35 protein-coding genes, 1 pseudogene and 1 riboswitch are annotated in these 42855 nt (G+C 70.4%); of the genes and pseudogenes, 11 read left to right on the top strand and 25 right to left on the bottom strand.

The features are described 5' to 3' along the window. Together F3J18_RS15950 and F3J18_RS15945 are read right to left on the bottom strand one after the other, a co-directional pair. Positions 1 to 2084 (bottom strand): FUSC family protein (locus tag F3J18_RS15950; RefSeq protein WP_166913299.1); only part of this gene is annotated, 2084 nt, incomplete at its 3' end. Beyond that, on the bottom strand, positions 2081 to 2536 hold the full coding sequence (locus tag F3J18_RS15945; protein WP_025098968.1) for a MarR family transcriptional regulator: 456 nt from the start codon (positions 2534 to 2536) through the stop codon (positions 2081 to 2083). The genes F3J18_RS15945 and F3J18_RS15950, both read right to left, overlap by 4 nt. Positions 2537 to 2959: 423 nt before the next feature. Here F3J18_RS15945 and F3J18_RS15940 point away from each other — a divergent pair, with 423 nt between their 5' ends. After that, the gene (locus tag F3J18_RS15940; protein WP_025098967.1) at positions 2960 to 4186 is read left to right on the top strand and encodes a DUF2252 family protein; all 1227 of its coding nucleotides are present in this window, start codon (positions 2960 to 2962) and stop codon (positions 4184 to 4186) included. An 82-nt stretch (positions 4187 to 4268) separates the two neighbouring features. Then, positions 4269 to 5417: a putative zinc-binding metallopeptidase gene (locus tag F3J18_RS15935; RefSeq protein WP_166913298.1), complete on the top strand. Its 1149-nt coding sequence runs from the start codon at positions 4269 to 4271 to the stop codon at positions 5415 to 5417. Between the two features lie 25 nt (positions 5418 to 5442). Here F3J18_RS15935 and F3J18_RS15930 read toward each other — a convergent pair whose 3' ends face one another. The 3 genes from F3J18_RS15930 to F3J18_RS15920 form a co-directional block, all read right to left on the bottom strand. Continuing rightward, positions 5443 to 6129, bottom strand: coding sequence for a hypothetical protein (locus tag F3J18_RS15930; RefSeq protein WP_166913297.1), 687 nt, complete (start codon positions 6127 to 6129; stop codon positions 5443 to 5445). 21 nt (positions 6130 to 6150) lie between these two features. After that, entirely contained in the window at positions 6151 to 7734 is a 1584-nt protein-coding gene (locus F3J18_RS15925) for an NYN domain-containing protein (protein WP_166913296.1), read from the bottom strand. Positions 7735 to 7893: 159 nt separating this feature from the next. Then, positions 7894 to 8223, bottom strand: coding sequence for a hypothetical protein (locus F3J18_RS15920; RefSeq protein ID WP_013690221.1), 330 nt, complete (start codon positions 8221 to 8223; stop codon positions 7894 to 7896). A 281-nt stretch (positions 8224 to 8504) separates the two neighbouring features. Here F3J18_RS15920 and F3J18_RS15915 point away from each other — a divergent pair, with 281 nt between their 5' ends. Beyond that, complete coding sequence (locus F3J18_RS15915; protein ID WP_166913295.1) at positions 8505 to 9683, top strand: serine hydrolase domain-containing protein; 1179 nt, start codon at positions 8505 to 8507, stop codon at positions 9681 to 9683. Positions 9684 to 9802: 119 nt separating this feature from the next. Here F3J18_RS15915 and pcaG read toward each other — a convergent pair whose 3' ends face one another. Together pcaG and pcaH are read right to left on the bottom strand one after the other, a co-directional pair. Continuing rightward, on the bottom strand, positions 9803 to 10393 hold the full coding sequence (gene pcaG / locus F3J18_RS15910; RefSeq protein ID WP_025098962.1) for a protocatechuate 3,4-dioxygenase subunit alpha: 591 nt from the start codon (positions 10391 to 10393) through the stop codon (positions 9803 to 9805). A 2-nt stretch (positions 10394 to 10395) separates the two neighbouring features. Further along, complete coding sequence (gene pcaH / locus F3J18_RS15905) at positions 10396 to 11100, bottom strand: protocatechuate 3,4-dioxygenase subunit beta (protein ID WP_060005772.1); 705 nt, start codon at positions 11098 to 11100, stop codon at positions 10396 to 10398. A 102-nt stretch (positions 11101 to 11202) separates the two neighbouring features. Here pcaH and pcaQ point away from each other — a divergent pair, with 102 nt between their 5' ends. Together pcaQ and F3J18_RS15895 are read left to right on the top strand one after the other, a co-directional pair. Next, positions 11203 to 12192, top strand: a complete 990-nt coding sequence (pcaQ, locus tag F3J18_RS15900) for a pca operon transcription factor PcaQ (RefSeq protein ID WP_025098960.1) — start codon at positions 11203 to 11205, stop codon at positions 12190 to 12192. Positions 12193 to 12302: 110 nt separating this feature from the next. Further along, positions 12303 to 13769: a sensor domain-containing diguanylate cyclase gene (locus F3J18_RS15895; RefSeq protein WP_025098959.1), complete on the top strand. Its 1467-nt coding sequence runs from the start codon at positions 12303 to 12305 to the stop codon at positions 13767 to 13769. 55 nt (positions 13770 to 13824) lie between these two features. Here F3J18_RS15895 and F3J18_RS15890 read toward each other — a convergent pair whose 3' ends face one another. The 14 genes from F3J18_RS15890 to F3J18_RS15825 form a co-directional block, all read right to left on the bottom strand. Further along, a complete protein-coding gene (locus F3J18_RS15890; protein ID WP_166913294.1) occupies positions 13825 to 15291 on the bottom strand; it encodes a sigma-54 dependent transcriptional regulator in 1467 nt (488 codons plus the stop codon). Between the two features lie 20 nt (positions 15292 to 15311). Next, positions 15312 to 16736: a hypothetical protein gene (locus F3J18_RS15885; RefSeq protein WP_166913293.1), complete on the bottom strand. Its 1425-nt coding sequence runs from the start codon at positions 16734 to 16736 to the stop codon at positions 15312 to 15314. Between the two features lie 176 nt (positions 16737 to 16912). Continuing rightward, positions 16913 to 17740, bottom strand: coding sequence for a hypothetical protein (locus tag F3J18_RS15880; protein WP_025098956.1), 828 nt, complete (start codon positions 17738 to 17740; stop codon positions 16913 to 16915). Between the two features lie 6 nt (positions 17741 to 17746). Further along, positions 17747 to 18457 (bottom strand): C39 family peptidase, encoded by a 711-nt coding sequence (locus F3J18_RS15875; protein WP_025098955.1) that lies wholly within the window; start codon positions 18455 to 18457, stop codon positions 17747 to 17749. Between the two features lie 119 nt (positions 18458 to 18576). After that, positions 18577 to 20016, bottom strand: coding sequence for a cell wall anchor protein (locus F3J18_RS15870; RefSeq protein WP_166913292.1), 1440 nt, complete (start codon positions 20014 to 20016; stop codon positions 18577 to 18579). A 23-nt stretch (positions 20017 to 20039) separates the two neighbouring features. After that, positions 20040 to 20705 carry a hypothetical protein gene (locus tag F3J18_RS15865; RefSeq protein ID WP_080959450.1) on the bottom strand — a complete coding sequence of 222 codons (666 nt, stop codon included), beginning with the start codon at positions 20703 to 20705 and terminating at the stop codon, positions 20040 to 20042. After that, positions 20702 to 21172 (bottom strand): hypothetical protein, encoded by a 471-nt coding sequence (locus tag F3J18_RS15860; RefSeq protein ID WP_025098952.1) that lies wholly within the window; start codon positions 21170 to 21172, stop codon positions 20702 to 20704. The genes F3J18_RS15865 and F3J18_RS15860 overlap by 4 nt, the downstream gene beginning before the upstream one ends. Positions 21173 to 21196: 24 nt before the next feature. Then, positions 21197 to 21562 carry a hypothetical protein gene (locus F3J18_RS15855; RefSeq protein ID WP_166913291.1) on the bottom strand — a complete coding sequence of 122 codons (366 nt, stop codon included), beginning with the start codon at positions 21560 to 21562 and terminating at the stop codon, positions 21197 to 21199. Between the two features lie 549 nt (positions 21563 to 22111). Then, positions 22112 to 23548: a heavy metal sensor histidine kinase gene (locus F3J18_RS15850; RefSeq protein ID WP_025098950.1), complete on the bottom strand. Its 1437-nt coding sequence runs from the start codon at positions 23546 to 23548 to the stop codon at positions 22112 to 22114. 7 nt (positions 23549 to 23555) lie between these two features. Next, a complete protein-coding gene (locus tag F3J18_RS15845; RefSeq protein ID WP_013690236.1) occupies positions 23556 to 24251 on the bottom strand; it encodes a heavy metal response regulator transcription factor in 696 nt (231 codons plus the stop codon). After that, positions 24248 to 25819, bottom strand: coding sequence for an efflux transporter outer membrane subunit (locus tag F3J18_RS15840; protein WP_345892521.1), 1572 nt, complete (start codon positions 25817 to 25819; stop codon positions 24248 to 24250). Before F3J18_RS15840 ends, F3J18_RS15845 begins: the two co-directional genes overlap by 4 nt. After that, complete coding sequence (locus F3J18_RS15835; protein WP_166913290.1) at positions 25816 to 27171, bottom strand: efflux RND transporter periplasmic adaptor subunit; 1356 nt, start codon at positions 27169 to 27171, stop codon at positions 25816 to 25818. The genes F3J18_RS15840 and F3J18_RS15835 overlap by 4 nt, the downstream gene beginning before the upstream one ends. 30 nt (positions 27172 to 27201) lie before the next feature. Next, a complete protein-coding gene (locus F3J18_RS15830; protein WP_025098947.1) occupies positions 27202 to 30387 on the bottom strand; it encodes an efflux RND transporter permease subunit in 3186 nt (1061 codons plus the stop codon). Positions 30388 to 30543: 156 nt separating this feature from the next. Further along, a complete protein-coding gene (locus tag F3J18_RS15825) occupies positions 30544 to 31353 on the bottom strand; it encodes a Crp/Fnr family transcriptional regulator (RefSeq protein WP_025098946.1) in 810 nt (269 codons plus the stop codon). 156 nt (positions 31354 to 31509) lie between these two features. On the opposite strand from F3J18_RS15825, the gene F3J18_RS15820 reads away from it, so the two are divergent. Further along, positions 31510 to 33165, top strand: coding sequence for an acyl-CoA synthetase (locus F3J18_RS15820; protein ID WP_025098945.1), 1656 nt, complete (start codon positions 31510 to 31512; stop codon positions 33163 to 33165). A 58-nt stretch (positions 33166 to 33223) separates the two neighbouring features. Here F3J18_RS15820 and F3J18_RS15815 read toward each other — a convergent pair whose 3' ends face one another. Further along, positions 33224 to 33715 (bottom strand): 2,4'-dihydroxyacetophenone dioxygenase family protein, encoded by a 492-nt coding sequence (locus F3J18_RS15815; RefSeq protein ID WP_025098944.1) that lies wholly within the window; start codon positions 33713 to 33715, stop codon positions 33224 to 33226. Positions 33716 to 33943: 228 nt separating this feature from the next. Here F3J18_RS15815 and F3J18_RS15810 point away from each other — a divergent pair, with 228 nt between their 5' ends. Both F3J18_RS15810 and F3J18_RS15805 read left to right on the top strand, forming a co-directional pair. Then, a complete protein-coding gene (locus F3J18_RS15810; RefSeq protein ID WP_240154708.1) occupies positions 33944 to 35833 on the top strand; it encodes a DUF3857 domain-containing protein in 1890 nt (629 codons plus the stop codon). A 138-nt stretch (positions 35834 to 35971) separates the two neighbouring features. Beyond that, complete coding sequence (locus tag F3J18_RS15805; RefSeq protein ID WP_166913289.1) at positions 35972 to 36535, top strand: hypothetical protein; 564 nt, start codon at positions 35972 to 35974, stop codon at positions 36533 to 36535. An 85-nt stretch (positions 36536 to 36620) separates the two neighbouring features. Here the strand turns inward: F3J18_RS15805 and F3J18_RS15800 are convergent, their stop codons facing one another. After that, the gene (locus F3J18_RS15800) at positions 36621 to 37541 is read right to left on the bottom strand and encodes a D-alanyl-D-alanine carboxypeptidase family protein (RefSeq protein ID WP_166913288.1); all 921 of its coding nucleotides are present in this window, start codon (positions 37539 to 37541) and stop codon (positions 36621 to 36623) included. Positions 37542 to 37745: 204 nt separating this feature from the next. Between F3J18_RS15800 and F3J18_RS15795 the strand changes: the two genes are divergently transcribed. Beyond that, positions 37746 to 38261: a GNAT family protein gene (locus F3J18_RS15795; protein WP_166913287.1), complete on the top strand. Its 516-nt coding sequence runs from the start codon at positions 37746 to 37748 to the stop codon at positions 38259 to 38261. Between the two features lie 93 nt (positions 38262 to 38354). Continuing rightward, the gene (gene cobF / locus F3J18_RS15790; protein ID WP_166913286.1) at positions 38355 to 39122 is read left to right on the top strand and encodes a precorrin-6A synthase (deacetylating); all 768 of its coding nucleotides are present in this window, start codon (positions 38355 to 38357) and stop codon (positions 39120 to 39122) included. 51 nt (positions 39123 to 39173) lie between these two features. On the opposite strand, the gene F3J18_RS15785 is transcribed toward cobF, so the two are convergent. Then, on the bottom strand, positions 39174 to 40358 hold the full coding sequence (locus F3J18_RS15785; protein ID WP_205195438.1) for a porin: 1185 nt from the start codon (positions 40356 to 40358) through the stop codon (positions 39174 to 39176). A 29-nt stretch (positions 40359 to 40387) separates the two neighbouring features. After that, positions 40388 to 40539: riboswitch (cobalamin riboswitch) on the bottom strand. Positions 40540 to 40711: 172 nt separating this feature from the next. Continuing rightward, positions 40712 to 41692, bottom strand: coding sequence for an alpha/beta hydrolase (locus tag F3J18_RS15780; RefSeq protein WP_025098937.1), 981 nt, complete (start codon positions 41690 to 41692; stop codon positions 40712 to 40714). 286 nt (positions 41693 to 41978) lie between these two features. Between F3J18_RS15780 and F3J18_RS15775 the strand changes: the two are divergent. After that, positions 41979 to 42855, top strand: a pseudogene (locus tag F3J18_RS15775) (VRR-NUC domain-containing protein); the annotation flags it as partial.

The following is a 42855-nucleotide window of genomic DNA, read 5'->3' as shown; positions in this document are numbered from 1 at the left end:
GGCGAGGCCGCTGCCTCGGGCGCAACCGGAGCGGCAGGCGTTGCCGGCGCGACGGGGCCGTCGGCTTGCGCATCGCCCGGGGCCGGCTCGCCGCGCGGCGGCGTGCCCTGCTGCGTGGTGCCGATCAGGTGGCGGATCGCGACCGCGTCGAGCGCGTCGTCGATCGATTCGAGCAGCGCCGGCGAGGCCGGCTGGCGCGCATTGGATTCGGCGCAGGCGGTGTAGTGCGCGGTCACGCCGGCCAGCACGCGGTCGATCGCCTCGGGCACGTCGCCGTCGAGGCGGCGCAGCGAGCGGTGCAGGTCGAGCGCGTTGAGCGCGACGCGCAGGTCGCGGAAGGTCTCGATCGAGGGATGGCGGTGATCGTCGGACGCGGACAGGCGCGGCAGCAGTTGCGTGACGCGGTCGAGCATGCGCGAGGCATGGTTGCGCTGGTCGGCGATCGGCTGGCGCGAGGCGGACTTGGCGACGTCCTCCCAGCTCGAGCGCAGCAGCCGGCGCGCCGCCAGCTCGGCGCCGAACGGGCGCGTGGCGCGGGTCCAGACGAAGGCATAGAGCAGCCCGGCGACACCGGCGATATTGCTGTTGAGGAACACCAGGAAGTCGGCCGAGTAGGCGTCCTGGATGCTGATGAAGGTGGCGGTGTTGACGGCCACCAGCATCGTCACCAGATTGAACTGCGGGCGCGGGATCAGCGTGCCGATCAGGATGAAGGGCCCGGCGAAGATCAGCACCAGCATCACGAAATCATGCACGTGCGGCAGCACCACGAACAGGTAGAGCCCCGCGAACACCACACTCGCGCAGGTCGCCAGGAAGAAGCGGAACACCTGGGGCGCGGGCTCGTCGAGCGCGGCGAAGAAGCAGCAGGCCACCGCCGCCAGCGTGACCGCCCCGGCGCCGTCGTTCCAGCCCGAGGAGATCCACAGCCAGCAGGCGAACACGATCGCGCCGCCCGCGGTCAGCGTGGAGAACAGCATCATGCCGCGATCGTAGAAGCGCTCGGTGCCGCCCAGCCGCCAATGGCGGTAGCGCGGCTGCCAGACGCCGGCCTCGTTGCCGATCAGGGCGCGCAGCGAGCGGCAGTCCTGCCACACGTCGACCACCTGGCGCAGCCGCCACAGCGCGTTCGACAGCAGCGCGCCGTCCCAGCTCACCATCGCGTCGCCGGTCGGCTGCAGCGCGGCGATGCGCTCGCGCAGCCGGTCCGCCACCGGGTCGGCAATCGCGCCCGTGGCATCGGCCGGCGCCGGCAGCGGCGCGTCGAACCAGCGCGCCGCGTCGGCCAGCAGCGATTCCAGCTCGGCCGGTAGTTTCTCGAGCTCGCGCATCAGCGCGACCAGCGGATCGGCGAGCGCCGACATCAGCGGCATGAACAGTTGCATGCGGCCGTGCAGGGCCTCGGCGCGGGCCAGCACGCGCGGATGGGCGTGATCGTAGCCGAGCTGGCTGAGCAGGAATTCCAGCGCGTTGAGGGTGGCAGCCAGCCGCTGCCGGCAGGCCGACAGCGCCTTGCCGGCCAGGTGGCCCGAGAGCGTCTCGCGGCCGTAGAAGGCGGCGTCGCGGAACCAGCCGTCGGCGCGCTCGATCAGGGTCGGCGCGAGCCGGTTCGGCAGGATCGCGCTGCCCACCACGCTGGCGCAGACGATCCCCAGGATGATCTCCTCGGTGCGCGCGATCGCCACGTCGAACACCGTGGTCGGATCGGTGACGGTGGGCAGCGCGATCAGCGGCATGGTGTAGCCGGCCAGCAGGAACACGTAGCTGCGCGCGGTGCGGTCCGACATCGCCAGGTAGAGCAGGGTGCCGGTCCACAGCGCCACGATCACGCTGAACAGGAAGGGCGTCTCGACGAAGGGCGGCACCAGCAGGATCGCGGCCGAGGCGCCGAGCGCGGTGCCCAGCGCGCGGTAGAGCGCCTTCGAGCGGGTCGCGCCGACGAAGGGATTCGAGACGATGTAGACGCTGGCCATCGCCCAGTAGGGGCGCGGCAACTGGAAATAGAGGCCGAGGTAGAGCGCCAGCATCGAGGCGGCGAAGGTCTTGCCCGAGAACAGCCAGTCGCGCAGGCTCGGGTAGGTCATGGCGCGCCCCGATCGCCGGCATCGCCCGAGTCGTTGAAGGCGTTCAGGACTCGCAGCGTGGCCTCGAGATCGGCGCGACTGACCGACTTCAGCACGCGCGCACGCAGCACGCGCAGGTCTTCCTCCATCTTCGCCGTGACGGCGCGGCCCTCGTCGGTGAGCGTGACGGTCTTGGCGCGGCGATCGGCCGGGTCCTCGTCGCGGCGCGCCAGGCCCGCCGCGCAGAGCTGGTCGAGCAGCCGCACCAGCGAGGGCCCCTCGATGCCGACGTGCTCGGCGAGCGTGACCTGGCGGACCGCCTCGCCCAGCCGGCCGGCGATCAGGAGCGGCGTGGCGCAGGCCTCGGACACGTTGTAGGCGGTGAGCAGCGAGTCGCTGGTCCGGCGCCACTTGCGGGCGGCGGTGACCAGGGTGCTGCTGACGGCCAGGCGCAGGGCATGGAGATTCGACATCCGGCGGATGATATCGGAATTCCATTCGATAGCAAACTATCGGTTTGAGGTAAACGCTTTACGAGTCGGTCAGGGGGAGGGCACGCGCGGCGCCTGCCGAGGCGATCGACGCAGCCGGCAGCGTAGCGCGCGCTCGATGTCATGCCGATGTCGTCCGCCGCCGCGAGCATGAGGCGATTCGATTGCTTCCCGGGCGCGACGCGGCACGTTTCATGCTGCGGCGCATGATCCGCGCGGTGGCGGCGCGCCCGCCATCCAGGCCGGCGGCCGGGCCGGCGAGGGCGGTGCTTCATGCTGCGGCGCATTCGAGCCGCGCCTCGACTTTCGAATCGGGTCGGATGTGCTTAAATTTCGAGATTGCAGCCGGCCCGCGTTCCGAGCGGGCCGGATTTCCTTCAGCCCCGAGAGCCGCGAGGAGTGCGCGTGAAGAAGCCACCGGTCGTCACCTATGTTCGTCCGCGCCAGCGTGCCCAGACGCTGGCGATCCGCCGCAACCGCAAGATGGCGCGCTCGGTGCACGCCTATGTGCGCGGCAACACGGCCCGCTATTACGAGTGGCTGGCCGACGCGAAGGTCGGCACGCTGCCCGAGGGGCCGGCGATCTGGATCTGCGGCGATTGCCATACCGGCAACCTCGGCCCGGTGGCCAACGATGCCGGCGAGATCGAGATCCAGATCCGCGATCTGGACCAGACCGTGATCGGCAATCCGGTGCACGACCTGATCCGGCTCAGCCTGTCGCTGGCCACCGCCGCGCGCAGCTCCGACCTGCCGGGCATCGTCACGGCGCGCATCATCGAGCAGGTCCACGAGGGCTACATGCACGCGCTGGCCGCCGGCAAGCGCAAGCGCGCGGCGATCCCCAAGCCCGACGTGGTGCGCATCGTGATGCGCACCGCGCTGGAGCGCACCTGGAAACATCTGGCGCGCGAGCGGCTGATGGGCGTGAAGCCGGTGCTGCCGCTCGGCAAGCGCTTCTGGCCGCTGTCGCGTGCCGAGTCGAGCGGCATCGCCTCGCTGGTCGACACGCCCGCCATCGCCGAGCTGGCCGTCGGCCTGCGCGGCAACCGGCCGGCCGAGCATGTCGAGTTGCTCGACGCTGCCTACTGGGTCAAGGGTTGCAGCTCGCTGGGGCGGCTGCGCTACGCGGTGCTGCTCGACGTCGACGGCGCCGCCAGCGAGGGCGACGATCTGTGCCTGGTCGATATCAAGGAAGGCACCACGGCGCTGGCGCCGCGCTATCGCGACAGCGAGATGCCGCGCGACAACGGCAAGCGCGTGGTGGAAGGCGCGCGCCATCTTTCGCCCTATCTCGGCAACCGCATGTGCGCGGCGACGCTGTCCGAGCGTTCGGTGATCGTGCGCGAGCTGCTGCCGGCCGACCTCAAGCTCGAGATCGGCAGCGTCGACGAGGCCGAGGCGCTGCGCATCGCGCGCTACCTGGCGCACGTGGTGGGCCTCGCCCATGCGCGGCAGATGGATAGCACCACCCGCACGCGCTGGCTGGCGGAGCTGAAGCGGGGGCGCTCGAAGACCATCGACGCGCCGTTCTGGCTGTGGCGCAGCGTGATCGAATTGATGGGCAACCACGAGGTGGGCTACCTCGAACACTGCCGCCGCGTGGCGGCGCAGCGTGCCGGCAAGCGCTGAGCGCGGCCGGCGGTGAAGCGGCCGAGCGACCCGCCGGCGGCGGGACCGGACGAGAACGAGGACGAGGCGAGGACGAAAATCGATGAAGACCTTTCATTGCGGCAACTGCGGGCAGTTGGTGTTCTTCGAGAACGTGCGCTGCGAGCGCTGCGAGGCGCCGCTCGGCTACCTGCCCGAGGTGGGCGAGGTGGGGGCGTTCGAGATCGACGCGTCCTCGGGCCAGTGGCGCAGCCTGCACCCCTCGGTGGCCGGGCAGCTTTACCGGCCCTGCCATAACTATTCGGTCGAGAACGTCTGCAACTGGATGGTCCCGGCCGATTCGCCGGCCAGCTATTGCGAGTCCTGCGCGCTGACGGAAACCATTCCCGACCTCTCCAACCCGGACAATCGCCCGCTCTGGTATCGCACCGAGGCGGCCAAGCGGCGCCTGGTCTACACGCTGACGATGCTGGGGCTGCCGGTGGAATCGCGCCTGCTGGCGCCGGAGCGCGGCATGAGCTTCGCCTTCAAGGCGGCCACCGAGAGCGAGCCGGTGATGACGGGCCACGCCAGTGGCCTGATCACGCTCAACCTGGCCGAGGCCGACGATGCCGAGCGCGAGCGCGTTCGAGCGGCCATGCACGAGCCCTATCGCACCCTGGTCGGGCATTTCCGTCACGAGATCGGCCATTACTACTTCGATCGCCTGATCGTCGGCAGCGCCTGGCAGGAAGCCTTTCGCGAACGTTTCGGCGACGAGCGCGCCGACTACCAGGCCGCGCTCGACGCGCATTACCAGAACGGCGCGCCGGTGGGCTGGGAGGACAGCTACATCAGCGAATACGCGAGCATGCATCCCTGGGAGGACTGGGCCGAAACCTGGGCGCATTACCTGCACATGGTCGACACGCTCGATACCGCGAATGCCTGCGGGCTGGTGCTCGATCCCGACGACGACAGCCTGCCGCATCTCGACGACCAGACCTCGGTCGACGAGGCCAGCTTCGGCAACCTGATGCGGCGCTGGTTTCCGCTGACCTATGCGCTGAACAGCCTGAATCGCAGCATGGGCGTGGCCGATGCCTATCCGTTCGCGCTGTCGCCGGCGGTGGTGGCCAAGCTGCGCTTCGTGCACCACGTGATCAGCGCGACGCGCGAGGCGGCGCCGGACGAGGCGAGCGGCGCGCGGGCGGCCGGCAGCGAGGAAGTCCGCGACGAGGCGGCGGGAAAGCAGGGCGGATCGACCTCCTGAACGGAGTCGCCGGGCGCCGGGCGAGTCAGTCGCCGGGGCGGGGAGAGTAAAGGCGAATCAGCCGATCGAGGTTGTCATGCGCCAGCGTCGTGAGCGGCGCGAATTCATCGGACAGGAACAGCGGCGTTTGCGAGCGTAGCTGCATCAGCGCCCGAAGCCGGCCGTCACGGAACGGCGCCGAAGGCGCCGCGGGCGCTTGCCCCCATTCGAGCGCGATCTCGCGGTCATAGGCCAGCAGGCGCTCGGGCGTCGCGGCCAGGATCGCCAGGTCGGCATCGAGGAACAGCGCGGCCGCCTGCCGGCGCGACGGATCGGCAAGCGCCGAAGCCGGCAGCCGATGCGACTTGGTGGCGAGCACCAGTTCGCAGGCGAAGCGCAGCGCGTCGGCATGCTCGCGCTGCCAGGCGGGCGGGCACAGCGCCGCCGCCGTCGCGGCCAGCCACGAGGCGCTGCGCGCTTCGTTGTCGGCGTAATCGGCAAGCGTGGTGGCGTAGACGATGTCGTGCGCCCAGGCCGCCAGCTCGATCGCCAGCCGATGTGGCGCGTCGCGGTAGGGCGCGAGTTGCTCGAACAGCTCGGCCAGGTGCGCGAGCGTGTGGTAATGGCGCTGCGGCTCGCGATAGGCCTGCTCGACCAGCGGCCAGACGGCGGCCGTGCCGAAGCAGGCCGCGCATTCCTCGCGCAGGACGCCGAGCGTGGCGTCGTCGATCATGCCCGAGCCGCCGCGCCGATCTCAGGACTCGTTGCCGGTCCCGGCCGTGCCGCGCGGGCGGCGTGCCCGCGTGGTGCCGCTGCGTATGGCGCGGGCGCGCTTGGCAGGGGCGGCCGGTGCCGCCTCGTCGTCGGCCGCCGCTTCGCCCGTGCCGGACAACAGGTCCTCCGGCGCCGCGGTTTCGGCCGCGGCATTCGTTTCCACCGCCGCGGCCGCGGTTTTCTTCGCGGCTACCTTGCGTGTGCGAGCCGGCGTCTTCTTCGCGCGGGTCGACTTGGCGGCCGTGGCCGTGGCCGGGGCTTCGTCGGCCTGCGTCGCCGCCGGCAGGTCGTCGCCGTGATCGGCGAAGGCCGGCACCACTTCGTCCGGCATGGCCGGCGTGCTCTCGACCACCACCGGCTCGGCCGGCGCGGACGCTTCGTGGGCCGGCGCGTCCTCGATCAGCGGCATCTGCTCCGGCTTGCGCGAGCCGCGTCCCTTGCCGTGCCTGCCTTCGTCGCGCTTGTTGGCGTGGCGGCGCTCGCCGTCGTGCCGCGCTTCGCGCTTCGCCTCGGCCTGCGCCGGCTGGGCGAGCGCTTCGGCTTCCGCCTCGCTTTCCTGGCGACGGCCGCCGTCCTGGTGCGCGCGGCGCTCCTTCTGCTGCTTGTGCTCCTTCTGGTCGCGATGACGCGAGCCGCCGCCATGCCGCGCCGGCTGCTGCGGCGCTGCTGCCGGGGCTTCGCCGCCGCCGAGCGCCTCGTCGGCCTTCGCTGCTTCCGCGCCGAAACCCGGCTCGGCCGCCGCGCCCTGGGCCGGACGCGACACATAGGTGCCCGACTTCTCGTCGCGGCCGATCTCCAGCAGCCCGTGCGCCTGCGCCTCGTCGAGCAGGTTGCCGAAGGCGCGGAAGCCGTAGTAGGTCTCGTTGAAACCCGGCTTGCGCCGCTTGATCGCGCTCTTGAGCACCGAGGCCCAGATCTTGCCGCTGTCGCTGCGCTCGGAGGCGAGCGCGTCGAAGGTCTCGACCGCGATGGTGATCGCCTCGAGCTTGCGCGCGTCGCCGTCCTGCTTGCGCTGCTTGTCGTCTGCCGCGCGCTTGCCGCTGTCGGCGCCGGCGCGCGACTCGCGCTTGGCCTGGGCGCGCTGCAGTTCGCGGGCGAGGTCGTCGTAGAAGATGAATTCGTCGCAGTTGGCGACCAGCAGGTCCGAGGTCGAGTTCTTCACGCCCACGCCGATCACGCGCTTGGCGTTCTCGCGCAGCTTCGAGACCAGCGGCGAGAAATCCGAGTCGCCGCTGATGATCACGAAGGTATCGACGTGCGATTTGGTGTAGCAAAGATCGAGCGCGTCGACCACCAGCCGGATGTCGGCCGAGTTCTTGCCCGACTGGCGCACGTGCGGGATCTCGATCAGCTCGAAGCTCGCCTCGTGCATGGCGCCCTTGAAGGTCTTGTAGCGATCCCAGTCGCAATAGGCCTTCTTGACCACGATGCTGCCCTTGAGCAGCAGTTTCTCGAGCACCGGCTTGATGTCGAATTTCTCGAACTTCGTGTCGCGCACGCCGAGCGCGATGTTTTCGAAGTCGCAAAAGAGCGCCATGTTGACGCTGTCCTGAGGCAAGGCCATGAGTTCTCCAACCGTAGGCTCGCCGAACCGGCGAGCGCTGAAATTGCGCACATGATAGCGGGCTTGGGTGGGCGATGACCGCGCGCGGGTGAAAAAGGCCGGCCGAAAGCGGCCGTCGAGCGGGGCGCGCGTCGCGCGTCGGTTGCTGCCTGCGGGTGCTCAGGCGCGCGGCTCGCGCAGCCGGCGGATCGCCTGCCAGGCGCAGCCGGCCGCGGTCGCGGCCAGGCCCGCGAAGCTCACCATCACGCCCAGCGCGAAGCCGGCCGGCATCTCGCCGCTGTCGGGCGTGTCGGGGCGCGCGAATACCGCCGCCAGCGTGCCGGCCGCGATCAGCGCGAGGCAGGCCACCCAGTAGAGCCGGCCGCGCGTGGCGCGCAGCGCGTGCCAGCCGGCCCAGCCCAGGCCGAGCAGGTAGAGCAGCGCGAGCGTGCCGAGCGCGATCAGGTCGGTGGCGGTGGCGGCTTGGGCGAAGCTGGAGGAGGCGGGCATGAGGGCAATGTCAGGCGGGACGGGAAGCGGATAAACAGCCGGCGACAAGCGGGTAAACGCCGGTGGCTGGTGGACCAGCGCGGCGGACATGCGCGGCGGGCAGGCACGACAGGCAAGCACGACAGGCAAGCGGCGCCCGGGGGAAATCGACCGCGAGCCGGCAGCCAGGCGGCGTCGAGCCCGAAGCGTGACTGTATCGGCGGCGCGGGGGCGAACGCAAGCCCGATGCAAGCCGGGGCCGCTCTGTCTAGAATCGGGATTTTCCGCCATCGGACCTCGCCATGACCGCTGCCTCGCTCGACCCGACCGCTTTCTCCCTCGATGCCGCCCCGCTGGCCGCGCGTCTCGATGCCGTGTGCAACCAGGCGCTGCGCGAACGGCGCCTGGTCGGCGCGGTGGCGATCGTCGCGCGGCACGGCGAGATCCTGTATCGCCGCGCCCAGGGGCTGGCCGATCGCGAGGCAGGTCGGCCGATGCGCGAGGACACGCTGTTCCGGCTCGCCTCGGTGACCAAGCCGATCGTCGCGCTGGCGGTGCTGCGGCTGGTGGCGCGCGGCGAACTCGCGCTCGACGCGCCGGTCACGCGCTGGCTGCCCGAATTCCGGCCGCGGCTGGCCGACGGCAGCGAGCCGATCGTCACGATCCACCACCTGCTCACGCACACGTCGGGGCTCGGCTACTGGCTGCTCGAGGGCGCCGGCTCCGTGTACGACCGGCTCGGCATCTCGGACGGCATCGACCTGCGCGACTTCGATCTCGACGAAAACCTGCGCCGCCTCGCCTCGGCGCCGCTGGCCTTCGCGCCGGGCAGCGGCTGGCAGTATTCGCTGGCGCTCGACGTGCTCGGCGCGGTGGTCGAGCGCGCCACCGGGCAGCCGCTGGCCGCGGCGGTGGCGTCGCTGGTCGCCCAGCCGCTCGGCATGCGCGATTGCGGTTTCGTCTCGGCGGAGCCCGAGCGCTTCGCCGTGCCTTACCACGACGGCCAGCCGGAGCCGGTGCGCATGCGCGACGGCATCGAGGTGCCGCTGCCGGAAGGCCATGGCGCGGCCGTGCGTTTCGCGCCCTCGCGCGTGTTCGAGCCGGGCGCCTATCCCTCGGGCGGCGCCGGCATGTACGGCTCGGCCGACGACGTCCTGCGCGCGCTCGAGGCGATCCGCGCCAATCCCGGTTTCCTGCCCGAGGCGCTGGCCGACGCGGCGCGCCGCGACCAGGCCGGCGCCGGCGCCGAGACGCGCGGCCCCGGCTGGGGCTTCGGCTACCTGAGCGCGGTGCTCGACGATCCGGCCGCGGCCGGCACCCCGCAGCACGCAGGCACGCTGCAATGGGGCGGCGTCTATGGCCATTCCTGGTTCATCGACCGCGCGCTGGGGCTCAGCGTGCTGCTGCTCACCAATACCGCCTACGAGGGCATGTCGGGCCCGCTGACGATCGCCTTGCGCGACGCCATCTACGCGCGCTGAGCGGCACGGCATGGCTGGGGCCGCCCCCAGCCTGCGCCGGCGCACGAAAAAAGGCCGGGGCATCAGCCCCGGCCTTCATTGCCTTGCCGAGCCGGCCACGCCGGCCGGTCATGCCGGCTTCACAGATCGAAGAACACCGTTTCCTGCTCGCCCTGCATGCGGATGTCGAAGCGATAGACGCTCACGCCGTTCGCCGTGCTCTCGCGACGCGCGATCAAGGTCTGGCGGCGCGCCGCCGGCACCGTCTCGAGCACCGGGTCCGCCGCGTTGGCGGCCGATTCGTCGTCGAAGTAGAGGCGCGTGAAGGCATGCGTGAGCACGCCGCGCATCATCACCGTGACGTCCACATGCGGCGCGCCGGCGGCGGTGGCGGCCGGCTTCACGGTGCGCACCACGAAGCGATGCTGCGCATCGGTGCCCGTGCCGACCCGCGCGAAACCCGTGAAGCCGCTCGCCGCCGCCTCGGCGCGCGAGGCCGGGAAGCGGCCGCTCGCGTCCACCTGGGTGAATTCCAGCATGGCGTCGAGGATGGTCTTGCCGTCGCCGTCGAACACCTGGCCGATCAGCAGGATCTGCTCGCCCGCCGCGTGCGGCTCGGCGATATCGGGCGAGAACAGGCTCTTCATGTCGAAGTTGTACTGCTCGGGGCAGAGGCCGTAGGCGAAGTAGGGGCCGACGGTCTGGGAAGGGGTCTGTTTCAGCGTCGTCATGATCAGCGCTCCATCGGGGTGGCGTCGCGGCCGCGCAGCACGATGTCGAATTCGTAGCCGAGCGCGTAGCCTTCCTCGGTGACGTCGAGCGTGAAGCGCGACACCAGGCGATCGCGCGCCTGTTCCGGCGTGCCCTGGAAGATCGGGTCGTATTGCAGCAGCGGGTCGCCCGGGAAGTACATCTGGGTGACCAGGCGCGAGCCGAAATAATCGCCGAACAGCGAGAAATGGATGTGGTTGGGGCGCCAGGCGTTCGGGTGGTTGCCCCAGGGATAGGCGCCGGGCTTGATGCTCAGGAAGCGGTAGCGGCCCTGGTCGTCGGTCAGGCAGCGGCCCGCGCCGAGGAAGTTCGGGTCGAGCGGCGCGTCGTGCTGGTCGGCCTTGTGGACGTAGCGGCCGGCGGCATTGGCCTGCCAGATCTCCACCAGGGTATTGCGCACCGGCTTGCCGCCCTCGTCGAGCACGCGGCCCGTGACGATGATCCGCTCGCCCAGCGGCTCGCCGTTCTTCACGGCATTGCGTGTCAGGTCGTGGTCGAGCGCGCCGAGGTCGTCGGTGCCGTAGACCGGCACGAACTGGTTGCGCAGCTTCTCCTTGAGCGGCACCAGCGGCTGCGTCGGGCCGCGCTTGACCGAGGAACGGTATTCGGGGTGCACATAGGCGGGATGCGAGGGCCAGTCGCGCGGGCTGAGGATGGAATCGTCCATCGCGGTGTCTCCTGTCTGGTATTGGCGGGGATGACGAGACTTTAGCCAAGAGCGAAAGTTATGCAAAATGACGTTTCGTCTTATCTCGTATAACCAGACGTTATGGAAAACCGTATCGCCGACGGCCGGGTCAAGTTCCGGCACCTGCAGTGTTTCCTGGCCGTGGCCCAGCTGGGCGGCGTGCAGAAGGCTGCCGAAAGCCTGTCGATCACGCAGCCGGCGGTCTCGAAGACGATTGCCGAGCTGGAGTCGCTGCTCGGCGTGAAGCTGTTCGAGCGCGGCCGGCAGGGCGCCCGGCCGACCCGCGAGGGCCAGTTGTTCCTGCCCCACGCGAGCGCCTGCGTGCTGGCGTTGCGCCAGGGCGTGGGCCTGCTGGCCGGCGAGAGCGGCGAGGCGGCCGCCACGCTCGAGATCGGCATGCTGCCGACCGTGGCCGCCTCGCTCGCGCCGGCCGTGATGAAGGCGCTGACCACCCGGCTGCCGCGCGTGATCGTGCGGATCGCGACCGATCCCAACGCGCGGCTGCTGGAGCGCCTCAAGTCGGGCGAGATCGAATGCGCGATCGGCCGGCTCTCCGAGCCCGAGCGCATGATCGGCCTGTCCTTCGAGCAGCTCTACAACGAGCCGCTGGTGGCGCTGGTGCGCGCCGGCCATCCGCTGGCCGGCCATCCCGCGCCGGCCGGCGAACTGGGCCGCTATCCGGTGGTGGTGCCGCCTTACGGCACCCTGATCCGGCAGTCGGCCGAGCAGATGCTGGCCGCCTGCGGGGCGCCGCCGCTGGAAGCCTTCGTCGAGGTGCTGTCGGTCTCGGTGGGCCGCGCGCTGGCGCTTGAAAACGATGCCGTCTGGTTCGTACCGCGATATGCGGCCGAATACGACCTGGCCGCCCGCACCCTGGTGCGCCTGGCGTTGCCGGCCGAGGGCGCCGACGAGCTGGTGGGGCTGATCCTGCGCACCGACGCGCGCCCGTCGCCCGCCGCGCAGGCATTGATTGACGCGGTGCGCAATGTTGCGCGCGATCGTTTCGCGCGTTTCGCGACACGACGTACGGGAACCCGCAATCGACGTGGTTCCGCGGCGCCGCATCGGTGATAATGGCCGCTCGGCACACTTCACGGATACCGCTCCGCTCGGCGGTCCGCACGACAACGATGGATGACAGTACTGCCGGACGGCGCGGATGGAGAGATCCGTCGCCCCGGATGCCGCTGGGATATCTGGTGATCGCGGGCGGCGTCGCGATCGCCCTGGTGATGATGACGATCTGCGCGGCGATCCTTCGGGACAGCCGCGTGGACGCATTCGAACGCGCGCAGGACGGGGCGCGCAACACCCTGCTGATGATCGAGCGCGACGTGGCGCGCAGCCTCCATATCGACGACCTGGTCCTGCAGGGCGTCGCGGCCGGCCTGCGCGACCCGGCGCTGGCGGGCTTGCCGGTCGGCATGCGGCGGCGCCTGCTGTTCGATCGAGCGGCAGCGGCCAACGACATCGGCGGCATCTACGTGCTCGACGCGAACGGGCGCATGACGCTGTCCTCGAACGATATCGACACCGGCGACGAGCGCTTCGACGACCGCGATTTCTTCTCCGTGCAGCGCGACGATCCCGATGCCGGCCTGTTCGTCAGCAGCCCCTACGCGACGGTGCTGCACGGCGAGGATCCCAGCATCGCGCTGTCGCGGCGCCTGAACGGCCCGGACGGCAAGTTCGCCGGGGTGGTGGTGCTGTCGGTGCGGCTCGAGTATTTCCGGCGCCTGTTCGCCGGGCTCACGCTGGGCCCGCACGGCGCGATCGCGCTGATCCACACCAATGGCCGCCTGATCATGCGCGCGCCCAGCGACGCCACCCTGATCGGCCGCGACCTGCGCGGCACCGGCCCCTACACGCGGATGCTCAGCGGCGGCAGCTCCTTCGTCGACACCGCCTCGATCGACGGCGTGCGCCGCAGCTACCTGTTCCAGCGCCTGCCGCGGCTGCCGGTGATCGTGCAGGTGGCGGTGGCCGAGCAGGACGTCTATGCCGAATGGCGCCGCCGCGCCTGGCGCTTCGGGATCCTGACCGGCGCCTTCGGCATCGCCTTCGTGGTGTTGAGCGCGTTCCTGGCCCATTCGCTGTGGCGCAAGTCCGAGGCCGAGGCCGCGCTGGCGCGCCTGGCCGGCACCGACAGCCTGACCGGGCTGCCGAACCGGCGCTCGCTGGATGCCTCGCTGGAGCGCGAATGGCGCCGCGCGGTGCGTGCGAGGCGGCCGCTGGCGATCCTGTTCGTCGATATCGACCACTTCAAGCGCTACAACGACGAATACGGGCACACGCTCGGCGACGAGGTGCTGGCCTCGGTATCGGCCCGCATCGCCCAGCAGGCGCTGCGCTCTCACGACGTGGTGGCGCGCTACGGCGGCGAGGAGTTCGTGGTGGTGCTGCCCGATACCGACAGCGCCGGCGCGCGCACCGTGGCCGAGCGGATCCGCGATTCGGTGCGCCAGCTCGGGATCGAGCATGCCGGCGCCGAGTCGGGTTACGTGACGGTCAGCGTGGGCGTGGCGACCTGGCGCCCCGATGCCGGTTACCCGACCAACGTGGCGGTGGTGATCGACGCGGCCGACCAGGCGCTGTATCGCGCCAAGGCCAGCGGGCGCAACCGCGTGTTCGAGGCCGAGATGGCCTGAGCGGCGCGAGCGCGTCGTCTTTCTCTTCGAGGCCGGTTCCGGCCTCGTTTTCCCTTCAATGCCCCAGCGCGGTGCCGAGGCTCGTGTCGAGCCGGTGCCGCTGCTGCAGTTCCGCCAGCCGCGGCAGCGCGATGCCGAGTTCGGCCGCCGTCGCGGCCGGGTCCTCGCCGTGGCGCCGCATGGCCGCGTCGAGCGCCTGCCGCTCGGCCGCCTCGAGCGTCTCGGCCAGCGTGCGGGGCGCCTGCGCGGCGTAGTCGCCGAGATCGAGATCCTCGGCCGACAGCACCGGATGCTCGGCCATCACCATCGCGCGGCGGATCCGGTTGATCAGTTCGCGCACGTTGCCGGGCCAGGCATAGCGGTACATCGCGTCGATCGCGCAGGGCGAGAAGCCGCGGATCCGGCCGCCGCCGTCGGCATCGAAGCGCTGCAGGACATGGCGTGCCAGCACCTCGATGTCGCCGCTGCGCGCGCGCAGCGGCGGCTCGTCGATGCGCAGCACGCAGAGCCGGTGGAACAGGTCGGTGCGGAAGCGTCCCTCGCGCATCGCGGCGTCCAGGTCGACATGGGTGGCCGACAGCACGCGCACGTCGACCGCGATCGACTCGCGCCCGCCGAGCCGCTCGATGCGGCCTTCCTGCAGGAAACGCAGCAGGCTCGCCTGGCTCTCGTGCGGCATGTCGCCAATCTCGTCGAGGAACAGGGTGCCGCCCTGCGCGGCCTCGATCCGGCCGATCTTGCGCTGGGTGGCGCCGGTGAAGGCGCCGCGCTCGTAGCCGAACAGCTCCGATTGCAGCAGCGCCGGCGGGATCGCGCCGCAGTTGATCGGCACGAAGGGCGCCTGGCGGCGCGCCGAGCGTTCGTGGATCGCCAGCGCGGTCAGCTCCTTGCCGGTGCCCGATTCGCCGGCGATGAACACGCTCGCGTCGGTATTGGCTACCTTGCGGATGGTGCGGAACAGCGCCTGCATCGCCTCGCAGGTGCCGACCATCTCGCCGCCGCCAGCTTGGCCGGCATCGGCCTTGCCGCCGGGGCTCGCGCCGGCCGGCTCCGCGTCCTGCGCCGCGGGTTCGTCGAGCCGGGCCATGCCGTAGGCGTGGCGCGCGAGCAGGTCGAGCGTGGCGGGCGGGGCGCCCGACTTCAGGTAGTCGAAGCAGTAATGGCGCACCAGCCGCCGCACCTCGGGCCGGTCGAAACGGGCCGCCTCGGCCAGCGCGATCCAGGCGGTGGCCGGGCAGCGCAGGGCGCCGTCGAGCGCGGCCAGTTCGTCGTCCGCCAGGTCGTCGAGCGCCACGATGCCCGCCTGCGCGCGCCGAGGCGCGGGCCGGCGCGCGAACTCGGCCGGCGAGGCCGCCAGGCTGACGCTCCAGCCGTGCTGGGACAGGAAGGCGACCAGCACCGGATCGGGCCGGCGTGCCAGGTAGACCAGGGCGCGCGCGCCCTCGGCCGTCTCGGTGGCGGCGCGGCGGCGCCGGGAGAAATCGGCGGCGATGACGCCGGGAGGAACGCGGGATTCGTGCACGATGGGCTCCGGCGCGACGATCAGAACGTGTACGGGAAACGCACGCCGACCACGAAGTTCGGCGCGTCCGGCGTGAGGCCGACCGCCACCGAGGCATTCATCGTCAGGTGCTTGTTGAAGACGTGGTTGAGGCCGAAGTTCAGCGTCGACGCGGTGGTCTGGCTGCCCGGCACCTTCTGCCACGATTCGCCCGGCGCCTGGGTCTTGGTTTCCGGCTCGAAGGCGAGCGTGTAGGCGATGCTGGCCGAATCGCGCTCGGAGAAGGCCAGCGCCACGCCGCCGCCGATCTGCACGATGTCGCCGAGCTTGACCTTGGCCGGCTGCGTCTGGCCGACCACCGAGGAGATGTCGGAGAACGAGCGCGCCACGTTGTAGGTGTAGGACAGGCTGCCGAACAGCACGATCGGATCGTAGGTCTTCAGCACCGACATGCCGGCCGTGATGCTCCAGAAGCCGGTGCCGGTGGGCAGCGTGTCGGGGGCGACCAGGTTGGTGTTGTTCGGATCGATCTGGCGCAGCTTGATGCCGAACGGCGAGGTGCCGGTGGGTGCCTTCACGCGCAGGCTGCCGACCACGTCGGGCAGGTTCTGCGTCTCCTTCAGGAACTGGTAGTAGATCCCGAAGTTGACGTCGCCCAGCGCGTGCGAGGTGCCGCTCGCGTCGGACAAGGTGCTGGCCGCGCCGCCCGCGCCGCCGACGATGAAGCTGCTGGTGCGGTAGACATAGGGCACGTCGACGTCGACGTTGATGCGGCTGGTCAGCCCGTAGCGCACGTCGACGTCGCTGGAGAGCTGGTGCGACTTGGTCTGGCCGAGGTTCAGGTTGCCCAGGAAGATCGCGTCGAGCGCGAGGAAGCCGGACAACTGCAGTTGCCGGCGATCGTAGTAGGTGTCGTTGATGCCCCAGTCGATCGTCAGCTTGTGGTCGAACAGCGGCGCGTGCTCGCGCTGCACCACGGCGTTCTCGGCCTCGGTGCGCACCGGCTCGGCGGCGCGGTTGTCGGTGCCGATGGTGCCCGGCGCGGGCGCGCCGGCATTGGCGCCGGCACGCGAGCCGCCGCCGCCCGAGCCTGCTCCATTCGAGCCGCTCGACGCGCCGGAGCCGCCGGCGCCGGAGGCGGGCGGTATCACCGGCACGCCGGTGGCCGTGCCGGTGCCGTCGCCCGGCGCGGGCGACAGCGGCATCACCTGGGCGAGCGTGACGGTGCCCGCCGGCGCGTCGGACAAGCCGCGCCCGCGCTGCGCCATCTCCAGGTCGATCACCTGGGCTTCCAGCGACTGGATCTTGCGCTGCTGCGCATCGACCAGCTTCATCAGCGTGTTGAGCCGATCCTCGATCGACTGGTTCGCGAGCGATTGCGCCTCGACGCTGCTCGCGATGGTGAACAGCAGCACCGCGGCCGGAATGGCCGCGAGTGCGTGACGCGGTAACGATGTGGCCTTCATGGTCTACCCCCCCGGGTATGGTTTATGTCAGGAAGCGAGTTCGGCGTGCCGCTCGCCGGGGCAATCGCCCGGCGGCAAAAGGCGCGGCACATCCCTTGTGCTGTCATCGGCGTCCGTCGCGCGGGTCTGCACGCGGGCGCCATCGTTATCGATCGTTCAGCGGCTTGCGCGCCGCCTCATTTCCTCACCGGGAAGGCGGCCTGCAGCGCCTGCAGCACGCCGGCCTGGCGCAGCGCGCCGGCCGACATCTGTTGCGTGCGCAACTGCAGTTGCAGCTGGTTGGAGACGACCTGCTGGTTGCCGGTGATCTGCAGCAGCTGGGCGATCGAGCCGGCCTGGGCGGCCGCGGCCGGCGCGATGGTCTGGGTGGCGAGGCCGGCCGGCGTGTTGAGCGCGAGCGTCACGCCGTTGGCGCCGAACGAGATGGCGGCGCGGATCGAGCCGTCGGCATTGGACGCGCTGGCCGAGGGCGCGTTGCTCGCGCCGGCCAGCATGGTGAGCAGTTGGCCGTTCGAGCCGAAGTCGATCGACATGCCGTTGTTGCCGGCATTGCCGTTGCCGGCCACCTGGGTGACCTGCGAGACGCCGTTGACGCGGATCGACTGGCCGCCGCTCGCGCCGTTGCCGGCTTGGGCGCCGGAGGGGCCGGCGTTGTCGCCGCCGACCACGCTGGCCAGCGTCTGCACCTGCGCGGAGAGCTGGTTGGCGGCATTGGCGACGATGTTGAGGGTGCCCTGGGCGACCGCCAGCGCGCCGTTGGGCAACTGCCATTGCGAGAGCAGGTTGACGACCACGCCGGAGATCATCGTCGCGTCGGCGAACTTGCCGGTCTGACGAGCCAGCACGTCGTCGTCGACCGCGACGACCGGCAGCGCCGCGGCGCCCGGCTCGCCGGCGAACGGCAGCGACATGCCGGCGGGCGAGACAGCCAGGGCGGCGCTGCCGGTGAGTGCGCAGGCGGCCGCACAGGCCGCATCGCGCAGGAACGAGAGTGAGCGATTCATGATGGGTCAGAACAGGTCTGCCTTGATCAAGCCGTACTCGACGAACGGAATCGCGGCGGAGCCGGTGGACAGCGCCTGTTCGCGCAGTTTCAGCGCCAGCGATTCGTTGTTTTGCAGCAGTGGGGAATCCTCCCTGAAGGGTTTGCCGACCACCGCGAACACCAGCCCGTTCCAGGACTTCGCGAAGTCCTGCTCGAACACGATGCGGTTGCCGAGCGCGGGATCGGCGAGGAAGATGCGGCCTTCGGCGGCGCGCTTGACGATCACGAAGTGCTCGTAGCCGTCGATGTTCATCAGCACGATGACGGGGATCTGCAACTGGTAGAGCGCTTCGGTGCCGACCCGGAAGCCGCGGCCGCGCAGGCCGAGCGTCTCGACGAACTTCTTCATGTCGAGCATCGAGAAACCGTGCTTGACGACCACCTCGGGGGTGGAGAACTCCATCATCCGGGCGATCATCTCGGCCTCGGGGATATCGATCCCGTAGCCGTACTTGAGCAGGGTGGCGAGCGCGGCCGAGCCGCAACTGAAATCGAATTGCTGGTTGACGATGTCGCGATGACGCAGCTCGTACATCGAGTGCACCGGCTTGTGCAGCGGCACGCCGGCAAACGGCAGCGTTTCCACGCTGGCTTGCGCGGCGGCTGACGGCACCAGGGCCCAGCACGCGCACAAGGCGACGAGCCGGGCCGGCCAATGATCGGATACCGCTGACATGGGTGTCTCCCCCGAGACTGCCGCGCGGTGCAACGAGCGCGGCGATGCGACTGGCGCGAACAGCACAAGGCGACGTCCCGCGCCGCCGTGATGGGCGATGCGGGACGTCGTGGCAGCGATCAGTGACCGCTGTTCAGTGCTGCGATGGCCAGGCCGTTGTGCTGCAGGTTGCCCGCGCCGCCGGCGATGTTCACGCCGATGTTGCCCGTGGCGCCGGTGAGGGTGTTGGCGCCGAGCATCGCGGTGCCGATGAAGCTGCCCCTGACCTGGGCGTTCGCGATCTGCGTGTTGTCGTCGGTGGCGACCATCGCGACGGTCCGGGCGTGATCCGCGTCAACCGTCGTCATCGAGCCGGCGAGGCTGTTGTTCTGCACGTTGCCGACGCCGGAGGTGACGTTCACGCCGACATTGCCCGAGACCTGCGCGAGCGAGCCGTCGCCGATCGTTGCGTTCAGCACGAAGTTGTCGATGCGCGCGTGGCCCGTCGACGACTGGTTGCTGAAGATCTGCGCATTGCCGAACACGTTGCCGACATCGACCGAAGCCAGCGCCACGTCGTTGCTCTGTGCGTTGTCGACGCCTTGCGCGATGTTGATGCCGAGGTTGCCCTTGACACCGGTGGCGGCGTTGTTGCCGGTGGCGGCGACCAGCGCGCCGGGCTGCTGGGTGTTGGTGACCTGCGTGACGCTGCCGGAGGTTTCGACACGGCTGGAGTTGTAGTCGTTGCTGAAGCCCCAGAGGTTGGCACGTGCGGAGCCGGAGCTTTCCTGTGCCGAAATCGAACCGCTGCTCGATTGCGAGGACTGGCTGTTGCTCGCGCCGGCGACCCACTGAACGCCGCTGCTCGACATCGTGCTGCTGGTGCTCATGTCGGCATGCTGATGAGCGTCGCTCGAGGCATTCGCGGAGGAGGTGGCGCCCCAGATCGCGCCTGCGGCACCGACGATATATCCGCTGGTGTTTTGCGAGGCGCTGCCGCCAGCCACGAAACTGAACAGGCCGGGCAGGAAGTAGCCGCTGACCTGGCCGGACTGGCTGCTGCCCGCCGCACCGGCAGCACCGCCGGCGATGAAGGCCGATCCGCCGGTATTCGCCGACTGATGCAGGCTCGATGACTGGTTGGCGGTGGCGCTTTGCTGCGTCGAGGCGGTACGGTAGGAACCGCCGGCAACCCAGGAGCCGCCGCTTTGCGACGACGACCGGGACGAATTCGTCTCGGCCGAGGCGTTGAAGAACGAGCTCTGCAGCGACGCGCGATACGAGCTGCCGACATCGCTGACGCTGGCATGGACGTTGTCGACCGTGGTCGTCACGGCGCCCTTGGTGTAGCTCTGGGCGAGCGGGTGCAGCGACACGTGATTCAGCGTCACGGTCTGGTTGTTGTTGATCACGGCGCCGGCCGTGCTCGATACGCCGACCGCGCCATACAGGCCGACGAAGCCGAAGATGCCGACCGCCTCGGTGACCCCGGTGACGTTGTAGAGGAAAGCGTCTGCTGCGTGGACCGAGCCGGTGGCCGCCGATGCGAGAACCGCGGCTGCAATGACAGTGCGTTTCATGATGCGCTCCGATACAGAAGTGGCTAGTTGATAAAAAGCGTGCCCGCCGGGGGACGGAGCACAAAACTATTTGCCGTGGAGTTACCGGCGCCGGCTGTCTGGTTGACTTGTACGATTCCGCTGATATGCTTGAATGCGTCGCCGCTAATCGACACATCCCGCCTATCCCGGCCCCCCGCCGGTATTCCCAGGCCTCCAGCCTTCGGAGCCGTTTCGGACAGTTCGCTGTCCGAAACGGCCTCGATCCCAACGCCCAGCGTGCCGATGGCCATGCTGTTGCGCTGAAGATTCGCGCTGCCCGCGCTTTGATTCACCATCGCCGCACCGGACAGGTTTGAGAGGGCTCCGCCCTCGATTCGCACGCTCGTGTCGCCGGTATGCGCGGCGGCGCCGGCCGCCTGCAGCGAGGACACGCCGGCACCGGCCGCCGAGCCGATCCCGATCGCGAGCTGGTTGGCCTGGGCGTTGTCGAGCCCGGCCGTTTCGTTGATGCTCAGCACGCCGCTGATGCCGCGCGCCGCGTTGGCGCCGATCACGGCGGTGCCGGACACGTCGGGCACCGCCTGCGCCCGGGCCTGCGGCATCGCGGCCGCGACCAGCGCGCAGACCAGCATGGCGCGAGCATCGAAAACGATTCGGATGACGAAACGATCGTTCGATGCGAAGGCGCGTGAAGGGCGGCGGCTCATTTGATCGCTCCCAGTGCCGTGACCAGCGGCGAGATCGCGCCGGTGATGGTGGTCGAGATGGTGTTGCCCAGGCCGCCCAGGCCGGCGGTCGGCACCATCACGCCGGCGTTGCCGCGCCCGATCGGGCCGGCCAGGTCGGAGGTCAGCACCTGCGTGACGGCAGCCACCGTCGCGTTGGTATTGCCGACCGTGCCGGTGACGACGCCCACCGAGCCGCGTGCATTGGTCAGGTCGAGATCGGAGACCACGGTCGCCATCATCGGATCGAAGGTATTGGCCGGGAAGGTGGTGGCGCGCACCGCCACCGGATCCTGCTCGACCGGCACCGGCCGGTAGGCGATGCGCGGCGTGACCGTGCGCAGCACGATGATGTCGCCGGGGTTCTGCACCTGCTGGGCTTGCGCGCTGCCCGCGGCGCAGGCGAGCGCGGCGAGTGCGGCAAGCAAGGGAGCGGTCGAGCGGTTCATGGCGATGTCCTCGCGGCGGCCGGATCAACGGCGCGTCAGGGTGAGGCTGTTGCCCTGCATCGGGCGGGGCGCGTCGGCCGGCATCGGCAGCGGCGAGGGCAGGGCCGGCGGCGCGAGTTCGTCCCACAGCGTGACGTGGTTGCCGGCGCCGGCCAGCATCGCCGGCGAGGCCGAGACCATCATCGTCATGCCGGCCGCGCGGCCGCGCTGGGCGGCCAGCGTGGTCTCGTCGAGCGGCAGCTCGCGCAGGCCGGCGAACATCTCCGGCGCGGCTTCGTCGCCGATCGCGGCGGCCAGCGGAATCACCTGCGCCTGCGCGGCCGGGATCGAGGCCAGGGCGAGCAGCGCGGCGGTGAGGATCGGGCAGAGGTGGCGGTTCAGGGCAGGCATCGCGGTTCTCCGTTGTGCGAGACATTCAGCGAATAGCGTGCCAGCGGCGCGAGAGGCGCGCCGTTGCTGGGTCGATGTCGAGATGAGCGGCGCGGCGCGGGGGAGCGGCGCGCGAAAACGTATCAGCGACGTAACACGGCAGGGGGCGCGACTTCGCCGAGGCGATACGAGCCGGCCCGGTTCGCGTCGCCGGCGGCTCGGACACGGCCGGCAAGTCTTTCCGAATGGTTCGTCGAAGCGCCGCAGAATCCGCGCGGGTCGAGGCTTTCACGGGGAGACGACGAACCCGGGGCAAGGCTTGGCGCGGCGCCACGGGGCGCGCGTGAACGTATCAGCGAGGAAACGATTGTTAAACGCGCTGTTGCCAAATCGTAAGGAAAGGGCTGAGGAATCCGGGAAACCACGCAGGGCCGCCGCGGCGAGCCGGCGCGACGCGCGGCAAGCCCGACATGAGAGGGCGCGACATAAAAAGGCCCGGCATGAAAAAACGCGGCGGCTCGCCGATCGGCAAGCCGCCGCGCTGTCATCGGCGCGGGGATCGACAGCGGCTCAGGAAGGCCGCAGCGCCGCGTTGTGCGGCAAGCCCTTGAGCGGCGAGCGCGCGTCGGCCGGCGTGGCGGCGGGGCGCGCCATCACCGAGAAGCCGAAGGTATTCCAGCCCTCGTCGCAGGCCACGAACACCGAACCGCCGTGCATGTCGGCCACCGCCTTGACGATCGACAGGCCCAGCCCGTGGTTCTCGTTGCTGTTGCTGCGCGCTTCCTCGAGCCGGTAGAAGCGCTCGAACATGTGCGCGCGCACGGCGGGATCGATCGGCGTGCCCGGGTTCGACACGGCGATCACCACCTGCTCCTCCGCGGCGCGGATCTTCACGCGGATCGTGTCGCCGGGCCGCGAATGCTGGATCGCATTGATCAGCAGATTGGTCATCGCGCGGCCGAACAGCGAGGTATCGACGCTGGCGCGCGCGTCGCCCGTCAGCTCGGCGCGCAGTTGCGCATCCTCCAGCGAGACCTCCAGGAAGTCGAGCATGCGCGACACCTCGATGGCCAGCGAGACGTCGCTGAGATTGGTGGCGCGCTCGCCGCGGTCGCTGCGCGACAGGAACAGCATGTCGTTGACGATCACGCGCAGCCGCTCGAACTCCTCGAGGTTCGACTGCAGGGTGCGCTGCATGCGCTCCACGCTGCGATCGCGCGAGCTGAGCGCCACCTGGGTCTGGCCGATCAGGATGCTGACCGGCGTGCGCAGCTCGTGCGCCACGTCGGCATTGAAGGACTCGAGCCGGTCGTAGGCGTGCTCGATGCGCTCCAGCGCGCCGTTGAACGAGCTGGCCAGGTCGTGCAGCTCGCTGGGCAGCGCATCGGTCTGCAGGCGCTGCTTGCGGTTGGCCGGGCTCAGCGCGGCGGCCTCCTTCGAGAGCCGCGCCAGCGGTTCGAGCCCGAAGCGCGTCACCGCGCGGCTCAGCAGCAGCGCGATCACGGTGGCCGCGCCGATCAGCCCGGCCAGCGTCAGCGCGATGAAGCGCAGCATCTTCTGGGTCCGGTCGCAGGTCGCGGCCACGATCAGGGTCAGCTCGGGGCGCACGCCATTGGTCGGGATCACCGTGGTGCGCGTCATCACGTTGTAGCTGCTGCCCACGCAGTGCACCAGCTGGAACGCGCCGATCGGCATGCCCACCGGCTCGCCGTCGATCGGCGTGCCGAGCCGGAAGGCCGGATCCTCGCTGGCGACGATGTAGCGCGTGGAGCCGTCCAGCGGCTGCAGGTCGGTGAGCTTTTCCTGCGTGATGTGCCAGCGCGCGGCGGTGGTGGCGTGCGAGACGATCATCTCGGCCACCTTGGCGCGCGTCTCCAGCGTGGCGCGCAGCTCGGCGAACAGTTGCCGCTCCATCATCGCGAACAGGCCGATGCCGATCAGCGAGAACACCAGCAGCGAGGTGATGCCGAACATCACCGACAGGCGCAGCGAAATCGAACGTTTCATCGCAACCTCAGCGGCGCAGGTCGGGTTCGGGCTCGTCGCGGACCTCGAGCACGTATCCCATCCCGCGGATGGTATGCAGCAGTTTGTCGGAGAACGGGCCGTCGAGCTTGGCCCGCAGACGCTTGATGGCGGTTTCCACCACGTTGGCGTTGCTGTCGAAATTGACGTCCCAGACCAGCTCGGTGATGGTGGTCTTCGACAGCACCTCGCCGCGCCGGCGCGCCAGCACGCCGAGCAGCTGGAATTCCTGGGCGGTCAGGTCCAGGCGGATGCCGTTGCGGGTGGCGCGGCGGCTGATCAGGTCGACCCGCAGGTCGCCGATCGAGATCAGCGTCGATTCCTGCACGCGCGCGCGGCGCGTCAGCGCGCGCAGCCGCTCGATCAGCTCGAGGAAGGAGAAGGGCTTGGTCAGGTAGTCGTCGGCGCCGCCGCGCAGGCCGCGCACGCGGTCGTCGACGCGGTCGCGCGCGGTCAGCATGATGACCGGCGTGTCCTTCTGCGCGCGCAGCGCGCGCAACACGCCGAAGCCGTCGATCTTCGGCAGCATCACGTCCAGCACGACCACGTCGTAGTCGTATTCGACGGCCTTCCAGGCGCCGTCCTCGCCGTCGGTGGCGGTGTCGACCACCCAGCCTTCCTCCGACAGCCCGCTCTTCAGGTAATCGACGACCTTCGGTTCGTCTTCGACGATCAATACTTTCATTCGGCTTTCCCGTTGGCTGGCCCGGCGGCGAGATCGGCCGCGCCCGCTCCGGCGCGGGCCGGCGTGTCGCCGCCGCCTGCCGGATCGGTCGCGGACCAGCCGCCGCCGAGCGCTTTTGCGAGATATACCACCAGCGCGGCACGTTGGCCACGAATCTGCACTTCCTGGCGTTCGCTGGTGAGCAGCTGTTGTTGCGCGCTGATCACGTCGATATAGGCGGTCAGCCCGCCCGCGTAGCGGTCCTGCGCCAGCGAGACCAGCCGGCGCGCGTCCTCCAGCGCGGCGCGGGCGCGCCGCTCGGCCTCGTCCAGCGTGGACAGGCCCGTCACCGCGTTCTGCACTTCCTCGAAGGCGCCCAGCACGGTCTGCCGGTAGTTCGCCTGGGCGGCCTGGTAGCCGGCCTGGGCGAAGTCGACGCCGGCCTTGAGGCGGCCGCCCTCGAACAGCGGCTGCGAGACCGAGGCGCCCACCGACCACAGCAGCGACGGCACCGTAAACAGGCTGGCGAAGTTGGTGGCGTCCCAGCCGATGTCGGGCGACAGCACGATGCGCGGGAAATAGGCCGCGCGCGCCACGCCGATCTGGGCATTGGCGGCGGCCATCGCGCGCTCGGCCGAAGCCACGTCGGGGCGGCGCTGCAGCAGGTCGCTGGGCAGGCCGGTCGGCAGGGCCGGCGCGATCAAGGGCTGCACGCGCGGGGCGATCGAGAACGAGGGCGCCGGCGTGCCGACCAGGGTCGCGATCGCGTGCTCGTATTGCTGGCGCGTGTTGAGCAGCAACTGCGCCTGGGTGCGCGTGGCGTCCAGCAACGAGCGCTGCTGCAGCAGGTTCAGGCCCGACACGGCGCCCAGCTCGTGCTGCGCGCTGACGAAGTCGAGCGCCTTCTGCTGCAGCGCCACCGAGCGGTTCAGCACGTCGATCTCGGCATCGGTCTCGCGCAGCGCCAGGTAGGCGGTGGCCAGGTCGGCCGTCAGCACCAGGCGGGCATTGGCCAGGTCGTCGCCCGATTGCTCGGTGCTGGCGCGCGCGGCCTCGACGTTGCGGCGGATGCGGCCGAACAGGTCCAGCTCGTAGCTGGCCGTCGCGCCGATCTGCGTGTCGTTCTGGACCGTCGACTGGTTGCGCTGCGCATAGTTGGTGAGCGGGCGGTCGGCCGAGATCTTCTCGCGGCTCGCGCCGGCGTTCAGGCCGACCGAGGGCAACTGGGCCGACGCGGTCGAGGCCAGGGTGGCCCTGGCCTGGGCGTAATGGGCCGCGGCCGCGGCCAGCGTCTGGTTGGCCGCCAGCGCGCGCGTTTCCAGTTCGTCGAGCAGCGGATCCTTGAAGGCCTGCCACCAGTCGGGCGTGAGCGAGGCATGCGAGGGGCGCGCGCGCTGCCAATAGGTGTCGCCCGCCGGCTGCTGCCAGGCGGCCGGCGTCTCGACCTCGGGGCGGTGGTAATCGGGGCCGACCGCGCAGCCGGCCAGCAGCGCGGCGGCGCCCAGCGCCGGCAGCGCGAGGCCGATGGCCGCCGGCCGGCGCGTCGCGGTACCGGCGCGGGGCCCGGACGAGGCGCGCGGCGTCTTCACGATCCGGCCCCCGGCGCGGAAGCGCCCGATGCCGACGCCGATGCCGCCGATGCGGGGGTCGGCGTTGCGGCCGAATCTACGGCTGGAGTTACAGCCGAATTCGCGGCCGGATTCGATGCCGGCTTGCCCGCCGCCTTGCCGGCGACCTGTTCCGGCGCGGCCGCCTTGGCGATCACCACGTCGCCGGTGGCGAGCGAATCGCTCGGATTCAGCACGATGCGGTCGCCCGGCGACACGCCGGTGTCGATCTCGAGCGTCTTGCCGAGCGTGCGCGCGATCTGCACCGGATGCAGGGCGACCTTGCCGTCGGCGCCCACCACCGCCACGGTCGGCCCTTCGGCGCGGAACAGCAGCGTGTTGGCGGGAATCGTCAGGGTGCCGACCGCGGCCATCGGCAGGGTGGCCTTCACATAGGCACCCGGCAGCAGCCGGCCGTCGGCGTTGGGCAGCGTGATCTCGATCTGCAGCGTGCGGGTGGCCACGTCGATCGCCTGCGCGGTATGCGTGACGGTGCCGTCGAAGGCCTGGCCCGGCAGCTCCGATTGCGTGACCGCCACATGCTGGCCGAGCCTGACCTGCTGCGCGTAGGTCTGCGGCACGCGCACGTAGAGCCGCAGCCGGTCGGCCTGGGTCACCACGAACAGCGCGCGCCCGGCGCCGCCGTTGCCGGCATTGACCAGGTCGCCGATATCGATGTTGCGCTGGGTGACCACGCCGTCCACCGGCGCGACGATCTTCTGGAAGCCCTTCAGCTCGGTCAGGCGGCGCACGTTCGCGTCGGCCGCCGAGAGGTTCGCCACCGCCTGGTTGTACGCGCCCTGGCGATCGTCGAGCTCCTGCTGCGAGACCGCGTCGCGCTGGCGCAACTGCTGGGCGCGATCGAAGGAGGTCTTGGCCAGGGCCAGCGAGGACTGCACCTGCTGGCGCTGCGCCACGGCCTGCGCGTATTCCTGGTCGACCTCGGGCGTATCGAGCTCGGCCAGCACCTGGCCGGCCTTCACGCGCGTGCCGATATCGACGTCCCAGCGGCTCACGTAGCCGTTGGCGCGCGCGTAGATCGGCGCCTCCACGTAGCCGCGCAGGGTGCCCGGCAGGGCCAGGCGCGTATCGCCCTTGGAGGGGCTGGGCTCGACCACGCTCACGTACTGGCGCGCGTTCTGCTCGGCCAGCCGGTCGAGCCGGCCGCGGTTCAGGTAGTCGGCCACCAGGGTGCGCGCCGCGAGCGCGGCCAGCACCACGGCCACCACCACCAGGGCGAGCCGGGTGCGTCGGCGGACCTGCGCGCGGGCGGGCAGGTCGAGCCCGGATTCGTCGACGTGGAGCCCGACGGCGCTGTGACGTTTGTCTTCCATGAGTTCAACCGGTCTATACGAATCCAGGGGTCAGGACGCTTCGGCGCGATGCTCGCGCCGCTTCGCCAGGCGATGATGAACGCCCGCGAACACGAGCGGCACGAAAAACAGCGTCGAGACGGTGGCGAACAGCAGGCCGCCGATCACCGCGCGGCCCAGCGGCGCGTTCTGCTCGGCGCCTTCGCCGAGCCCGAGCGCCATCGGGATCATGCCGATGATCATCGCCAGCGCCGTCATCATGACCGGGCGGATCCGCGTGGCACCCGCTTCCAGCGCGGCCGACAGCGCCGGCACGCCGGCATCGAGCCGCTGCCGCGCGAAGGCCACCACCAGGATCGAGTTGGCGGTCGCCACGCCCACCGTCATGATCGCGCCGGTCAGCGCCGGCACGCTCAGGTGGGTGCCGGTGACGAACAGCATCCAGGCGATCCCGGCCAGCGCCGCGGGCATCGCGCTGATGATGATCAGCGGGTCGATCCAGGACTGGAAGTTCACCACGATCAGCAGGTAGACCAGCACGATCGCCATCGCCACCCCGGCGCCCAGGCCGAAGTAGGAGCTGCGCATGGTGTCGACCTGCCCGCGCAGCGTGATGCTGGTGCCGCGCGGCAGCGTCGCGCGCGCCTTGCCGACCAGCGTGTCGATGTCGGAGGCCACCGCGCCCAGGTCGCGCCCGTCGACGCTGACGTAGAGATCGGTGACGGGCCGGATGTTGTAGTGCGTGACCACCGCCGGATCGACGCTGCGGCGCAGGTCGGCCAGGTTGGCGAGCAGCTGGTAGGGCGCGCCGAGGTTGCCGGTGGCCGCCACCGGCGTGCTGAGCAGGTCGCCCACCGAGTGGATCTGGTATTGCGGCGTCTGGATCGTCAGCGGGTACTGCACGCCCGTCTGCGGATTGACCCAGAAGGTCGGGGTGGTCTGCGAGGTGCCGGCCAGCGAGATCAGCACGTTCTGCGCCACGTTCTGCGCCGACAGGTTCAGTTGCTGCATGCGCGTGCGGTCCATGTAGGCGGTCAGCATCGGCTCGTCGATGCGCTGCAGGATGTGCGCGTCGACCGCGCCCGGCACGGTGCGGATCTGCTTGAGCAGGCGGCTGGCGATCGCCATGTTGGAGACCGCGTCGTTGCCCTGCAGCTGCACGTCGATCGCCGCCGGCTGCCCGAAGTTGAGGATCTGCGTGACGATGTCCGACGGCTGGAAGAAGAACTCGATGCCGGGGAAGCGCTGCGGCAGGATCCGGCGCAGCGTCTCGATGTAGCGATGCGCGGGCGGGTGGCCTTCCTTCAGCGCGATCATGATCTCGCCGTCGAGCGTGCCGATCGTGCCGGCGTTGCTGTAGGACAGGTTGATGCCGCTCGAGGGCAGGCCGAGGTTGTCGACGATGGTGTCGAGCTGGTCCGGCGGCACCACCTCGCGCACCACCTGCTCGACCTGGTCGGCCAGGCGCGCGGTCTCCTCGATGCGGATGCCGGTCTGGGCGCGCATGTGCAGGCGGATGTTGCCGGAATCGACGTTCGGGAAGAAGTCGCGGCCGAGCGCGAAGATCAGCCCGGTCGACAGCAGGCAGAAGCCGAGGAAGGCGATCGCGGCCACCCGGCGGCGCACGATCAGCATGCCGAGCAGCACGATGTAGCCCGCGCGCAGGCGCTCGAAGGCGCGGTCGAAGCCGTGGTGGATGCGCGCGAAACGCGATGGGCGCCGTGCCTGGGCCGGGTCGGTGTCGCCCGGATGCGGGCCGGCGCGGCGGAACAGCAGCATCGCCAGGGTCGGCACCAGGGTGCGCGACAGCACGTAGGAGGCCAGCATCGCGAACACCACCGCCTCGGCCAGCGGCACGAACAGGTAGCGCGCCACGCCGGTCAGGAAGAACATCGGCACGAACACGATGCAGATGCACAGCGTCGACACCAGCGCCGGCACCGCGATCTCCCCGGCGCCGTCGAGGATCGCCTCGCGCAGCCCGGTGCCCAGGTGCAGGTGCCGCTCGATGTTCTCGATGGTCACGGTGGCGTCGTCCACCAGGATCCCGACCGCCAGCGCCAAACCGCCCAGGGTCATGATGTTGATGGTCTGGCCGAGCGCTGAGAGCACCAGGATCGAGGTGAAGATCGACAGCGGGATCGATACCGCGATGATCAGCGTGCTGCGCCAGTTGCCGAGGAACAGCAGGATCATCATCGCGGTCAGCAGCGCGGCGATCAGCGCCTCGTGGATCACGCCCTGCACGGCGGCCTTCACGAACACGGACTGGTCGAACAGCGAGGTGATCTTCAGGTCCGCCGGCAGGGTGGCCGCCACGCTCGGCAGCAGCGCCTTGAGCGCGCCCACCACCTGCAGCGTGGAGGCATCGCCGTTCTTCAGGATCGAGATCAGCACGCCGCGCTGGCCGTCCTTGCGCACCACGTTGGTCTGCGGCGTGAAGCCGTCGCGCACGTGGGCCACGTCGGACAGGTAGATGGTCGCGCCGTTCTGGGTGCGGATCGGCAGCCGGTTCAGCTCGCCCACCGTGTCGGGCGAGGCATTGGTGCCGACCCGGTACTCGGTGGGCCCGATCTTGGCGGTGCCGGTCGGCAGGATCAGGTTCTGCACGCCCACCGCGTTGACCACGTCGGAGGGCGTCAGGCCCTTGGCCATCAGCGCCTGCATGTCGAGGTCGACCGAGATCACGCGCGTGCGGCCCCCATAGGGCGCCGGGATCTGCACGCCGCGCACCGTCACCAGTTGCGGGCGCAGGAAGTTCTGCGCGATGTCGGCCAGCGACTCCTCGCTCAGCGAGGAACTGGACAGGCCCAGCTGCAGCACCGGGATGCTGGAAGCCGAATAGCTGATCACCAGGGGCGGGGTGGCGCCGGGCGGCATCTGCCGCACGATCGACTGCGCCGAGGACACCGTCTGCGCGATCGCGGTCTGGGTGTTCGCGCCCGGCTGCAGGAACACCTTGACGATCGCGATGCCGGGCAGCGTCTGCGATTCGAGATGCTCGATATTGCTGACGGTGGTGGTCAGCGTGCGTTCATGGACCGAGGTGATGCGCTCGGCCATGTCGCGCGCCGAGAAGCCGCTGTAGCTCCAGATCACGCTGATCACCGGGATGTCGATCGACGGCAGCACGTCGGTCGGGGTCCTGACCAGCGCGAGCGGCGTCGCCAGCAGGATCATGATGGCCATCACGATGAACGTGTACGGGCGGCGCAGCGCGAGATTGACGATCCACATGGAGGCAGGAAGGGGGGCGGCTCGAAGGGCGGGGCGAGGATTGGGAGTGGATGATAGTCAGGTGGCCGGGACGCTTTCCTGACACCAAAATGACTGAATTGTCAGAAATGGCCGGATATTCGTCACAGGAATTCGGATTTCGCCCGGTTTCGGTGCTCAGATCTGGTCGGTGCCGATCGCGCGCAGGCCCGCGAGGTCGGTCACGGCGATCTGGTTGTAGGCGAGCGCCAGCAGGCCCAGCCGCTCCAGCTCGCGCAGCGCCTGGTTGACCCGCTGGCGCGACACGCCCACCAGCATGCCGAGTTCCTCCTGCGAGATCGGCAGGGTCGGGCCGGTATCGGGATAGAGATCGGGGTTGAACAATTGCGCGAGCGCCTGCGCCACCCGCGCGTCGACCTCGAGCAGCCGCGCGTTCTGGATCGAGGCGATGAATTCGCCCATGCGATTGTTGAGCTGGCGGATCACGAAGCCGGTGAAGGGCAGGCTGCTGTCGAGCAGGGCATGGAAGGTGTCGGCCGGCACGAACAGCACCAGCGAGCGGCGGATCGCGACCACGTCGTACTTGCGCAGCTCGCGCTTGATCACGCTGCCCTCGCCGAACCAGCCGCCCGAGGGCACGCCCGAGAGCGTGCAGCCGCGCCCCGAGGCGTTGTGGATCGACAGCTTGACCAGCCCGTCGTGCACGCCGATCCAGTCGCTGGAAGGCGCGTTGCGGCGCGCCACCCAGTCGCCGGCCTCGCGCTGCTCGGCGCGCGCATCGGCCAGCACGCGAGCCTGGTGCTCGGGCGCCAGCGCGCGGAACCAGCCGCAGCGCGCGAACAGCGTGGCCAGCAGTTCGGGCGTGATGCGTTCGGGCCAGGCGGGCGCCGCCGCATCATTGAAATCGGCATCGGCGGTGGCCGGCGAAGCCGTCTCGGCGAGGGCCGGCAGGGTGGCGGAAACGGCGTCGGAAGCGGCGTCGGACATGGACAGGGTTAGCGAGCTTAGGGATAACGCGGGTTCGCGACGGGCGAGTCTGTCGTTTCGATGACAGACGGCTCACAATGCGCCGAGTAGCCTAGCGCAATTACGATCGGATCGATATCGCCAATAACGAGCGGGCGCGCCCGCGGGAGACAGCACATGACGCAGTTGTTCGAGACGGGACTGGAGCGGCGCGAGGCCAACTACGTGCCGCTCACGCCGACCGATTTCATCGCGCGCGCGGCGGAGGTGTATGGCGATCGGCTCGCGGTGGTGCATGGCGAGCAGCGCTACACCTGGCGCGAGGCCTATGCCCGCGCGCGGCGCCTGGCCGGCGCGCTGAAGGAGGCCGGCATCGCGCCTGGCGACACGGTGGCGGCGATGCTGCCGAACATTCCGCCGATGCTCGACGCGCACTTCGGCGTGCCGATGGCGGGCGCCGTGCTCAACGCGATCAACACGCGGCTCGACGCCGCCTCGGTGCTGTTCATGCTGCGCCATGGCGAGGCGAAGCTGCTGATCGTCGATACCGAATACGCCGAGGTGGCGCGGCGCGCGGCCGAGGAACTGCCGGGGCTGCGCATCGTCTGCGTGGCCGACGCGATGCCGGCCGATCCCGCCAGCTTCGGCGGCGCCACCGACTACGACGCCTTCCTCGCCGGCGGCGACCCCGACACGCCCTGGGCGCCGCCCGCCGACGAATGGCAGGCGATCGCGCTGAACTACACCTCGGGCACCACCGGCGACCCGAAGGGCGTGGTCTATCACCATCGCGGCGCCTACCTGGCGGCGATCTCCAACCTGCTCGAATGGGACATGCCCAAGCACGCCGTCTACCTGTGGACGCTGCCGATGTTCCACTGCAACGGCTGGTGCTTCCCCTGGGCGATCGCGGCGCGCGCCGGCGTCAACGTCTGCCTGCGCAAGTTCGATCCGCGCACCGTGTTCGAGCTGATCCGCCGCGAGGGAGTCACCCACTACAGCGGCGCGCCGATCGTGCACGGCGCGCTGGCCAATGCGCCGGCCGAGTGGCGCGCCGGCATCGAGCACCGGGTGCATGCCCAGGTGGCGGGCGCCGCGCCCGCGCCGGCCGTGATCGCCAAGATGAAGTCGATCGGCTTCGACCTGATGCATGTCTACGGGCTGACCGAGATCTACGGGCCGGCCAGCGTGTGCGCCACCCAGCAGCACTGGGCCGAGCTGCCCGAGGAGGAGCTCGCGCAGCGCACCGCGCGCCAGGGCGTGCGCTACCACCTGCAGGCCGGTGCGACCGTGCTCGACCCCGACACCATGGCGAGCGTGCCGGCCGACGGCGAGACGCTCGGCGAGATCATGTTCCGCGGCAACATCTGCATGAAGGGTTACCTGAAGAACCCGCGCGCCACCGACGAGGCCTTCGCGGGCGGCTGGTTCCATACCGGCGATCTCGGCGTGCTGACACCGGACGGCTATATCCGCATCAAGGATCGCCGCAAGGACATCATCATCTCGGGCGGCGAGAACATCTCGAGCATCGAGGTGGAGGATGCGCTGTACCGGCATCCGGCCGTCGCGGTGGCCGCCGTGGTGGCGCTGCCCGATCCGAAGTGGGGCGAGGTGCCCTGCGCCTTCGTCGAGCTGCGCGAGGGCATGCAGGCGAGCGAGGCCGAGATCCTCGCGCATTGCCGGAGCCTGCTGGCCGGCTACAAGATGCCCAAGGCGGTGCGCTTCGGCGAATTGCCGAAGACTTCCACCGGCAAGATCCAGAAGTTCCAGTTGCGCACGCTGGTGCGTTCGGACAGCGCGATCGACACGGCGCCGGACGGCAAGAACTAGCCGGCGGCGGGTCGACCGCTTCCCGGCGGGGCGGGCCGGCCGGGCCCGCGCGCCGGGTTCAGCGCGTGACGAAAGGCATCGCCGCCGACGGCGCGCCGCGCGCATGCCGCCGCTGCCGCAGCAGCGCGACCCGGCAGTTCTCGCGCGCCACGTCGTGGCCCGCCTCGTCGAGCAGCACCAGGTCGCCGCGCATCACGTTGAAGGTGATCACGTCGCCGCTCGGCGAGGCCAGCGTCTCGGGCGTGTGCACCGAACCGGCCGGCTCCAGCACCGTGCTGCCGGCGCGCGCCACCCAGTCGTATTCGCGGTAGCGCCATTCCCCTTCCAGCGTGTAGACGAACACCGTGCCTTCGTGGCGATGGCGCGGCAGCGTGGTGCCGACCGGCATGCGCAGCAGCACGCTCAGCTCGTCGCGGGCGACATCGATATGCAGGTACTTGATGGCGAGGCCGGGCAGCGCGTCGGCCATCGGCAGCCACGGCAGGTCGTCGTGCTGCAGGCAATGGATCGGCGGCAGCGCGAGGGGCGGGGCGGAGGCGGGGGAGCTCATGGGCGCGCGGGGTGGGTGGTCCTGGTGCGCGATTATGGCAGAGGCGCATGGCTTGAGCGCGGCGGCACGATTTGCTAGCATCGCCGGGGCGCTGGGCCGGCGGCTTGCCGGCCCGCCCGCGGAGCCGTCGCGCGATGGCTTCTCAACCGATCCGATGCTGTTCCGATTGATTCGTCATGCAGACGAATCAATCGGAACAGCATCGGCGCAACCGGACTGACCACAACAATGACACGATTCACTCGCTACGGGATCGCGATGCCGCTCGCCTCGCTGATCCTCTCGACGTCATGCCTGGCCGTGCATGCCGCCGAATACCGCGCCAATTCCACCGTCCTGTCGAACGACATCGTCTACGACGTGCATGCCGACGGCAGCTATACCAAGGACGTCGCCGAACTCGATCGCATCGACACCGAGCAGGGCGTGCGCGAGGGCGGCGAATCCTCGCTGGGCTACAGCACCTCGCTGCAGGCGCTCGAGATCGTCGAGGCCTACACGCTGACCCGGGACGGCCGCCGCATCGACGTGACGCCGGACCAGATCCGCGAGCAGCAGAGCCCGGCCAGCGCGCGCGCGCCGATGTTCGTCGACCAGCGGCTCAAGGTGGTGGTGTTCCCGGCGGTGGAGGTCGGCGCGAAGCTGATGCTGCGTTACCGCCTCACCCAGAAGACGCCGCTGTTCCCCGGGCAGTTCTCGGCGCTCGAGCAGTTCAGCGACGACGTCCCGCGCGAATCGATGCAGCTGACGGTGCGCGCGCCGGCGGCGATGCCGCTGCAGGCAGACGCGGTCGACCTGCCGGGCGGCCGCCAGCCCGGCGAGGCGGGCATCCAGGTCTGGCGCTGGTCGCTGTCGAAGCAGCCGGCGCGCACGCCGGAGCTGTATTCCACCGCCAGCCTCGACCGCAGCCCGCGCGTGGCGATCACCAGCTTCGCCGACTATGCCGCGATCGGCGCGGCCTACCAGCAGCGCGCGATGCCGAAGGCGGCCGTCACGCCGAAGGTGCGGGCCCTGGCCGATTCGCTGACCGAAGGCGTGAGCGACCGGCGCCGCCAGGCCGAGATCCTCTACGACTGGGTCAGCACGCATATCCGCTACGTGGCGCTCTATCTCGGCCTGGGCGGCGTGGTGCCGCACGACGCCGATGCGATCCTGGCCGCCGCCTACGGCGATTGCAAGGACCACGTGACCCTGCTCGAGGCCCTGCTGGCCGCCAAGGGTATCGCCAGCCAGCCGGTGCTGGTCAATAGCGGCAACACCTACTGGGTACCGAAGGTCGCGCTGCCGCTCGGCGTGTTCGACCACGCCATCACCTATCTCCCCGAGTTCGACCTGTATGTCGATTCGACCGCCATGCTGGCGCGCTTCGGCGTGCTGCCGTCCTCCGAACTCGGCAAGCGCGGTCTGCTGGCCGGCACCGACAAGCAGGCGGGCAGCCTGCGCACCCTGCCGCTCGGCGATCCGGCCCACGACACGGTGCGCGTGACCCGGCGCGTCGCCATGGAGGCCGACGGCACGCTGCAGGGCAGCGGGCAGATCGACAACGAAGGCATCTTCGACCTCAACGCGCGCAGCGTGTTCGCCTCGCTGCCGCCGGGCATGGAGGCCCAGGTCGCGGAGCGCATCCTCGCCCTCACGGGGCAGGACGGCACCGGCACCTATCACTACGCCGACGTGCGCGATCTCGGCAAGCCCTTCGTCTATGGCTCGGAGTTCCGCCTGCCCGAGTACGCGCTGCTGCCGGGGCCGGGTGCGATCCCGGTGCCGGTGGGGCTGGGCAGTATCAACGGCATCGCCTCGACCTTCGACGCCGCGGGGCTGGAGACGCGGCAAACCTCGATCGCGATGGCGGCAAGGCATGTGGTGGAGACCACCATCGTCACCTTGGCGCCCGGCGTGCGGGTTCCGCGCCTGCCCAAGCCGGTGGCGATCGATTCGCCGCTGGGCAGCTACCGGGCCAGCTATCGTCACGACGGCAGCGACGGCGCGGTCGTGACGGTCACGCGGGACCTGCTGCTGAAGCCTTCGGGCCCGCTGATCACCCCGGCCGATTACCCGGCGTTCCGCAAGTTCGCGCTGGCGGTCAAGCGCGAGTTGCGCACCCAGTTGGTCTACTGAGCGGCTCGCGCCGCTTCGCCCCGTCCGACGCGGGTTCGGATGAGGGCGCCGGCCGCCGGCCGATCGGCGGTATATAGCAGGGCAGGCGCGTGGTGCCGCTTTGGCGGCCCGCGCGCGGCCCGGCCCGCCATCCAGACGATGACCCGCATCCCATCCCATTCCGTGCTGCCCGATTTCGCGCTGCCGGCCCGTGAGGGCCCGGCCGGCGCGCGCCCCGCTTCGGTCGGGCCGTCAGCGGCGTCCCCGGGCGCCGCCGACGCGCCGATCGCCGGGCTCAGGACGCTGGGCGTCGACGGCAAACGCTCGCGCGGCGGTATCGATCCGCTGCGCCGCGAGGAGACGCGGGAGCGGCTCGGCCGGCTGCGCACCGAACTGGCCCGCATCCGGCCGCTGCCCGATACGGCCGAGGCGGCGCGCGAGGCGATCCTGATGGCGATGGCGCGCGCCGGCCTGACCAGCTGGAGCCTGCCCGGGCTGCGGGATGCGGCGACCCTGGCCTATCGCGACGGCTCCCGCCGCCTCGCGCTGATCTCGCACGCGATCATCCTCAATCCCTGGGGCGCGTTCCGGATCGTCGACCTGCGGGCCGGCGCGCAGGTCTATTTCGAACTGGCCGGCGCGGGGCCGCGCGATTTCGTGGCGCCGCGCGATCGGCAATCGATTGCCGGCGTGGCCGTGAAGCTCGGCCGCAAGGGCGCCTGAGCGGGACCAATGCCATCGCGTCGGGCTCGCGCCCTAAGACCCGCGAATCCTTGCTCGCCCGTCGGAACCCACCACCGAGCCATGCCTACCTGACTAGCTGCGTCACCACGCCGTCCTTGCCCGGTAGGTCACGCGACTGCGCATAGGCCTCGTCGAGCAGGCGGCGCCCGGCGTCGATCCGCGCCGACGCGCTCGGCGCGCCGAGCACCACCGCGAACACGCGACGCGCCATCGGCGGTGCCGCCTGCCGGCGCCGCGCGGTCGCGACGATGCAGTAGCCGGCCGCCTGCGTATGTCCCGTCTTCAGCCCGTCGACGCCCGGCGCACTGCCGAGCAGCCAGTTCTTGTTGCGCTTGTGGAAGCTGCCATGGGCGAATTGCTGCCGCGCCGAGTAGCGGTAGTAGACCGGGAAATCGGCCGTCAGGCGGCGCGCCAGCGTGGCGAGATCGCGTGCCGTGCTGTGGTTGCCGGGCGTGGTGATGCCCGAGGGCGTGGTGTAGTGCGTGTGCGTCATGCCCAGGCGCCGCGCGGTGTCGTTCATCCTCTGCTCGAAACCGGCGCGCGAGCCGCCCACCCGGCGCGCCAGCACCATCGCCGCGTCGTTGGCCGAGGCGACGATCAGGCCGCCCACCAGGTCCTCGACCGTGACGCTCCGGCCGGCCACCAGGTACATGCGCGCCTCGTCCTGGCCGAGATCGGCGAGATCGGCGCCATCCACCCGCAGCGTCTCGTCGAGCCGCAGCGCGCCGCGCCGCAACGCGTCGAGCACCACATAGGCCGTCATCAGCTTGGTGAGCGAAGCGGGTTGGCGTTCGGCATCGGCATCGTGTTCCCCGAGGACGCGGCCCGATTCGCCATCGACCACCAGCCAGGCGGCGGCATGGATCGGCGAGTCGGCGCCGACGGCATTCGCGTGGCGAGGCGTTGCCCGCGCGGGCGCGACGCCGATCAGCAGGCCGGCAAGGGATGGGAGCAACAGCCGAGGCAGGCGGCGGATCGGTTTCATCGAAGTCGGTCGGGCTCGATTGCTGGGGTGAGGGAATCGGAGCGCCGCATCATAAGCGTGACGGCCGCACCTGCCGATGCCGTATCGGCATGCCTTGATGCCGGAATGGCATGAGGCGCCCGCGCCGCCGCGCAGCCGGTGGATGACAGCCCCGCCGATGTCGGCGATACTGCGCCGCTTCGCTTTCCGACTTCGCCCGCCACCATGAACCCGATCCTGCTCGATCGCGTCACGCCGGCCGATGCCGCCGACCTGATTGCCGCCAACCGCGCCAGCCAGGCCCATCACCTGCCTTGGGTCGCCTCCTTCACCGACCAGGCCGGCTTCGACGCCTGGTTCGCGCGCTGCGAGAGCGGGCCGCAGCTCGGCTTCGTCGCGCGCGAGCGCGCCTCGCGGCAGGTGGTCGGCGTGATCAACCTGAGCGAGATCGTGCGCGGCGCGTTCCACAACGCCTATCTCGGCTACTACGGGATGGCGGCCTTCGCCGGGCGCGGGCTGATGCGCGAGGCACTGCGGCAGGTGCTCGGCCACGCCTTCGGCGAAGCCGGCCTGCATCGCCTCGAAGCCAATATCCAGCCCGGCAATACGGCCTCGATCGCGCTGGTCAGGCGGCTCGGGTTTCGCCTCGAGGGTTATTCGCCGCGTTACCTGCGCATCGACGGCGAATGGCGCGACCACGAGCGCTGGGCGCTGCTGGCCGACGAATTCGACGGCGCCTGAGCGCATCGCCCGCCGGCCCTGCCGGCCTGCCAGCCGCGCCGCCAAAGCGGGTAGACTGCGCGTTTCCCGTTTTTCGACCTCCTGGAGCCGCGTGTGAAACACGTCCTCATCATCGGCATCGGCGCCGGCAATCCCGACTACCTGACCCTGCAGGCCATCGACGCGCTGCGGCGCGCCGACGTGTTCTTCGTGATGGACAAGGGCGCGGTCAAGGAGAAGCTGATCGTCCTGCGGCGCGAGATCATCGAGCGCCACGCCGGCCAGCGGCCCTGGCGCATCGTCGAGGCGGCCAGCCCCGAGCGCGGCCCGGATGGCGACAGCTACGTGGGCGCGGTCGAGCAACTGAACCGCGACAAGCAGCAGGTGTTCGAGCGCCTGATCGGCGAGGAGCTGCGCGACGGCGAATGCGGCGCCTTCCTGGTTTGGGGCGATCCCGCGCTCTACGACAGCACCATGCGCATCGTCGCCGCGATCGCCGCCGGCGGCCGCCACGACTTCGAGCACGAGGTGATTCCCGGCATCAGCAGCGTGCAGGCGCTGGCCGCGCGGCACCGCATCGCGCTCAACGAGATCGGCCGCGCGGTCGAGATCGTCAACGGCCGCGGGCTCGGCGCGCGCCTGCCCGAGGCGGTCGACAGCGTGGTGGTGATGCTCGATGCGCACAACGCCTTCGAGCGCGTCGAGGACGATGTCGACATCTACTGGGGCGCCTACGTGGGCACGCCCGACGAGATCCTGGTGGCGGGGCGTCTCGCCGAGGTCAAGCGGGAGATCGTGCGCGTGCGGGCCGAGGCGCGCGCGCGCCACGGCTGGATCATGGATACCTATCTGCTGAAGAAGCGCGCGCGGCCGCAGGGCTGAAGCGCGGCGCGGCGCCCGCCTGTTGCGCGCCTCCCGCGCGGCGCCCCGCGATCAGAAGCGATGGCGGATGCCGCCGGCGACCAGCAACTGGCTGCGCCCGCTCGACGGATCGGCGCTGTTGATCACCGCCAGCGCGCCCGACGAGGCGCGTTGCAGCAGCGTCTCGGCATACACGTCGGTGCGCTTCGAGAACTGGTAGACGGCCTGCGCGGCGCCTTGCTGCCAGTGCGCGGCATTGCCGTGCGTGTAGGTGAGCATGCCCGCCAGCGCGAGCGCGGCCGTTGCCTGCCAGACCGCATTGACCTCGTAGTTCGAGAACGCCATCGAGGGCAGCGCAATGCCGCTGTCGGTGTTCGACACTCCCGTGTAGATCGCCCGCGACCAGGCGGCGCCCAGCGTCACCTGGCCGATCGCGTAGCTGGCGCCGGCCGCGACGATGTCCTGGCGCTGCGCGCCGAGCGGGGCCGGCGTGCCGTCCTCGCCCGGCAGGCTGGCCGGATCGTAGGCGCCGCCGGCGGCGAGGCCGCGCCCGTCGTGGTGCATCCAGGCCACGCCGGCGCTGAGGGCCTCGTGCGTGTAGTTCGCGGCGATCCCGTAGGCGCGGTTCCGTGCGAAGCGGCCGGCGCCGTTCGACAGCGCATAGAGGCCGCCGAAGCTGAGGCCGCCGTAGCTGGCGCTGGCGTATTTCACCGCGTTGGCGGCCAGGTAGGTGTTGTTGGCGTTGTCGTTGTCGAAGGGATGGGCGAAGGCGGTGCCGCCCGTGCCGCCGGTCAGCGTGAACGGCGCGGCGTAGTCGTGGATCAGGTCGTATTGATGGCCGAGCGTGAGCGTGCCGAGTCGATCCGATTGCAGGCCGACATAGCTCGGGTGATCGTTCAACTGGCTGCCGGCGGTGACGGTGAAGCCGCGCTCCAGCCGGAACAGCGCCTTGGCGCCGCCGCCGAGATCCTCGCTGCCCTGCAGGCCCCAGTAGCTGCCGTCGATCAGGCCGGAGGTGGCGAGGTACTGCGCATGGCCGCCGACGTTGCTGAGGTAGGCCAGGCCGCTGTCGAGCTCGCCGTAGAGGGACAGGCTCTGGGCCGAGGCGCCGCTGCCCAGGCCGGCGAGCAGGCAGGCGGCGAGGGCGCGCGAGGCGGCGGGCGGCATGGCGATGCCGGGGATCGGGCGCACGTTGGGCGCCCGGTTTCGCGGGCGCGAAGGCCGGCCTGGCCGGCGCGCGGTCGGGTTGGTTGTCATGGTGGCTCCACGGGGTTGCGCGCCCCGAGCGGTCCGATCTTCACGACGAAGGGAGGTCTGGCTTCCGTCGCGCGGGCGCAAGGCCGACGCGAACGGTCACAGTGGCGCGACCGCGCCGGATTCGCACCGGCTTCCACGATTCGTCGTTCGTTTATGGGGATTCGTCTGGTTTTGTGTTGCTGCTTTGTACTGCTGCTTCGGGTCGATTCGGCGCGGCTGGCCGCGGCGAAACGGGGACAGCATAACGGAGGCCGGCGGGGAAACCAAGGGCCGGCTGCGCGCGCTTCGGGGCGTGCCACGGCGAGGCATGCCGGGGCTTGGCGCCGGGCTCGGGTTGTCCGCGAAAGCCGCGCTCAGCCGAACCAGCGACAGGTGCGCGCCCAGCGCTCGAACAGCCCCGGCCACGAGGCCGGCTCGCTGTCGGGCGTGCCGAGCGCCCAGCCGTGGCCGCCGGTCTGGTAGACGTGCAGGGCCGCCGGCACGCGTGCGTTGCGCAGGGCGGTGTGGGCCAGCAGCACGTTGTCGACCGGCACCACCGGATCGTCGACGGCTTGCGCGAGGAAGGTCCTGGGCGCGTTGGCGTCGATCCGCAGCACCGGCGAGAGCGATTCGGCGGTGCCCGGCAGCGGCGTGTCGCCGAGCAGGTGGCGGTGCGAGCGCGTGCGGTCGAAGGGCGGCAGCAGCGTCAGCACCGGATAGAGCAGGGCGGCGAGGTTGGGACGCGCCGACAGGCGGTCGATGCCGTCGGCTTCCGGATAACGGCGCGCGTTCGGGTCGAAGGCGGTCATCCCGGCCAGATGGCCGCCCGCCGAAAAACCCAGGATCGCGATCCGGTTCGGATCGAAGCCGTCGCGCTGCGCGCGCGAACGAATCACGCGCATCGCGCGCTGGCCGTCCTGCAGCGGCGCGGTGCGCACCCAGCCCTGCTCGGGCAGGCGGTACACCAGCTCGAAGGCGATCACGCCGCGCGAGGCGAGCCAGCGGCACACGGGGCCGCTTTCATGGGCCAGCTCGACGCGTTCGTAGCCGCCGCCGGCGATCACCAGCGCGGCGGCGCCGTTCGGCGTGGCCGGGCGGTAGACATGCAGGCGCGGCGCGACCACGCCCGTCACGGCGCCGTGACGAACCACCTGCTCGCCGTCAAACACCGCGCCGGGCAGCGCGTCGGGCGGGTTGCCGGGCCACAGACGGATCGCCTCGTCGGGCAAGAGGCGCGGGGCGCCGGCCGGCGGCGCGGCCGGGGCGGACGGCTCCTGGGCCCGCGCGCCGGGCAGCATGGCCGTGAGCCAGCCGCCGACGGCGGCGCCGAGCAGGTTGCGACGGGAGTCATCCATGACGCGGGCGAGATTCGTTCTGATTTGGCATGTACCACGCATTTAACCGCATCGCGGCGTACGCGATGTGACGGAATGTATAAATCTCGTGTCGGTTCGTGCGCTCGGGCGCATTTCCGCGCCACGTCCCCTCGGCGGCGACCGTCCCGCCAGGCTGGTCCATGCGCGGCGCGTTCCCGTGTCATCATGGCGGGCGCGCCACGCCGTTCGGGGCGGCCGATCCGCTATCCAGATCCGACCCCCGTCGAACGGCACGCGCTCCCAAGGACCTGCCCCAAGCCATTCCGTGTCATCCGCCGTCGCCTCTCCACCGCCTTACGCGTTCTACTACCTCGACAACTTCGAGCGTGCGCTCGGCTGGCTCGCCGAACGCTACGACGACCTGTTCGACATCGCCGAGCGCGCCTTCCTGCGCGATTTCGCGGCCTTGCCGCGCCCCTCGCGCGCGCTGCTGGTGCGCATGCTGATGCGCAGCGGGCCGTATTTCCGCCAGAGCAAGCTGAATTACCAGGAGATCGGCGCGACCGCGGCGGCGGCCGAGCCGCTGGTGATGCTGGGCTGGCTCGACGCGGCGCCGCCGCTGACGCTCGACGGCGTATTCGCGCTGGCCACGCGGCCCGAGCTGGCGCAGCGCTTCCCGGCGCCCAGGGGCGCGCGCAAGGGCGACTGGCTGGAGGCGCTGCGCGAGCAACACGAGGCCGAGCAGCCCTTCGAGGCCTGGCTGCCGGCCACCGGCGATCGCGTGTTCGAGGTTCGGATCGACGCATTGTGCGACCGGCTGCGGCTGATGTTCTTCGGCAACCTGCACCAGGACTGGTCCGAATTCGTGCTGGCCGACCTGGGCGTGTTCCAGTACGAGACGGTGGCCTTCGAGCCGTCCTCGCGCGCCTTCCAGCAGCGCGCCGACGTCGATGTCTACCTGGCCTTGTTCCTGTGCCGCGAGGCGCTCGGCGCCTGGCCCGAGGACCGGCCCCACGACGAGCTGACCCGCCACGTGAACGCGATCGACTGCGCGCAGGCCTGGCTGGCGACGCGGCGCGCGAAGCTGCTGCACCAGATCGGCAATGCCTGCGAGCGGCGCGAGGACTGGGCCGGCGCGCTTGACGCCTATGGCGCCAGCGCCTGGCCCGGCAGCCGGCACCGGCGGGTGCGCGTGCTGGAGA

The organism is Burkholderia sp. Ax-1720 (assembly GCF_011753035.1).
In the GTDB taxonomy this organism is placed as follows: Bacteria; Pseudomonadota; Gammaproteobacteria; order Burkholderiales; family Burkholderiaceae; genus Burkholderia; species Burkholderia gladioli.
Note: the sequence above shows the minus strand (reverse complement) of the source record. Positions and strands in the feature narration are given on the sequence as shown.

Excerpts from the sequence above, each read along its gene's own strand:
- F3J18_RS15870 (WP_166913292.1), bottom strand. The coding sequence starts at position 20,016 with ATGAAACGCACTGTCATTGCAGCCGCGGTTCTCGCATCGGCGGCCACC.
- F3J18_RS15860 (WP_025098952.1), bottom strand. The coding sequence starts at position 21,172 with ATGAACCGCTCGACCGCTCCCTTGCTTGCCGCACTCGCCGCGCTCGCC.
- F3J18_RS15855 (WP_166913291.1), bottom strand. The coding sequence starts at position 21,562 with ATGCCTGCCCTGAACCGCCACCTCTGCCCGATCCTCACCGCCGCGCTG.
- F3J18_RS15915 (WP_166913295.1), top strand. The coding sequence starts at position 8,505 with ATGACCGCTGCCTCGCTCGACCCGACCGCTTTCTCCCTCGATGCCGCC.
- F3J18_RS15780 (WP_025098937.1), bottom strand. The coding sequence starts at position 41,692 with ATGGATGACTCCCGTCGCAACCTGCTCGGCGCCGCCGTCGGCGGCTGG.
- F3J18_RS15785 (WP_205195438.1), bottom strand. The coding sequence starts at position 40,358 with ATGACAACCAACCCGACCGCGCGCCGGCCAGGCCGGCCTTCGCGCCCG.
- F3J18_RS15810 (WP_240154708.1), top strand. The coding sequence starts at position 33,944 with ATGACACGATTCACTCGCTACGGGATCGCGATGCCGCTCGCCTCGCTG.
- F3J18_RS15920 (WP_013690221.1), bottom strand. The coding sequence starts at position 8,223 with ATGCCCGCCTCCTCCAGCTTCGCCCAAGCCGCCACCGCCACCGACCTG.
- F3J18_RS15830 (WP_025098947.1), bottom strand. The coding sequence starts at position 30,387 with ATGTGGATCGTCAATCTCGCGCTGCGCCGCCCGTACACGTTCATCGTG.
- F3J18_RS15930 (WP_166913297.1), bottom strand. The coding sequence starts at position 6,129 with ATGATCGACGACGCCACGCTCGGCGTCCTGCGCGAGGAATGCGCGGCC.
- F3J18_RS15925 (WP_166913296.1), bottom strand. The coding sequence starts at position 7,734 with ATGGCCTTGCCTCAGGACAGCGTCAACATGGCGCTCTTTTGCGACTTC.
- pcaH (WP_060005772.1), bottom strand. The coding sequence starts at position 11,100 with ATGGACGATTCCATCCTCAGCCCGCGCGACTGGCCCTCGCATCCCGCC.
- F3J18_RS15885 (WP_166913293.1), bottom strand. The coding sequence starts at position 16,736 with ATGAAGGCCACATCGTTACCGCGTCACGCACTCGCGGCCATTCCGGCC.
- F3J18_RS15835 (WP_166913290.1), bottom strand. The coding sequence starts at position 27,171 with ATGGAAGACAAACGTCACAGCGCCGTCGGGCTCCACGTCGACGAATCC.
- F3J18_RS15795 (WP_166913287.1), top strand. The coding sequence starts at position 37,746 with ATGAACCCGATCCTGCTCGATCGCGTCACGCCGGCCGATGCCGCCGAC.
- F3J18_RS15800 (WP_166913288.1), bottom strand. The coding sequence starts at position 37,541 with ATGAAACCGATCCGCCGCCTGCCTCGGCTGTTGCTCCCATCCCTTGCC.
- F3J18_RS15865 (WP_080959450.1), bottom strand. The coding sequence starts at position 20,705 with ATGAGCCGCCGCCCTTCACGCGCCTTCGCATCGAACGATCGTTTCGTC.
- F3J18_RS15880 (WP_025098956.1), bottom strand. The coding sequence starts at position 17,740 with ATGAATCGCTCACTCTCGTTCCTGCGCGATGCGGCCTGTGCGGCCGCC.
- F3J18_RS15845 (WP_013690236.1), bottom strand. The coding sequence starts at position 24,251 with ATGAAAGTATTGATCGTCGAAGACGAACCGAAGGTCGTCGATTACCTG.
- F3J18_RS15935 (WP_166913298.1), top strand. The coding sequence starts at position 4,269 with ATGAAGACCTTTCATTGCGGCAACTGCGGGCAGTTGGTGTTCTTCGAG.
- F3J18_RS15875 (WP_025098955.1), bottom strand. The coding sequence starts at position 18,457 with ATGTCAGCGGTATCCGATCATTGGCCGGCCCGGCTCGTCGCCTTGTGC.
- F3J18_RS15820 (WP_025098945.1), top strand. The coding sequence starts at position 31,510 with ATGACGCAGTTGTTCGAGACGGGACTGGAGCGGCGCGAGGCCAACTAC.
- F3J18_RS15850 (WP_025098950.1), bottom strand. The coding sequence starts at position 23,548 with ATGAAACGTTCGATTTCGCTGCGCCTGTCGGTGATGTTCGGCATCACC.
- F3J18_RS15805 (WP_166913289.1), top strand. The coding sequence starts at position 35,972 with ATGACCCGCATCCCATCCCATTCCGTGCTGCCCGATTTCGCGCTGCCG.
- F3J18_RS15945 (WP_025098968.1), bottom strand. The coding sequence starts at position 2,536 with ATGTCGAATCTCCATGCCCTGCGCCTGGCCGTCAGCAGCACCCTGGTC.
- F3J18_RS15825 (WP_025098946.1), bottom strand. The coding sequence starts at position 31,353 with ATGTCCGACGCCGCTTCCGACGCCGTTTCCGCCACCCTGCCGGCCCTC.
- pcaQ (WP_025098960.1), top strand. The coding sequence starts at position 11,203 with ATGGAAAACCGTATCGCCGACGGCCGGGTCAAGTTCCGGCACCTGCAG.
- pcaG (WP_025098962.1), bottom strand. The coding sequence starts at position 10,393 with ATGACGACGCTGAAACAGACCCCTTCCCAGACCGTCGGCCCCTACTTC.
- F3J18_RS15895 (WP_025098959.1), top strand. The coding sequence starts at position 12,303 with ATGCCGCTGGGATATCTGGTGATCGCGGGCGGCGTCGCGATCGCCCTG.
- F3J18_RS15815 (WP_025098944.1), bottom strand. The coding sequence starts at position 33,715 with ATGAGCTCCCCCGCCTCCGCCCCGCCCCTCGCGCTGCCGCCGATCCAT.